Here is a 56,571-nt window from a genome sequence, read left to right as displayed (position 1 = left end):
AATATTATTCATAGTCATCATGATATTGCTGGTAATCGCCAACTACTTCCACTACAAGAAAAAGATAGTAGTCGGAGGAGGCTACCTATAGGGTGATTAAAATGTCATTTAAGCTTATTTCACCTAAAACCGCCCAGAAAATAATGAATGGAGTACTATGGGCTTCTGGGATATTCACAATAGTAATATTGATAGTGATCATAGGCTACATACTCTTCAAGGGTTTGCCAGCAGTTAACCTCGAATTCTTATTGTCAGAGCCAATAGATTCTGGTAGAGCTGGTGGTATAGCCCCGATGATAGTATCAAGCATTTATGTGACGCTATTAGCGGTTTTAATCGCAACACCCCTTGGTGTTGGAGCTGCAGTTTACATGGCGGAATATGCTGGTGAAACGCAGATAGTTAAGCTCATAAAATTTGGCGCTGAAACATTAGCATCAATACCTTCAATAGTCTTCGGATTATTTGGATTGTCATTCTTTGTTATATTCCTTGGACTTGGATGGTCCCTCCTTTCAGGGGGTCTTGTACTTGCGCTCATGGCTTTACCCACAATATTCCAGGTGGCCGTAGTATCTATTGAAAGCGTGCCAAGATCTTACAGGGAAGCAAGCTGGGCATTAGGCGCTACTAACTGGGAAACAATCTACAGGGTTGTGATACCAGCAGCAATGCCAGGAATAGTCACGGGGATAATATTGGGGATGGCTAGAGCCATATCAGAGGCTGCTGCGGTAATGTTTGTCGTTGGATCAGCCCTTTCAATGCCAATTTCTATCTTCGATCCTGGAAGACCTCTTCCATTACATTTATATGTGCTTGCCACAGAGGGTCTTTCACTTAAAAACGCTTATGGGACTGCAGCTGTCCTTGTGATAATAGTTCTTATTATTACAATCACTACCAATACTCTTGTTGAAAGGTACAGGAGGAAGATGATGGGGCGATGACCATGTACAGGATTGAAGTTGAAGATTTAAACGTTTACTTTGGTGAAGACCACATTTTAAAGGATGTAAATTTGAAGATACCTAAGAATACCGTGACAGCGCTTATAGGCCCATCTGGTTGTGGTAAATCAACTTTTATAAGGACACTTAATAGGATGAATGATGTTATACCTGGTTTCCGACATGAAGGTCATGTTTACTTAGATGGGAAGGACATCTATGATCCCGACGTAGATGTAGTTGAGTTGAGAAAAAAAGTTGGTATGGTTTTCCAAAAGCCGAATCCTTTCCCAAAATCCGTATTTGAAAATGTTGCATATGGTCTCCGTGTCCATGGGATAACTGACAAGGAAGTGATAGAGAATAGAGTTATAGAAAGTTTGAAGGCAGCTGCACTCTGGGATGAAGTTAAAGACAAATTAGATCAGACAGCTCTTAGCCTTTCAGGGGGACAGCAACAGCGTCTGTGTATTGCAAGGACGATAGCTATAGAACCAGAGGTAATATTAATGGATGAACCATGTTCTGCGTTAGATCCTATTTCAACCACTAAAATTGAAGATCTAATACACAAACTAAAGCGCAAGTTCACAATAATAATAGTGACACACAATATGCAACAGGCTACAAGAGTTTCAAAGTACACTGCATTCTTTTTAAACGGTGAAATCGTCGAAAGCGGTTTGACAGAGAAGATTTTCGTAGAACCACAGGACAAAAGGACAGAAGAATATATAACTGGTAGATTTGGATAATTTTTCGGTTTCTAGGAGGAATGTTATGGAGAAAAAATATCCAAGAATACTCTTCAGAAAAAGGTTAAAAGATTTGAGGAAAGATGTGGAAAAAATAGCCCAGAAAACCCTTGAAACACATAAAAAGTCTACAAAACTTTTATTCGATTTCGACAAAAAGAAAAAGGAAGAGGTAATATCAGCCAGTAAAGAGATAGATGATATGGTATTTAACCTTGAAAGGAAATGTATAAGTTTAATAGCCGCTGAACAGCCAGTTGCAAAGGATCTGAGATTTATAGAAGCTTGTATAAAGGTTGGAAGCCATCTTAAAAGGATAGGATACCTTGCAGCTGATATAGCAGAATATTCCGAGAACATAAAAGATGAGGAAATACCCAAAAAACCTATGGAGGATCTCATTCACATGGCAGATTTTGTCCAGATGATGCTCTCTAAGGGAATATATTCATTCCTTGATCAAAACATAGAAATGGCAAAGGAACTCAGACATGACGATGATAAAGTGGATGACTTATTTGACCAAACACTAGAACATGTAACGATTAGCATGTTCAAAGATAAAGAATCCATAAATTATCTTGTGAACCTATTGTTCATAGCAAGATTCCTTGAAAGAGTGGCTGACAGGGCTGTGAGCATAGCTGACAGGACAATATTCATGATAACATGTGAAAAACCATAAAAATTAGAAAAGGGAGGGAGACTGTTACCCCCCCTCTAAATTGTATTTTTTTTTTAGGGGTTTTATTTTAGGATGGCGGTGGCATGTCTTGAAGCCCAACATTGTATGCAGACTCCGATAGGTAACCCTGCAGTATGTGTGTGAGCAGTTTCTATCTTAACATCTAATGCGGTTGTTTTACCACCGAGCCCCATTGGACCTATACCACTCCTATTTATTTCATTGAGTATGCTCTCTTCTAGTTCTGCTATTTTCTTGTTTTCGTTTCGTTCTCCAATTTTTTTAAGTAAAGCTTTTTTGGCCAGTTTTAATGCGAGCTCAGAAGATCCACCAACACCCACCCCTACTATTATAGGTGGGCATGGTTTACCACCTGCTTTCATCACTGTTTCAATCACGAAATCCTTAACACCTTCAAGGCCTTCACTGGGAAGTCCCATTCTTAGCCTGTTATTATTCTCTGAACCAAAACCCTTTGGCATGACAGTTATTTCAAGAAAATCAGTATCTACTAGTTCTAAGTCTATCTGTGGGATCATTTTACCAGTGTTATCCCCAGTATTCTCCCTTGAAATAGGATCCACGACATTAGGCCTTAATGGAACCTGGGATGTTGCCATTCTAACTCCTTCTATGATCCCATCATAGAGTCTTTCAACTTTAACATTACCCATTTTCACGAATACTATTGGGAGTCCTGTATCTTGGCATATTGGTATCTTTTTTTCCTTGGCGATCTTTATATTGTCTAGGATGGCCTTCAAATTTAATAATGCTATTTCATCCTCTTCTTCTCTGAAAGCCTTTTTTAGGGCTGATTCAACATCTTTAGGCAGTGTTGTGGTGGCTTTTTTGAAAAGTTGGCATACTGTTTCCTTGACTTTTTCTTGGCCGATCATGGGATCCTCCTAGCGTCTATAATTGGATTAAGTCTTTGATCTTTTTAAGTTCAGTTGCTAGTTTATCCCTCTTGGTGGATAATAAATCCTCTGAACTTTCTATTAAAGCTCTTGTGGGACAGACTGAAATACAGAGTGGTTTATTGTATTCTATGCATAGGTCACATTTACGTGGAGTTCCATGTTCATCCATGTAAATTGCGCCGATTGGACAAGCTTCCTGGCATAAACCGCAACCTGCACATTTTTCTTCATCGATTATTATGGCTCCCTCTTTTTCTATTATGGCATTTTCTGGGCAGATGTTTAGACAGGGGGCTTTTTCTGGAGCGCAGTGCATGCAAAAAATTGGCACACCATTTAATAGGCGGATAGCGTTCCTGGGGCATATTCTTTCACATTTCATGCATTCATCACACAATTCTGGACTTAAAATTAACTCTCGCAATGTTAGCCCCCCCTATTTTAGTTTCTCCTCGGCCTTTTTGCTTTTTGAGACCAATTCTAGTATGTCGAATCTTGGTTTTGCGGTTCCTGCCATTTTTGCTATGTATTTTTCTTGTTTTTCGAGTTTTAGTTTTTCAGCGTCTACTATGGACAAGGCCCTTTTGGAGCAGGCTTTTATGCAAGCTGGTGTGTCTAGTTTTGGGCATTGGTTACATTTGTGGGCTTTTCTTTCTGATAATACTATGGCACCGAATGGGCATACTATCATGCAGAGTCCGCAGCCTATACATCTTTCAAGGTCTATGGTTTCATCGATTGCTTCAGTGGGACATATCGCCTTGCATGGGGCGTCTTCGCACTGTTGACATATTATAGGATAGTATGTCCCGTTTATTTCACGTATTATTATCCTAGGAGCCCCATAGAGCTCTTCACAGGCCTCTTCGCAATCTCCGCAACCGTCACATAATTCTGGTTGGCTCAAGATCTTTTTCAACTTTTATCCTCCACTCTATATTCTAAGCTCTGCACATATCTTGTCTATATACTCTTGTATTTTGGCCTTCTCTTTCTCTTTTAAATGTTTGAATCTTCTCTGGGCATCTAGGTATTCGGTGACTGGCTTACGCTGTATTGGCCTATAAGTGACCCTGAATTCTCCTTCTTCTATCTCGTATAATAGCCAGGCACCTGTTTCTACTGCGAGTCTTCCGATCTCTATCGTCTTTGATGGGTCGAATCCCCATCCTGTTGTGCATGGTTGATGTAAGTGTATGTATGCTGGTCCTTCTATCTCCTTGGCTTTTTTAACTTTTTTCATGAAATCTTCTGGGTATGATATTGATGCTGTTGCTACATATGGTACTCCATGGGCTGCCATGATGAATGGCATGTTCTTTTTTGGCCTGTCTTCGCCGAAGCTCTTTCTGCCTGGTGGTGATGTTGTGGTTGATGCACCATAGGGTGTTGCTCCACTTCTTTGTATTCCTGTGTTCATGTATGCTTCGTTATCGTAACAAATGTAGATGATGTTATGGCCTCGTTCCATGGCCCCTGAAAGGGCTTGCATGCCTATGTCTGCTGTTCCACCGTCACCTGCGAATGCGACCACATTTATATCCTTTTTGCCCTTGGCTTTCAAGGCTCTTTCTATGCCTGCGGCAACTGCAGCTGCATTTTCAAATGCTACGTGTATCCATGGTATTTCCCATGCTGTCTCTGGGTAGGGTGTTGTGATAACTTCTAAGCAGCCGGTTGATGAAACTGCTATTGTATTTTTGCCTAGTACTTTTAATGCTAATCTTACACCTAGGGTTGCGCCGCATCCTGCGCAAGCACGGTGACCTGGGGCGAGGAGTTCTTCTTTTGGGATTTCCATTTAGGATCCCTCCTTTAATCCGATCCATGTGATGTCCTTTTCTGGTTTTTCTGTTTTCTCCACAATTTCCTTAACATTTTGGGGTGTTACGTCGCGTCCTCCTAATCCTAGGATGAAATTGTAGATTTCTTTGTCGCGTATTTTCGCCATCATATCTGTGTAGAGTGCTCCTCCCATGCTAAATGTGATGTTTTTGTCGAGGACTGCTATTTTATCAGCGTCTTTGATTGCTTTATAAATTTCTTTTGCTGGGAATGGTCTGTAGACTCTTACCTTGAGTAGGCCGACTTTTTTACCTTCTTTTCTGAATTCATCGACTAATTCTTTTAGGGTACTGCAGAGTGATCCCATTGCCACGAGCACGATATCGGCGTCTTCGCATTGGTATTCTTCGATGAAGTTGTATTTGCGGTTGAATGTTTCGTTGAATTCTTTGTTGACTTTTTCTATGATTTTTTTGGATCTTTGTGTGGCTTCTTCGATTTGGTATCTTGCTTCCATGTAGTAGTTTGGGTCTGTGAATGTTCCGAGGGACATTGGATTTTCTGGGTCTAATATTGCATGTTCTGGTTTATACTCTGGCAAGAAGTTGTCTACTTCTTCTTCTGGGAGTATTTCAACTGGTTCTACTGTGTGTGTTAATATGAACCCGTCTAGGCAGACCATGCTGGGTAGGAGTACCTTTTTGTTTTCTGATACTTTATAGGATATGAGTATGGAGTCAAAGGCTTCTTGTGCGCTTTCGACGTATACTTGTATCCAGCCTGAATCTCTTTCTGCTATGGAGTCTTGGTGGTCGTTCCATATGCTTAGGGGGGCTGAGAGTGATCTGTTGGCGTTTGCCATTACGATTGGGTTTCTGAGTCCTGCTGCTACAAATAGCATTTCGTGCATTAGTGCTAGTCCTTGGGATGATGTTGCTGTGAATACTCTTGCACCGGCTGCTGATGCTCCTATGCATGCGCTCATGGCGCTGTGTTCTGATTCTACCCGTATGTATTCTGCTTCTAGTTCTCCGTTGGCTACGAATTGTGCTAGGTACTCTGATATTGATGTTTGTGGTGTTATTGGATAAACGGGTATGACTTCTGGTTTGGCGAGTTTCACGGCTTCTGCGACCGCCCGATTTGTTGATATTACTTTTAGTGTCATTTTTCCTCACTCCGGGTTATCTTTCTCTTTCCATTTTTATTGCTTTTACGGGGCATTCTTCTGCGCATATCCCGCATCCTTTGCAGTAATCATAATCTATTTCATATTCTGGGCTTATGCACGCGTCTGGGCAGAATAATATGCAGTTGTCGCATTCTATACATTTTTCTTTGTCAAGGATTGGTTTGAAGGTTCTCCAGCTGCCTGTTTTGTTTTTTCGGGTGCTTCCAGGTTCTTTTACGGTGGCTCCAATTTCCATTTATATTCACCTTTTTATGTTTTCATAGGCTTTCTTAGCAGCCTCTGCGTTCTTTTCTCCGATTTTGCCGGGGAATGTTTCTTTGATTATCTTTATGATGGCGTCTATTGTTACTTCTTCTGTTGCCCCTGCGAATGCTCCGAGCATTGTTGTGTTTACAATGGGTCGGCCTAGGATTTCTAATGCTATGCCTGTGGCATCGATGGTATATTTTTTGGCTTCTGGAGGTGTTTGGGGTTCTTCTCTTGTGTTTATTATGACTGCGCCGTTGGTTTTTAGTCCTGCGAATACGTCAACGACTTCTAGGAGGCCGTCATCTAGTACGACAACGTAATCGGGGTTGTAAATTTGATGTCTTCTTCTTATGGGTTTTTCATCTAGTCTTGTGAAGGCCATGACAGGGGCGCCTCTTCGTTCCACGCCAAAAAATGGGAAGGCCTGTGAGTACTTTCCATCCTCGAATGCGGCTTTTGCGAGGATTTCTGCTGCTGTTACGGCACCTTGTCCGCCGCGTCCATGAAATCGGATTTCGATCATGGTCTACCTCCAATTTTTCATTGTTAATCATTATAAAATTTTAGTATATATACATGATGGTCTTCTATAAAATCAAAGAGGGATAAAATGAAAGTTCTTATAATCACAGGAAAGCTCGCAGGAGACCTCGTAATAAAAGCTTCATCTACTACAAAGCATGATGTACACGTCCATATCGCAGACATACTCATAGCAGCTTTTCTAACCCCCCGTCAAATAATAAATGAAATAAAAAAATTAGATGATTCTATAATCTCAGAATTGGACCTTATACTTATACCAGGCTTAATACCCAGGGATGCCAGTATAATAACAAAGGAGACAGGAATACCCGCTTATAAGGGCCCCACGGATGCTGCTGACCTTCCAATAGTACTTGATCTTTTGGATAAATTGAAGTTGTCACCCAAGAAAGCTGCTGACAGGCTCATAGAGGAAGAACAGCGAAAAAGGGCCCTTAAGTTTATAAAAGATTTTGAAGAAGATGAAGAAAAACGTGAGAAACTACTTAAAAAAGAAGAAAACATCCTTGTAGGTGATCTCCCAGTTGGAAGGGACTTTCCAATGAGAGTCTTGGCAGAAGTCGCGAAGGCACCATTCCTAAAAAAAGAAGAATTAATAAAACAAGTTAAATATCTCGTGAAAAATGGGGCTGACATAATAGACATCAGGACAATACCTGGCGAAAACTTATCAAAAAGAATACCAGAAATTATAAAAACAGTGAAAAAAGTGGCTGGCAACCTCCCAGTGAGTATTGACACCCTAAACCCTGAGGAAATAGAAGCAGCTGTCAAAGCCGGTGCACAGTTAGTTCTAAGCCTTGATCACGGAAACTACGAAGAACTATTACCACTGTTAAAAGAAAAAAACATACCAGCAGTCATACTCCCCACAGATTATACTAGAGGTTGGATACCTGAAACGGCCAAGGAAAGAGTGGAATCTTTAGAATCCCTAAAGAAAAAATGTAAAGGTATAAATGTTATCCCAGACCCTATACTGGATCCTGTCAACAGTAAAAGTATCGTAGATTCAATAAAAGCTTGCAGAGAATATACTTCAAGAAACCCGGAGCCAATATTCTTTGGCGCGGGTAATGTCGCGGAACTCATAGATGTGGATTCAACAGGAGTGAACGCCTTACTCGCGGGCATGGGCATGGAATTAGGCGCTGGCATACTCTTCACACCGGAAGTAAGCAGTAAAAATAAAGGCAGCACATACGAACTCGCAGTAGCATCACGCATGATGTTTCTTGCAAAAAATAGAAAATCAATCCCCAAAAACCTAGGTATAGACCTCATACTCTTCAAGGACAAAAGAAAACATGAAAAAATAAAAGAAAAAATAAAAGTTCCCATATTAGAAGCACAAGGCGGGATCAAATTCACACAAGATAAAGCAGGAAGTTTCAAAATACTAGTAGAAGATGGTAAAATAAAAGTGATACACTACAAAAACATGGAACCACAAATTGCACTAGTATCAGATAATGCCAAAAAACTCTATGAAGAAATAATAAAAAAGAACCTTGTAACCCGCCTAGAACATGCAGCATACCTGGGAGCCGAACTACAAAAAGCTGAAATAGCGCTCATCACGGGAAAAGACTACAGACAAGATCTTGAACTTTTCAGAAAACCATTCAAACTATGAACTATCATGGGGAGCAAAGATAATGTTATGTACAAAATGTGGCTCAGAGAATGTTATCATCCATAGAAGATATTCAGGACAACACCTATGCAAAGAATGCTTCATTAAAACAATCCAAAAAAAAGTCCTCAAAGACATAAAAAAATACAAACTAATAAAAAAAGGTGATAAAGTACTGGTCGCCCTTTCAGGTGGAAAAGACAGTACAACAGTATTGGATATATTATCAATACTCGCAGAAAGAAACATAATAGAACTCGAGGCAATAACAATAGACGAGGGCATAATAGACTACCGCGAAAAAGGAATAGAATACGCGTCAGAAACTTGCAAAAAACTTGGAATACCACAACACATATTTTCATTCAAAGAACATTTCAAAATAACAATAGACGAAATAATGGCATCAAACCCTCCAAGAAAAGCATGCACATACTGCGGAGTGTTTAGGAGATGGATACTTAACAAGGAAGCCAAAAAACTTGGAGCAGATAAAATAGCAACCGGACATAATCTCGACGACGAAGTCCAGGCAATAGTAATGAACTACCTAGAAGGAAACATAGAAAACCTCACAAGAATAGGCCCCGCAACCTACTCACAAAAATTTGTAACTAAAATCAAACCACTCAGGGAAATCCCAGAAAAAGAAGTCACAGCATATGTAATGGCAAAGGGCTTAAAAGTTCACCTAGAAGAGTGCCCATATCGAAAAACTTCTTTCAGGAAAAAAATAGGCACAATTCTAACAGGACTATCAGAAGATCATCCTACCATCCTATACTCCACCCTAAGAGGTCATGCAAAAATCAGAAAGGCCCTTAAAAAAGAACTCGAAAAGGAATCCATACTAAGGGAGTGTATAAGGTGTGGTCAGCCAGCTGCCCGGGAACTATGCAAAACTTGCACCCTCCTCAAGGAGATAAGGAGGTTAAAAGATGAAATTCACTCTCATAATAGATGACGAGAAAAAAACAATGAAAATCAGGGAAAAATTAACCATCAAAGATGTTCTCAAAGATTTTAAAATCCCCCTAGAAGCTGTTGTAGTTAAAAAGAACGGTGAGATAGTAGTTGAAGAAGAACAAGTAAATGATGGTGACATTATAGAGGTTATTAAGGTCATATATGGTGGATAATATCATGAGAGTGTACTATGAATGCGCTCCCTGTTTTCTCAGGCAAGCAAAAGAAGCATTAGATCTCGCAACAGATGATGAAAAACTAAAACTCAAAGTAATGAAAAAAATAATAAGTTTACTCGATTCCAAATTCAGGGAAGGTGCAATATCCAATGAAATAGGCACCGCTGTCCATAGGCTCATCAAAAAGATGACAGGTAACAAAGACCCCTATGCACATGAAAAGAAAAGATGTAACAAAATCGCTCGCGATTTTCTGCCAATAGCCAGAAAATTCCTAGAAGATAATGAAAACCTCGAAGATTTCGTGAAAGTGGCGATAACAGGTAACATAATAGACTTCGGAGCCCTTGGACTCGACTTCAACCATGAAAAAGTTGTTATAGAATCCCTCAACTCCCCCTTGCAAATTAACCATACCAATATCCTCGAAGATGATTTAAAAAAATTTAAGGAAGTACTTTACCTTGCGGATAATACTGGTGAAATAATATTTGACAGACTACTCATAGAAAAACTCCTAGATTATGACGTGAATGTCACAGTGGCAGTTAAAGACAAACCCATACTCAATGATGCTTGCAAAGAAGATGCATTGAAAGCGGGACTCAATAAACTCGCAGATATTGTTACAACTGGAACAGATTCAGTAGGTGTAATCTACCATGAATTTTCAAATGAATTCAAAGAAATATTTGACAATTCCCAGATTATAATAGCCAAGGGCCTTGGCAACTATGAGGGCCTAACAGAAGCTCCACTTGATAATAAATCAGTATTTTGCCTATTAAATGCTAAATGCACAGCCATTGCAAAGGATATAGGGGTGAAGATAGGGTCTAATGTGATGATAAAGATCAATTAATAAACCCATCCTAGTAAGGGGTCTATTTTTTGGGGGGTTTGATAATATTAGAGTCGGTTTTATAGGATTTGGAGAAGTAGCATCTACCATGGCCTCAAAACTCCTAGATGAAGGTATTGAGGTTTTGACCGCTACGAAGGGCCGAAGTGAACGTACCAGAAAACGGGCACATGATCTTGGAGTTAACGAATGCAGTGACATCTTAGAGGTTTCTAGAAGATCTGATATTTTAATATCTGCTGTCACCCCTAGTGTGGCTGTGAAAGTCGCCAAGGAAGTTGGTGATCATGTTAGAGGAGTCTATGTGGATATAAATAACGTTGCACCTTCTACTGTGAAAAAGGCCCTCGGTTATATAAGGAATGGTAGGGTAGTTGATGCTGCCATCATGGGACGTATAACTAAGGATTTAAGGGTTAAAATTTTAGCATCGGGGGCTTCTGCTCATGATTTTGCCAAGTTAAATGATTATGGGTTCAATATAGAAGTTAGGGGTGATAGGGTTGGTGATGCGTCTGCACTTAAAATGTTGAGGAGTTCTTATACCAAAGGTGTTTCGGCACTTTTATGGGAGACTCTTTTGGCAGCATATCGTATGGGCCTTGATGAGGATTTATTGGAAATACTTGAAGAAACAGAAGGTGAAGGTTTTAAGGAGCGTGCAATTTCAAGGGTTATAAGTTCGGCTTTACATTCAAAGAGGAGATACGAAGAGATGAAGGACGTTGAATCATTTTTATCCGAGAATATAACCCCTACAATGTCAAAGTGCACATCTAAAACCTTCAAGGGGATAATTAGAGAACTATATGGTCTTGAAATGGTATTTGAAGATTATAGTATGATTTTTGATCATATAAAAAGTTTATAATTGCTAAATAGATAAATAGTATTGAAAGGGTGATTTAGTTGGGAGAAGATATTATAGAGGATTGTAGAAAGAATCTTAAAAAGCTTGTTGGTAAAAGGATCCTTGATGTTGAATTCAAATTTTATGATGATAAGTGCTGGAGGATCCATTTAGATACTGATAATGGTAAGTTTGTCATGACATTTTGTAAATCTTGGACATGTCCTATAGTGGAACACAGAGGAAAAAAATAGGCTATCATCCAATATTTATTTTGATTCTGAAACTCTCATTTTCTTTGATAAGCTTACCATTAAATGGTATGAAATGCGAATCTATGATTAACCGGAGATAGGTTGCCATTACACCTGGGAGAATTAGCGAACTTTTAATTTTCATCCCATCCCTTATCTGGCAAGAAATAGTATCATTTTCCTTTACATATATTTTGGCTTCTGTTCCTTCCTTTAATTTTCTAACTTCAAACTTTTTTAAACTTATACCAACTTTGAAGGATCTTTCAGGCTCATTCAAGGGACCTGGATGTTCTAGGAATCTTTCATGGGCTTTTTTTGAAGTGTAGCCTTTTTCTACGCTCTTTGATACGAACCAGGCTCTTTGAATTATCCTTTTTCTTTTCTGGTCTGGTGGTATCCACCCCTTCTTCTCATAATATCCTATGAGGTTATAAACTTCTCTCCTTGTTACATTCATCTCCATTGAGCTTAAGGCTAGTCTTGTGAGCACCGGGCCATATCCGGCCCTTCTAAATGTTGCCCATACTTGGTTTTCTGTATTATATGGTCTCCATTTGATGATGGAATTTATAAGCTTGGCGTTAAGGTAAGCTATCTCTAGGAGGTCTGCCCGTGAAAGCTTGTTCATTTTTTCCTTTATCAAATTAAAGTTCCTTTTACCTGGGGCTTTTCTTTTTTTCAGCTCTTTTTCAAGGATTTTTATGGTTGTTTCTGGTAAAAGTTTGGCCACGTCTTCAGTTATTTTTAGGTTATTTTTTATTATTTTTTTTCTTATTTCTCTTCCTGAAATTTTTGAACCATTTTCTGTAAGTTCTGGGATGATGTGAAATTTCATTTTCCGGTTGTATTTTTTCTGGAAGAATTCGTTGACGGCGAACCATCTGATAACATTCCTATTCGGAAGTTTTGCGGGTATTCCACTGAATATGCCTCTTTTGGCGAAATATTCTGCCTCTTTTCTTATGATTTTTGGGGGGACATTAGCGGCGTCCACGTAATCTGTAACACCATCCTCTATCATCATAGCTATTCTTATAGGTACAGTGTATGCTAGTGTTAGCCTGTGGTGTAGACCTTCAATGGGTATGACTTTATCAGCCCCTGCTTTAAGGGCCATTTTTTCACGAGCTTCATATGATGCGAAGAATGGGGCGTGATTGGCGCTATAATCCTTGTTAAGGTAGATGACGAGTTCGCTTCCAATTTTTTCTGCTATTTCACGTCCTTTTTCTATAAGTTTTGCGTGTCCTTTATGTAGTGGGTCGAAATCTGCGCTTATCCCGATCATAGAATCCTCCTTTTGTGGACTGTCACGCTCTGATGGGGTGCTTCCCAGTATTTTTTTCATTTCCATTGACTCTTGGGGGGGTTAAGCTTTTATTTTATGTCTATGATATAGATCATATGTGTTCAACTTTTTTTGGGTAGGATTATCGTGGAGGTGTTCGTTGGGGGCTAATTTTTTGATTTTTGTTATTTGACAAAATCAATTTCTTGTATTTTTCCTTTGGTGTTGAGTCTTGTATAGGGATAAAATTAGGTAGATTATCCATAGACTTGGTATTTGATGTTGTTTGTTGATCTTGTGAAGTCTCCGAGTTCTTTTTCAGCGATCCATCTGTTGTAGCAGTTGCATTTTACTGTTGGTATGGTTTTTTGGGTTAGGTTGGATTCTATGATCATTTTTTTGAGTTTTGTGTTACATTTTTTGCAGTTGTATGGGCCTCTTGGTGTTCCGAGTCCTGAGGTGTCCATTATTGTGGGTATTTTGAGGTTTTTTCGGGTGTTGTTTATGATTTCGATGAGGCTCCATATCCATGGGGGCTTATATGAGCCTTTTTTCCAGAGTTCTTCCATTACTGTGCCTTTGTGTATGGTTGATGGGCAGAATGATATTCTGTCAACACCTATTTTTTCTGCGTAGACTGCGGAGTTGATGGCGTCTTGGATGGCTTCTTTTTCGCTTGTTAGGATGGGTTTTATAAGTATATATGCCTTTGATTTTATATTGAAATCCTCTTTTAGACTTTTTATGGTCCTGATGGCTCTTTCGAAATCTTTTTTTGTGAAGCCCTTGTTTATTTTGTATTTACGGGTGTGATCGTCTGCTGTTTCGAGTCCTATGCTAACTTCCAATATTTTGTTTGGTGTGTGATTGCAACATTCAATGAGTATCTCTCTGTTTACATATTCTGGACGGGATTCTATTATTATCTCTTCTATGTTGTCTATCTTATTGAGGTATTTTAGTATGAATTTCCTTGATTCTTTTGGGAATTCTTCTGGGTTTAAGAAGCTGCCAGAGATGAATATTTTAACTGCAGTTTTTTCTTTTATCTTATACTGGGATATTAGATCTGTGAATATCTTGTTTAATTTTTCGGCTTTGATGTCTTTGAGGAGTGAATCTGAAAGGTAGCTGCACATTGTACAACCGCCACTTTTGGATAGTGCCCATGAACATCCTCTAGTGGGGAGTATCATGAAAATAGCTTTACCTTTTCCTGAATAGAGCAAGTCTTCTTGGCACCAAGTGGTTGCTAGTTCTTCTGGCGATTTTCTTCTAATCCTTTTAATAGCCTTTTTTCTGGTTTTCAGTGCTAACTCTCTCATCATTATTCCTAGAAAAAGAAGTTTTTGTAATTAGTAGTATGGTTTTTATTATTTAAATATATGGAAAAGGAAGTAAAAAAAGGGGGATATAAAAAAAGATTATTGTGTGGGGTGAATTGTTACTCTCTCCCCCTTTTTTTAGAAGCTTTCTATGATGTCCCCTACGAGTTTTATGGATTTTTTCATGTCTGGTCCTATTGGTGAACCAACGACATATTGTGTTACGCCCATTTCACCGAGGGCTTCTATTTTGGGCACTAAGTCATCGGGTGTGCCTACAATTGCGAATGCTTCCATTAATGCGTCGTCTACTGCTGCTATTGCACCGCCAAAGTCTCCTTTGGCTATTAAGTCGCCGAATTTTTGTTGTGTGTCAGCTGGTAGGCCGTGTCTTTCAAGTACGAATGGTGGTGATCCTGCGGCTATAAATGCGACCACTATCTTAGCGGCGTTAGCTGCTTTTTCAGGATCTTCATCTACTGAGGTACAAGTGTATGCGGCGACGTCGATTTCATCCATGCTTCTGCCTGCAGCTTCTGCCCCTTCTTTTATGTTTGGAACGGCTGCTTCGAAATCTTTTGGGTTTGAAGCATTGATTAGCACGCCATCCGCCACTTCACCGGCGGTTTTGAGCATCATTGGACCCTGGGCGCCCATATATACTGGGATTTTTTCCTGCACGGGTTTGTAATCTAACTTTGCCCCTGTGTCAAGTGCTTCCCCGGCTGTTAGGGTTCTTACTATGGATATTGCCTCTTTTATCCTTGATATTGGTTTTTCCCATGTGATGCCTAATTTGTCGAATGTGGCCTTGTCACCAGGCCCGATACCGAGGTTTGCTCTTCCATTTGAAATCTCATCCAGGGTTGCTATGGCTGAGGCTGTTATTGCTGGGTTCCTAACATATGGGTTTGTTATACCTGGACCTATTCTAATGGTCTCGGTTTCTTTAGCAATTAAGGCAAGGACCTGATATACGTACCTGTTGTTGTAGTGGTCTGTTATCCAAGCGTATTCAAATCCAACATCCTCTGCCAATTTAACGACGTCAACTACTTCGTCTATTGGCATGCTTGGGACGATTTCGATACCAAATTTCATAGATATCACCTTCGGGTTATTGGGGGGATTCTTCTCATCCCCTTTTGTAGGTTTTTTTGCTTCCCTTCTAGATATGTAGGGATGTTAATCAATCCCCAGGCAACTTTTTGGGGAGTTTAAACTCCCAGATTTTTCCTGCTTTTCCCGCCCACCTCTCCTGCTACATCCCCCACCCATAATGTGTGGGGGAGTTGTGCAGCAACTAATATATGGGTTTATCTGCAAAATAGAAATAATTTATGATTTAAAGGTAATCGAAAGTTTTAAATATTATTAGTTGAACTGTTCATCATATTAAATTATATGGGCGCCCTTTTATCAATGGAAGGATGAGAACTAGATTGGTTGTGAAATCTTCTATTATAATTTTGGTTCAAGCCTTTTTATCATGAAAGCCATGAATCCCACTATCATTGGGAATAGGAATAGGTATAACAATAATATTGCAACTGGAGGTAAAACTGAGCCTTCCATTATTGTGGAGGCTGCTAGTAACATTACTAGGAATATCACGGGTCCAAGGATGGCTATGAACATGTATATCATGGTGAATGAGTTAAGCTTTTGGGAATAATCCCTAAGCTTCATCCTCATCTCATATGCTACATCATCTGCTATAATTTCAAGGGTCTTGGCTAGGTCACCTCCGCTTTCAAGTGTCCTTGTAATTTGATAAATAGCTCTATCTAGGCCCTCTGAGTCCACTCGATTACACATTTCCCGTAGAGCATTCTCAGTACTTTCACCATATCTTATCTCTTCGAGTGTCCTTGCAAATTCTTCGGATAATGCTCCATACCCTGAAAGTGCCACTGAACGCATGCTATCATGGAGTCCTAATCCTGCTCTAAGTTCTGTTGCCATCTGTCTTAAGGCGAATGGTAATTGGCGTGATGCTTCCGTGGATTTCTTACCCTTTTGCAATTTTGGTGCAACTGTCAAAATCACTGATAAAGAAGTTACTGCGAACATTAATATTATGCCAATATCCAGGCCAAGTCCTAGTGTGATTGTTACCAGTAATAATATGAGGCCGGAGATGCTTCCAAGCATTAGTAGTATTTTTGGGTCGAACTTCTTTTCTTCTTCTTTTAACAATTCTTCAAGTGAAGCTTCCATATACTTCTTTTCACTTTCTTTTTTCTCCTCTTCACGGTGTTTGTCGGCTTCTATGAGTTCTTTAAATATTTCCACTTCAGCAGGGGTCATTCTCATTCTTTCCATTATCATTGAAGTGCTTCTACGCCTTATGGTCCCCCTGAAATCACGTCTACCTGTGAAAGGCTGCCCGATACTGGTCAGTTTCGCGGCGGGGGCTTTAAACCCTTCTTCCACCCTTTTACCCGCCTCTATTGTTATACCACCGAGTTTTTCCAAAATTTTTTTAAAAGCCATTTTAAACGCCCCCAGATGGGGTGGTGGGGGTTTCTCCTAGAGTACTTTCTCTAGAATCTCCTCGGGATTCTTATAATATCCGTGGATATATTTGGCCACCTCGTCTATGGATCTTATATTCTCTTCAGCCATGTATTCTAGGACTAATCTTCTTCTCTCGATTTCTTCTTCTATTTCAGTTATACTCATGCCTCTTAGTTCTGATATTTCTCTTAGGGTTTGGCTTGCTATACCTACGTATTCGACTTTGTCCGTGACATTATCCCATTCAAATATCCTGTTTAATTGGACTCTATCCTCTTCCATGCCCACAACTTCGGCTACTTCGGTTATCCGCCTTACTGAACGACCAGATGAACTGTACATCCTATTTTGCATTATTATGAAATCCAATGCTGGTATCATAATATTCGGGACGTTCATGGGCCTGTTCGTGAGCCTAGTGATAGTTTCCCGTGCTGTGTTGGAGTGTAATGTTCCAAACCCTGAATGGCCAGTGTTTAAGGCTGTGAATAATGTTATAGCCTCGGGGCCCCTTACTTCTCCTACTATTATCCTGTCTGGTCTTTGTCGGAGGGAGTTTTTGACGAGGGTGTCCATGTCGATTTCTCCTTTTCCTTCTATGTTTGGTGGTCTTGTTTCCAATCTTAGGACATGTGGGTGTGGTAGTTGGAGTTCCAAGGTGTCCTCTATAGTGATAACCCTTTCGCGGGGTGGTATGAATGCTGCTATCGTATTCAAGGTTGTTGTTTTACCTGAGCTTGTGCCACCTGCAATTATTGCATTGCATGGTTTGACTCCAAGGCCATCTGTACATACCCATAGGAAGGCTGCGAGATAAGATGATAATGTCTTGAAGTTTATGAGGTCTATGACGGTGTAGGGGTCTTTTTTGAATTTACGGACAGTTAATGTGGGCCCATCTGGAGATACTGGGGGTATGGTTGCATTGACTCTTGAACCGTCGGGTAATCTTGCATCTAGGATTGGTGTTTGTTGGTCTATGCGTCTGCCTACTTGTCTTGCGATCAGATCAATTAAGGCTTTAATATTGTTAGCATCATCGAATATGAGGTTTGTTATCATCATACCTTTGTCTCTATGGTAAACGAAAACAGGTTTTTTCACGCCGATTATCATTATCTCTTCGAGGTTGTCATCCCGTATGAGGGGGTCTATTTCACCATAGCCTAGCATTTCCTGGATGATTTGGTTGGCGAGTCTGTCAATGTCTCGAATCCCCTTCACTCTGAGGAAGTCCTTGATCTCCTTCATGAGGGTTTTTTTGTCGATTTGGAATTCACCGCCGGCAGTTACAGCGGCTTCTACCACTTTTGCCCTTATTTCATTTATAAGTTCTCTTTCTTTCTCGGAAAACTTTGGCAGGGAAACCTTGTAAAATGGTATTAGTTCCTCTTCGATGATTTCAACTTCTTTAACATCTGTCATTCTAGGTTTTGAAGGTTTTCGCTGGATTATCTTATCAATGTCAAAAGTGCTTTCCTTTTCTGATTTAACTTTTCCATTTTCCACATCTAGGCTGTCATCAGCGAATTCTCCAAGGATTTCTCTTAAGATCTCTTTCCTTTTATCCTTCATGAGAATCACTTTTTAATATGATGAGTATCATATTTAAACCTTATATGGAATTAAAGTGTGAATGTGGGGGGGAATGCATACTAGATAGGACATCCTTATTAAAAAAGATTCAAGGTTTTTATAATGGGTGTAAGCATTGTTATAATCCCCACCTAGATAAGAGAATCCCTCTCAAGGATCAAGTGAATTTAGAAGCTATTGATAAGGATTGGGGTAAATGTGAGTGTGGTAAAAGGCACCTTGACACTACAATGGGACATATACTAATTATAATGGTTGAAGAGGGACTATTAGATAAAAAATCGAGTCTGAGAAGTGTTGGCACACCACTTATGAGCATAGGTTATCTGCTCTCGAAAGCACCATTTTTATCACCAAAATCTTTAATCCTAGTATCAACTAAATTGGATAAAAAAACCGCTAAACGCATAATTGAGGAGGTACCGGAAGTTAAAGGGGTTATAAAAGGCGATCCTAGGAGGACGGTGGGCGTTCTTGACTCAAATTATAAACCTATTGTATATAAGAGATTAGCTGGATGTGATATGCGCTGTGATATAATAAAGAGTCAAATAGGCGCCTTGTGCATTTATAAAAGACAGAGTAAAATGCACATAGAATCTCCAAGGTCTTCATATCTGAAACTGATGAACCTCTATAATATCTTGAGAAAATTTAAAGGTTCATTTAAAGTTATAGATGCAACATGTGGCCCTGGGACTCTAGGATTGTTCTCACTCTTTGCAGGAGCCAGTAAAGTAATATTTAATGATATATGGAATGAAAGTTTGAAAATGACCCTTATAAATTTGGAAGTAAACCAGTTCAAGGATAAATATGGGGATTTCGAATTGTATAATGAGGATATAAGGGATCTTCCTTCACTCATTGATGAGAAGTATGATCTTTGTATTGTTGATCCTTTCCCAGGTGTTGATGTTTCTCCTTTTCTTAGAGCTTCTAGGGAGCTTGCTAAGGAGGTACTCCTTATTTGTTAGAGGTATATGGCTAGTGCTGGTATTATGAGAATTCCCATGAGATGGGATTTGCTAACACCTACATAATGTGGTATGAGGCCGAGGGCTATGGATGTTATATAAGCGAGTAAAATAAAATGTAATGGTGCATTTTCCAATATAGAAAAGATTATCACAAGAAAGCTTATAAAATATATTAATAACCTTGAAAGTCTATTATAGTCCATGTATTGGATGCGATCGATTAGAAAATCCCCTATTTTTATGCATAGGATAAATGATGCGGCTGCTGATATTATAGATGTGAAGCTGAAGAATATGAGATGATTTAAACTGAAATTTTCTATTATCTTCGAGATGTATACTGCTATTCCGCTGCGCGCATTGCCTATAATATAGATAGTGATAAGAGAAAAAAGGGCATCTGAAGTGTTCAAAGCGCTGAGAGATGTTAAAAGATTTTCAACTTTGTTATCATCTCCTCCACTGATTTCCTGGGCTAATATGCTACCTTGTGCCGGTCCAAAGCCTGGGAGAAATCCTAGTAGGGCCCCTGCAATCCCGCCTCCGAAAATCCCTCTTAAGAGCCTAGTATCAATTCTGATTTCATTCACTGTACGCTGTCTGGGTAGGATTGAATTTTCACCGAGACCGTAAAGTAGTGTGCTCACGCCAAAGAGGCCGCTGAAAGTGGATAAGAGTAAAATGTTGGGTGAAAGTGGAGTGTTTAAAATAACCCATCCCATGATCCCAGATAGTATGAATATTATCAATGACCAGCCAATAGTTTCTAGGTTTCTATTTAAACTTATTATAAGGTAAATTGACATTATAAGGAGTAATAATCCTATATATGGCTTTAAGAGTTCATGTGCTGGGGGAAGGAAAACTAAAAATAATGGCATGGATAATATTGTGAATATTATACCCCCAATTCCGCCGATGGCTATTAATCTTATAGCCCTTTTGCCCTGTCCTTCTAAGACCATGCTATGGCCTGGTAGTACAGATAATGCTGTTGCTTCATCTGGGACGCCCACTAACATGGATGGTATGAATTCTAGGAGCGCGTGGGTAATGGACATTGAAAGTAGAAAAACAGCTAAGGATTCCGGGGAGAAGAACTTGAAAAGTATGGGCGAGGCGGCGAATGTGAAGGCACCCACGGTGTTGACATGGATGCCTGGTATGATACCTGTTATGGTGCCGCATAGTATCCCTAGAAGACAGGTGAGGATGAGATCAAAAATCTCAACCACCCTGCTGTTTAAATTAAACGTCGTAAGTCGGTTACTTCTATGTTACTTATACCTTCAATTTTTGATAATTTTTTTTCAACGTTCTCTGTCCCCCCAGCCGCGTCATCTACGATAACCATTACATTAAGGGCTATGAGTCCGAATGCGACTGGTTCCTCTTCGATCTTATATAATTCAGCGTCTTTTGGTATTGATGATTGGATTTTAGCTTTTATTTTTTTCATGTCTACATCAGGACTTTCTGGCATTAATTTTATGGTAGCGACAACTTCTCCCATCAGTATTTCCCTCCCGAATTTTTAATAATATTGGATTCATTATTATTATTTATATATCTTTTTTTGTTGTTTGCAAAACCACCCGAGGCCGGGTGTATTTATTAGCATTTTTGAAGAAGGTAAATTGGTAGCCCAAAAGGATGGTGGAAAATTTCGAATTCATCCTTTAAGGGGCTGAAATATAATAAAATTTTCATGAAACTAGGCTTATGGGCCTTCAAATCCGCATTTACATTTGTATGGGTGGCCGAAGGTTCGGCATTTTTCGCATCTGTATATTATTTCTTCGCAGAATGGGCATTCAAATTTCACATAACTTTCGACTAGGGGTATTTCTTGTCTACAGGATGTGCATTTTATCTTTGCCAATTTTAGTCACCTCTTATCCTTGTATATATTGTTTCAGTGGATTTTATGATGGAAAGGATCCTCTGGGGGTGTTTTCCGTTGGCTATGTAACAATCAGATTTGTATTTTAGTAGGAGTTTTGGTAGTTCTTCATCCACTGAAGTTTCGCCAAAAGTTAGTAACTTTTTAGCGGTTATTTCATTTATAAGTTTAGCTTCGCTTTTGTTGGGATCTGTTGTATATATACCATCTACGTCTGTTGCTATTAATAGTTTTGCATTTATGAGTTTTGATATATAAAAGGCAATGGAATCTGAAGTTACTTTCCATGAATGTTTTAGGGGATCTAGGTAATGTAGGATCCTTGATGGTAGGAGTACTGGTATTTTACCATCCTTTTTTATTTTTTTTGCTTCTTTTATGGTGTGGGTTGCTTCAGCTCCTTTTACAAGGTCTGCTAGGAGTATGCCCATTATGTCCATGGATAGTATGGCGGCTTCATGGTTTGCGGTGTCTGAAAATCCGAGTTCATGATCGTATTTTCTTATTTTATTTGCGAATTCTCCGCCTCCGGCTATGATGATGGTATCTTCGCCTAGAAGGTTTTTTAATAACTTTTTTGCATGGTGGGGGAATAGGCTGCCCCCTATTTTCACAACCCATTTCAATGTTCGCCCCTCCATGGTACTTACTGGGGGGTTATAAAAGGAATTGTAAACCTTCTTCATCGGTTTATAGTAGTTTTAAGTGTTTTGTTATTTTATCTATTTTTTCATCGTCGTCTGGGCCTATGCCTAGGGCTGTTATTGTTCCTGGGGGTAGTTGTGTGTGTCCTGCGTCTCTTACGAGATAGTGTGGGATTTTTGTTTTTTTCAGTGCCTCGTATATTTTCATGAGTTCTTCTAGGTTTTCCACTTTTAGGATTATCTTTTTTGAGCCTTCTTTTTCCCATTTTTTCACTTTGTCTGGGGTTGTTCTCTTGTATGATTCTATGGATGCGTGGCATGCTTGGGCTGCGAGTTTGCCTTTCCCCATTTTAAGGTCTGAGCGGATTATAATGACTTGTTTCATCTAGAACTTTCACTCCCTTTGTATTCTTATTATATTGATATTATTGTGAGGTATATGATATTTTTTTGTGTGAAAACTTTATGGGATTATCTTGATAGTGTAAAAAGTTTTTCAAAATTCTATTGGTGTATTTAGTGTCATCCTTATATTTACAAATGGGATATTAGTCACAAAGATGGCAGAAAAAGCGTTAAATTTAAATAGTATGGATTTGAAGATAAAATTGAGGTGATATTATGGGTGAATTACCAATAGCACCAGTTGGAAGAATCATAAAAAATGCCGGTGCTCAAAGAATAAGTGATGATGCAAGAGAAGCACTAGCAAAAGCCCTAGAAGAAATAGGGGAAGAGGTTGCAGCAGCAGCTGTTAAACTTGCAAAACACGCCGGTAGAAAAACTGTTAAAGCAGAGGACATAGATTTAGCATTTAAAAAGTTGTACTAATTTTTCCAATTTTATTTTCCCCCTTTTTATTTTAACTTTTTTATAGGATGAAATTTAGAAGAAATCCAAGGGGGGAAACTCCACATATGGGAGTTTATAGGAATAAACCTTTATTATAAGGTGATATTGTTTTTTTAGGGTGATATGAGTGACTAGAATTGCCATTTTGGATCATGACCGTTGCCAGCCAAAAAAGTGTAATTACCTCTGTATCGAGTATTGCCCAGGTGTTAGAATGGGCGAAGACACAATAATAATCAATGAAAAAACTAAAAAGCCTATCATATCAGAGGAATTATGCTCAGGTTGTGGTATATGTACCAATAGGTGCCCTTTTAATGCTATAAGTATAATAAACTTGCCAGAGGCCCTTGAAGATCCTGTTCATCGTTATGGGGAGAACATGTTCGAACTTTTCGGTTTACCAGTAATCAGTCAAGGAAATGTAGTTGGGCTTATAGGGCCAAATGGGATTGGTAAATCAACTATAAGCCGTATACTTTCAGGTGAATTAAAACCCAACCTTGGAGATTATGAAAATCCTCCGGAATGGGATGAGATAATAAGCTTCTTCAGAGGATCCCAATTACAAGAATACTTTAAAAAACTTTCCACAGGGAAGTTAAAGACAGTTCATAAACCCCAGCTAATAGACCTTATCCCAGAATATGTGGAAGGTAGAGTAGATGAACTCTTAACAAAGGTTGATGAACGTGGTAAACTAGATTTTATAATTGAAACCCTTGAACTTGAACCTATATTAAAAAGGGATATTAAAAAATTGAGCGGAGGAGAACTCCAAAGCATAGCTATAGCCGCAGCCGCCCTTAGAGATGCTGACTTTTATTATTTTGACGAGCCAACATCCTGGTTAGACGTTAAACAGAGGCTAAACGCGGTTAAGGTGATAAGATCCCTCCAAGAGGATGGTAAAGCGGTCATGGTAATAGAACATGATCTTGCAGCCCTTGACGCGCTATCAGATTATGTTCATGTACTTTATGGTAAGCCTGGAGCTTATGGTGTTGTATCAAAAAGGAGAGGTGTGAGGGTTGGTATAAACGCTTACATAAAAGGTTTCTTAAGGGAAGAAAATGTTAGATTCAGGAAAAGTGAAATTCAATTCGAGATAAAACCACCCACACCAGAAGAAGAAGGTGAAACACTCACTGAATACTCAAATTTAACTAAAAATTATAATGGTTTCCAATTAAATGTTGAGGAAGGTAAAATATATTTGAAAGAGATTGTAACGGCCTTTGGACCCAATGGTATAGGTAAAACAACCTTTGCAAAAATCCTCGCGGGAGTTGAGAAACCGGATAAAGGTAAAGTTAAAAAGAAACTTAAAGTGGCCTATAAACCACAATACTTAAAATCAGATTTTAAGGGGACTGTTAGAGAATTTCTACACTTAAAAGCGCAAGGATATGGTACTAAAATATTTAAAAGCGAGATTGCAAGGCCGTTTTCCCTTGAGGAATTAGAGGATAAAAGGGTTGAAGAGCTTAGTGGAGGAGAATTGCAAAGGTTAGCTATCGCAACAACATTATCTATGGAGGCGGATCTTTACGTTTTTGATGAACCCACGGCCTTTTTAGATGTTGAACAGAGGCTAATGGCGGCTAAGGCTATGAGGAAGATAATAGAGGGTAGGGATTCTTCAGCGATTATAATAGATCATGATATAATCTTCCTTGATTATATATCAGACAGGGCTATGGTGTTCCATGGTAAACCTAGTATAGAGGGATATGCGACAAGTCCAACAGAACTTCGAAAGGCGATGAACAGTTTCCTTTCCCAGGTGGGGATAACATTCAGAAGAGATAAAGAAACAAAAAGACCTAGGGTAAACAAGCTCAATAGTTTCCTTGACCGTAAGCAGAAAGAAATTGGAGAATATTACTACCTCAAAAGCTAATGAAACACTTCTGATAGAGGTTTATTCGTAAAATAAGGTGTAACATTTCCAAAAAGAGAATTAATGGTGAAATGTATATGTGGGGGCAACTTCCCAAAGGGTAGCTTATACTCGTCGGATGGGTGGAAGATTTTTCGGCAAATAAGCCCTAAATGCATATTTTCAAAGGGTTGGCATGCCAAAAAGAGCTTCCAAAAAAAAAAATTTAATTTTAGACATTTTTTTGGGGGGAGTGCTTTCAAATCCTTGATATTAACGTAGGTGTTGTCATTTTTTCTGCTATTGCGGTTTATTTCGGGATCTGGTTTTTATTTTTCTGATAAATGATAACATAGACGCAACTCCAAGTATAGCTATAAAAAGGATTGTTAACTTTATCCGGATTACTTTTTTAGTGGCTTTTTATGTTCATTTTATATATAAAGAGGGAAGATATAGATATTTTTTTAGCTTCTTAGGAAATCCATTAGATCTATGAAGTTTTCTGCGAATATTTTGACTTGTTCTTTTGGGATTGAGAAGCTTAGACGGATGTATCTGTCACCGTAGAATTTGCTGGTGTATGATCCTTGTCTTACGAAGATTTTTCTTTTCAGGAGGTACTCTGTTAGATCATCTGGGGATACTCCTGTGTTGTATATGTCTATGGCCATCATGTTGGCGTTTGATGGGTATACTGGTATGAATGTGCCTTCGACTTCGTCAACAGCCCTTTTTATGATCTTCTGGTTTTTGTATGTGCGTTCACGCACTCTTTTGATCCATTTTTTCTTTGTTTTCAGGGCTTTTATAGCGCCGATTTGTGATAGGACGTTTGTTCCGAGGTCGTTTATTATGACGGCTTTGAGGGGTTCCATCATTTCTGGTGTTGTTATAATACCTCCGATCCTGAGACCGGCCATTCCACAGATTTTTGAGAAACTATAGATTGTCAGTGTCCTCTCTGGGGCGTATTTGGCTGCTAAATAGTGTTTTTTCGCGAAGTCTCTATATGTTACATCATGTAAAAGGTATAAGTCTCTTTCCTCGGCTATTTCTGCGAATTCTTTTATTTCGTCTTTTGTATAGGATGATCCTAGGGGGTTGAGGGGATCTATGAGTGATATCATCTTTGTTTTCTCATCTATGTTATCTATTGCGAGTTTTGGGGTGAGTTTATAGGAACATTCTTTGTTGTATATGTGTACGCTTGTTACCTTTGCCCCGAATCTCCTGGCGAAGTTTTCAATTATTAGGTATCCTGGGTCTGATGTTATGATACCGTCGCCTAATTCTATGTAGCTGTGCATGGATAGGTAGAGGGATTCTGTCCCCCCTGCGGTTATGAGGGATTCGAAGCCATTTTTTAATCCTAGGTCTTTTAGTATTAATTCTTGGAGTTCTGGGAAGCCTTCTGGTGGAGGATATTTACAATATTCGTTACTTTTTATGAATTCTATCATTGCTTCCTTTATTTCATCATGATCATTAAGATGGTTTGTATTTTGACCCATCCATATCATTTCTTTGTCCTTAAAAACATGATTAAAAAATTCATTAATATTTTTAAAACCATTGGGTGGTATTTTAACGGTTTTATGATATTTAGGGGAAATCATGCATATCACTACAAATTTTTATTAATATGAAATCATGGGGGGATGTGTTACATTTTTACCGGCAGCAAATTTGTCATGATTTTTTTAGATTATTATTAGTTAAAGGTTAATAAAAGTTTTTACTAATATGGGGTCTAATAAGAGTTTTTGTATGATTTATCCTTCAAGGCCGTTTTCAACTATCCTAAATGTTGTTTCAAGTCCTTCTTGTTTGTTTTTATGTCTTTTTAAAATTGCCCGGCGTTCACCGATCACGTCTCCCTTTTGTAGTTCGATGATTATTTTACTCCAATATTTAAGTATGGTACCCCCCACAGGTTCGATGGCGTTTCTACCCTCTGCGTCAAAGAGGGAATATATTTGGTTTGTGATTACAACGGCGAGATCATACTTTTTCGCCATCCTTAAAAGTAGGGCCATTTGGTTGCCCAGTTCGCTGTGTATCCGTGGGGAGCTCCCATCTTTTAATCTGTATAATGCTACGGCTGAATCTAGGATTATGAGATCGAATTCTTTTGGGTGTCTTTGTAGGAGTGACCATATTTTTCTTATTGTTTCTCCTTGTTCATGAAATGTTCCAGGTTCAAATAATATTATTTTCTTAGCTATTTTGTCGAAGTCTTTACCAGCCACTTGTTTTATCCTTTCTATTGATATTCCACCTTCTGTGTCTATGAATATTACTTTACCATGGTTTTTCGCTGTTTCAACTGCTAGTTTGATGGCTATGTTTGTCTTCCCAGATCCTGGGGGTCCATAGAATTGTGTTAGGTTTCTTTTTTCCACGCCTCCACCAAGTATTTTGTCCAGGGAACAACCTGTAGGTATCTTGGCCGGTTTTTTAAAGTTTGAGAGGAGTTTCATGCTCTTAAACCTACTATAATTTTTTTGACTTTTTCAATACTTTCTCCTTTTCTTAAAATTTTTGGAGGATCCAGTGTAAGATCTATTACAGTTGATGGTACACCTTTAAGTGGGCCTGCATCAATGGCCATGTCAACTTCACCTATTTGTTGAATTATGTCTTTGATGTTATTATGGGTTTTCATCCCGGATATATTTGCACTTGTACTTGTTATCGGGAATTCTTTTGACAGTTCCCTGGAGATAATATTATCTGGGATTCTTATACCAATTTTTTCAGAACTTCCTGTTAAAATTTGAGAGATTGTGTTCTTCTTTTTGAGTATGATTGTGAATGGCCCTGGTAAAAGTTTTTTGATTAATCTTTCAATTTTAGGGTTAAGGTAAGCGATTCTTCCGATCCATTTTGTGTCATGTAGGCATATGGATATTGGTTTATTGAGGGGTCTTCTCTTTAATCTGTAGAGTCTTTTTACAGCTTCTTCGTCAAATGCGTTGACACCAAGACCATATAATGTGTCTGTGGGATACAATACGATGCCACCATCCTTTAGGATAGCTCTCGCCACCTTTAGATGGTCCTTTAAATTTTTATTTATTTTTATGATCTTCATTTTAAATCCTTTTTAAGTTCGATTATACTCCTATGGTTATATATAAATTGAATTTTATAAGAATATTTTATGCTAAATAATCTTAGACCCTATATTGAGAGGATAACGGGCCCCATTGCATCAAGGATTAGGATAAACCCAAATTATGTTACTTTAGCAGGTTTTATCATAGCTTTAGCGGCTGCTTACACTTTTGTCATGAAAGACTTGTTCTTTGGGGGAGTTTTAATGGCCTTGAGCGGTTTTATGGATATTATTGATGGGGCTATTGCAAGGGAAAATTCTAAGGCGACAAAATTCGGAGGTTTCCTAGATTCTACTCTAGATAGGTTTTCCGACGCGTTTATCCTGATAGGTATAACATATGGCGGTTTTGTAGATTGGTTAATTGGGATGTTGGCAATTCACGCCTCTTTAAGTGTTAGTTATGTTAGGGCCCGTGCAGAGGGTGAGGGCATACCCTGTAGTATAGGAGTCGCTGAAAGGGCTGAAAGATTACTAATATTAATGTTGGGGGCTTTTTTAGGTTCTTTTTTTGGAGATTTCATCATGGAAATTGCCGTTATCTTAGTTATGGTCCTTGGATATTTTACTGTGATTCAAAGGATTCATTATTCTTGGAAGATGATGTCTTGAAGGTGATTAGCCTTGGCAAGTGAAAGGATCAGAAAGGATATTGAACTTCTAGAGAAAAATATAAAGGAAATGTTACATTTAGATTTTAGTAGGGAGGAGAAGGATATTATTCAGAGGGCTGAAAATTATAAAGAAGACTCTATATATTATCTAGAGAAGGGTGATTATATAACATCCTTTGGTTGCATAAATTATGCACATGGTCTAATAGACTCTTTACGTATTCTACACGGGATAGGGGTTAAATAATGAAGAAGTTTTTTCTGAAAGAAAGTAAAGTTGAATTATATGCGAAAGAGCATGTAAAAAAAGTTTATGAGTGTTACAAGGAATTTGAGAAGATGATGCCCCATTTTTATAAAGGAGACTATGAGAAAGTGGATATATTAACAAGGAAAATATCTGCCTTAGAACATGAGGCGGATGAAATACGCCGAAAGATGGAAATGGGATTCTATGAGGGGGCATTTTTGCCATTTGATAGGGAAGATAGGATAATGTTAACAGAAAATGTTGATAAGGTGGCTGACACAATCGAATCAACAGCATTCACAATATCCTTGAGTAAAGTTGAATTCCCACCGACTTTTAAAAAAGATTTTGAGACCTTCGTGGATATTATAGGGCAAATTGTGGAGGCATTAAGGGATTGTATCGACTGCTTGGAGGAGGATCTTACAGAGGCTATCCGGAAAGCCCATGAGATAGAAAAACTTGAAGAAAAGGCCGATGATATCGAAAGAAGGATATTAGCTGAACTTTACAAGTCCTATAGGCATGAAGAGATTGGGGTGGTTAAACTCCTAGAGATGAAAGAAGTTGTAATACACCTTGGGAATATAGCGGACAGGGCTGAGGATGCATCAGATCGTGTGCTTATTATAGCTGCTAAGAGGAGGGGGTGATGAGCCTCAGAGAAGCCCAGGAAGATCTTCAGTATCTTTTAGACAGAGGATATAGGAAGAGGGTTGCACTTGATTTTGTCGCGAACCATTACAAGCTGAAAAGAAAGGATAGAAATTACCTTGCAAGGTTTGTATTTTCAAAGTCCACCATAAAAAGTAGGAAGGAGAAACTAGCAAGCCCGGAATCCTTGAGAGGATCCAGGATTATTTTAGATGGTTATAATGTTCTCATAACTGTGGAGAGTATACTTCAAGGGGATTTTTTCATAGCCCAGGATGGGTTCTTGAGAGATTCAAGGGGGGTTTTCGGAAAATACAAGTTGAATGATGAAACCTTCAAGGCTCTCAGACTCGTCTTTGAAGCATTAAAGGCTCTGAAGGTGGGATTTGTGAAGTTTTATTTTGATAAGGCTGTCAGTTTTAGTGGGGAATTAGCATCCATTGTAAGAAGATTATTAAAAGAGTATGGAATCCCTGGTGAAGTGGAATTATCACCACATGTCGATTATAGTATTAAAAATGAAGTTGAAGATTCTGTAGTTGCTACAAGTGACAGTGCTATTATAGATAAGGCTAATAAAGTGTTTGACATTCCACTTTTTATATGGAAATATTTAATCGGCGGCTCAGTAGAATCTAAAAAACAATAAAAGGGGAATATTTTATTCTATGTCTTCAAACCTTCCTTTTAATTTTTCAAGGATCTCTGGTAATGTTGTGTATTCCATTTCATCGCTTGGGAGTCTGTGTGGTTCGAATGGACCGTGTCTTCGCATGTACTCTGCTATTTCAGATGCTAGTGCCCTTGAACGGTCGAATGCTGGGTCATCAAATAAGTCTATTGGTCCGATTAATTTGCAGTTTGCAATTTGGAAGCCTAAGCCAATAACCCTAGGCGGACCATCGAATCGGACTGGCGTGGCGTTCTTTTGGGATACTGGCATTAGTGGACCGTTGTGCGAGCCTCTCATCCACCCACCTACAAGATGTGGGACTGAGAACGGTTCTAACACTTCTCCAGCTGCTGGGAAGCCTGATTGGGATCTTACTATAGCTACTGGGTCGTCTTTTCCAATGTATTTTCCTGCCATGATATTTAGTCTTTCTGTGCTTACAGAAGCGGCTATTTCCCCATCATCTTTTCTGTATATCTTTTTGATCACATAGCGGCTGATAGCACCTAGGAGAGCTAATAAATCATACATTTCTTCTGGACATGACATTATTACCTTTTTGTGTTCTATGACGTCGAAGATTTCGAATTTGTAGCCGTTATGTAGGCTGGGGTCTATTACAAGTCCTGCCGTGTTGAAGGGGTCTGCAAATATCCTAAAGAGTGGAAGGTTGAAGGCTCCTGGTTCTGTCTTATCGCAACAGAATATGATAACCGGGTCGCTTGGCCTTTCCTTGAACTCCATTTCAGCACAACCAGGGCCGAGCCCTTTAATGTTACCAGAGAATGTGTCTGAGAGCAGGTCTTGGCCTGCACCGTATAGTTTCATTTTCCTTGCAATTTTTGTTGCTTCTTTAAAGGCTTTCCATGCTGTTTCGTGCACTTCTTCGTCTTCTTCGCCTCTTTGATGCGTCATTATAAGGTCGATGTCATCTCCACAATTGGTTATATAATAGTCTTCTAGGATCCCCGTATCCTTGGCCTCTGAAAGTATTTCATCGCATTTTTCTTTCAAGGCCTCGTGAGCGCGCACGTGACCTGCTAGGCTCCCGACATCAGCTTTAATCACACTAATTGTTGTTTTCATTATGGATGCACCTCCAAGCAAATATACAATTATGAACACTAGTAAAATATGAGGGGTTTATATATTAAAGTTAGTATTTTATTTTTGTTTCAATGATTTTTTCTAATTTTGAATCTAAGTCCAAGCTCTGTTTTATCTTCAATAGTTTTTTTGGTTCTATTTTTGTTGCTGGGCGTGCTGGGGCCGCGGAACATTCACCATTTGGTAATATGGAGATTTCATAAGTTCCTATTTTTTTTGCAAGGTTTTCTATTTCTATCTTGTCAAAACCTATTAAGGGACTTAAAATAGGGATTTTCACATCATATCTAGTTGCGAAGATGTTTGATAGGGTTTGGGATGCAACTTGTCCGATGCTGTTACCATCTACAATAGCTAGGGCGCCTATCTTTTCGGCTATTTTCTCTGCAATTTGGTACATTCCGAATTTACACAATATACAAGTAAGGTTTCTTGGGGCTTTTGAAATGCAATAATTTAGGTATTCACCATATTCTACTGTTAATAGTTCAAATTTCACACCTGAGGAGTATTCTTTTAATTTATCTACCAACTTTTTGACTTTTATGTTAGTTTTTTCGCTTGTATAAGGGTATGTATCAAAGTGCAAGGCCACTATTTTACATCCTCTTTTCATTATTAGATAAGTTGCAACAGCAGAATCTATACCACCTGAGAGTAGGGATATTACTTTTCCACTTGTGCCGATTGGAAGACCCCCAGGGCCTGGTAGGACTTCATGGAATAGGTATGTTCTCCCACCTCGGACGTCTAGGAATATTTCTATGTCAGGTTCTGTGAGGTTTACTCTGGCCCCTATTTTATTAGCGACTATTGAGCCTGCGTATGCTGCAAGTTCTTGGCTTGTGAAATCATGGTTTCCTGTTCTTTTACATCTTATTGCAAAGGATTTTTTATCGTTAAATAGACCTTCTGAGTTTAATTTTTCCACGTATTCTTTGAGTTTGGTTGAAATAATTTTTTTGTCTGTTTTCATTGCGATTGCTGGTGAAAATGATATTATCCCGAAAATCTTGGCTAGCTTGTTTAAAGCTTCTTCGAAATCTGCTGGATAAATGAATATTCTACCCCCTCTTATGTGGGCTTTTGTTTTAAATGCGCTTTTTATGTTATGGATGAGTTGTGATTCAAATTTTCTCCTAACCCGCGGACTTTTAAGGGCTATTTCACTGTAGCGCCCAAGTATGAGATCATAGTCCATCTGTTACACCCAAGTTTATTTGATGGGGAATTCACCAGATTCTATTTTGCATTTTAATTCTTCTGCCAATTTTTTTGCCCGTCTTATATCTGATTGTCTGCATACTACAGGAACTTCTATGCTTTTACTGTTAAGTTGGAATGTGACTTTCCCTGTTCTCATCTCGAATACATTATTTGGACAGGAATTTGCGCACATTCCGCATCCAAAACACTTTTTAAGGTCTAGTGTATCCTTGAAGGCTAGGGTAGGGCATCTTTCAGCTACGAGACATTTTTCACAATCAGCACATCTTTCTGGGTGATATGATGGTCTTTCATCTCCCATCCAAGCGGTCTCATAATTGGTTTTGTCTATTATGCTCCTGTCTCTTATATCGGCTATTGGTAATGGTATAATGTCATTCGTTACAAAGGTATTTGTGAGTATTTCCTGGTTTAGGATTGGTATTGGGATCGCGATTGTATTGAATACCTCTGGACCTGCTGCTGTCCTGAAACCTCCAATATAGTATGGTTTCATCTCATGGAGGTCGCCGACTATCATGAGATTTGGTTTTTCTGGCGTGCTCCTTGTACCTTCCCCTATTATCATCCCAATGGCGCCGTTTAATAATACTGGAGATCCCTTTTTCATTGTTTTCATGTGGGGATCGTTTTGGAGTGGGTTGAGTTCACCGCATCCTGAAAATGAGAGGCCTTTAAAGGGGCCTTCCATTGGTATTGGATTGAATATGGATGCTATTGGTTCATTTCCGGGGTTTATGAAAGCCATATAATTTTTGTATGCCATTCTTGTGCCGATTATCCTAGCAGTTTTGATCTTGTCTAGGGTTAGGCTTGTTTTTATGGTTTTGGAGTCTGTTGATTCTATGATTACTTCTATTTCTTTTCTGTTTAAGATGTCGTTTAGTAGGAATCCTCCTCCGTAATCTGGGTTTTTTGTGCTTGTTGATGTTCCATATAATATGATGTCGACGAGTCCTAGGCTTTCGTTTGGGCATGGTCCTGGGAATGCTGGTACTCCGTTTAGGTAAACTTTTTTTGCTTTTTTGAATTTTCCAGGTTCTGAAACTTTAAAATGCATGATGGCGGCGGTGCCTGACATTATCCCACAAGTGGCTGTGGTTATGATGTCCACGTCATCGATTGTTATTTTTTCTTCGTCTTGGAGCATCTCCTTTATTTGTTGGGCTGTGAATATTTGGGCTTCTCCTCTTTCTACCTTTTCTTTTATACTATGGATTGTCTTTTCCAAGTTCAACCCTCTAGGGTTGCTTCTATTAGTCTTTGAGCTTCTTCTAGGACTTCATTTATTTTGTGGGTTTTGGGCCCGGCTCCTTGGGCGAGGTTTGGTCTTCCCCCTCCTCCTCCGCCGAGGATTTTTGCTAGTTTTTTTATGAGTTCGTTTATTTTGATGCCTTTTTTGATAGCTTTTGAAGATGATGCTCCTACGATTTTCCCATCATTGTTTAGGAGTATGGTTATGTCTATTTTTTTGTCTTCTGTGAGTTTTAGTGCCATTTCTTGCATTTCATCCATTTTTGCGTCGACAATTTCGCCTATGAATAATAGGTTGTCGATTTTCTGGGTTTTTTCTGTGAGTTTTTCTATTTTTAGGAGTGCTATTTCCTCTTTTAGACGTTTTATTTCGTTTTTGAATGCTTTCCATTCTTTGAAGAATCTTTCAGAGACTCTGGGGAGTTGTTCTACTGGTACTTTGAATATTTTTGAGGTTTCAATTAGTAGGCGGTTGATATTTTGTATTTGTTTTATTGCGGCTTCTCCTACTGAAAATTCGATTCTTTCAACTCCGTCTTGTATTCTTTCTGTGCGGTTGATTTTTATGGGTCCTATGTCTCCTGTCTGGGGTACGTGTGTGCCTCCACATGCTTGCACGTCAATTTCGCCTATTTTAACTATTCTTATCTTGTTGCCGGGTACTACTCCACCTTGGTATAATATGAAACCGTATTTTTTTTCGGCTAGGTTTCTTTCAATCCATTTGGTTTTGACTGGGATGTTCTCCATCACGTACTTGTTGGCTAGTTCTTCTATTTTTTCGATTTCATCTATTTTGATCCGCTTATAGTGTGATAGGTCTATTCTTGATTGTTTGATGCCTTTCTGGGCTCCTGTCTGCCAAATGTGGTCTCCGAGGACTTGGCGTGCCGCGGCTACTATAAGGTGTGTTCCTGTATGGTTTCTGGTTAGTGCCATTCTTCTTTCCCAGTCGATAGTTCCCTCGACTGTTTTGCCTATGAGTTTTCTTGGAATTTTATCTGCGTTTGTTCTGTGGAGTACTATGTCCCCGATTTTCTCTGCATATTCAACTTTTAATTTGCTTTTTCCTATTTTTAGCATTCCTTTGTCTGATGGTTGGCCGCCACCTTCTGGATAGAATAGTGTTTGGTCTAGTATTATCCCGTTTTCATGTATTCCTATTATTTTGGCCTTGAATTTTGTTTCGTTTGGGTTTTCGTAGAATAATAGTTTTGTCTGGGGATAATCTAATTTTATAGGGGTTGTTTCTGTTTCTTCTTCTTTTTCATGTTTTTGGGCTACGAGTGTGTAGAAATTGTCTGGGATTCTTAATTTGAAATTTTGGGCGTTTGATATTTCTTTCACTATCTCTGGGGGTATGCCATGGGAGTCGTAGAGTTTTATGAGGGTTTTGACTGGTATTTCCTTTTTTCCTTCTTTTTTGAAGTGTTTTATTGTCTTTTTAACTATCCTTTCACCCTTTTGGATGGTCTTTTTGTATCTTTTTTCCTCTAATTCTATTATGTCTATTATGTGTTGATGGTGTTCTCTTATTTCGGGGTATTGTGGTTCTAGGAAGTCTATTTGGATTTCCATTATGTCTTTTAATGATTCTTTCAAGTGTAGTTCGTCCAGTAGTCTGATGGCGCGTCTTATTATTAGACGTGCTAGGTATCCTTCCTTAACGTTTGATGGGATCACGCCATCTGCTAGCATGAATGCTAAACACCTTGTATGGTCTGCTATTGCATAAATGGATTCCATTGGCTTTGCTGATGCTTCTAATTCTTTCACCGGGATGCCTAGTTTATCTGCCACCCTCCTTCTGAGGGTTTTAAGGTCTGCGTATGTTTGTATGTCCATCATACCCGCGACTTGGGCGTTTTCTTTTAGTATTTCCTCGTTGACTTCTATTGATGCTAGTTCTTTTAGTCTCTGGATTACTGGGCCGAATGATGCGTCGTATGCTGTTGGGGTTCCTTGAGATATCCATGCGAATCTTTCGAGTCCGTAGCCTGTGTCAACGATCTTTAATGGGATCTCCTTTTTCTTGGAATCTGGTAGGATCTCGTATTGTATGAATACGAGAGTTGCGAGTTCAACACCCCTTACGCAGACTTCATAGCAAGGTCCTGCGTTTCCTCCACCTTCCCACCATGATTCTATGAATGTCGCCTCTTTGGGGTTTATGCCAATGTGCTTTAGGAAATCGTGACAGTATTTTATTGTTTCATTTTCCCAGTAGATCTGGTTTTCTGGGGAGTTGAATGCGTGATGGCCTCCCATGGTGAAGCAGGTTAAGTGTCTTCCTGTTCTTCCTACGTTGTCTATGTCGTTTAATCTTATTGAGGGTTGGGCGACTACTAGTGGGTTTGCTGGTGGTTTAACCATCCCTGATGTTACCCATGGTTGGAAGTTGTAGATGGATGCTCCTACTAGGAATACGTCGTCTCTCCAACGTTTTGCAAGTACTGGGTATCTTTTGATGGGTTCGTGGCCTCTTTCTTTGAAGAATTGGATGAAGGTGTTCTGAATCTTGTATAGGTCGTATTTTTTCTTCGTTGGCGGGTCCCCGATGAAAGTATATGGGTCGCAGGGGGCGTCTCCGCATGTTTCACGCTCATCTATAGACCAAAAGTATTTCCCACACGATTTACATTTCTTTTTTTCATATCCGAGTTTTTTTAATTGGTGGGACATGGTAATCTTTAATGTTTTTCATTTTAGAAAAAGTAGTGTGTGAATTTAAAAAAAGGTTTTGAGGGGGGGAAGAAGAACCTTTTAGCCGAAGAGGGCGCCTAGACCAGCGGCTGCTTCCTCTTCTTCCTCCTCTTCTTCCTCCTCTTCTTCCTCTTCCTCTTTCTCTTCCTCTTTTTCTTCTGCAGCTTCGGTTGCTGGTGCTCCTGCTGATGGGGTTACAGCTGCTGTTTCCATTGCTTCTTCGATGTCGACTTCTTCTAATGCTGCTATCAGAGCTTTTACCCTGGCATCATCGACTTCTGCTCCAGCTGCCTCTAGCACTTTTTTCACGTTCTCTTCGTTTATTTCTTTGCCTGTAGTGTGTAATAGCATTGCTGCATATATATATTCCATATGATCACCTCAGAATTATTTTATATTATATTGGTAAATTTTAGCCGAAGAGGGCGCCTAGACCAGCGGCTGCTTCCTCTTCTTCCTCCTCTTCTTCCTCTTCTTCTTCCTCTTCCTCTTCTTCTTTTTCTTTTTCGGTTTTGGGTCTGGTTTTGGTTGTTATCTTTTCTAGTAACTCTTCATCAAGGGCTTCTTTATTATTTTGGGCGATTTTCGCTGCTAATGAAAGCATCTGTGCATATGCTCTGGCCATTAATGGTTCGGCTGTTTCTGGTGTGAGTATTGCAGCATTATAGGCTAGGTTGAAAGCTTTTGAAGCTGCATTTTGTATGATGTATGGTATTGTTTCTCTGGTGTAGATTAGTGCGTTAATTGACAAATTGAAGGCTTGTGAAAATGCCTTTTTAATATCAGCTATTGTCTTGTTTTCATCAATTGTTAAAATATCGGATGTATAAATTGTTTCGTTTTCATATGCGGCTTTAAGGTCTATACCAACCTCCAATGGTTGTATATCCAAACGGTTTAAAATTTCAGCAACTTTTGGGGATATTTCATCCCCTGCTTTTAATATGGTGTGATCTTCTGTTATAACTATTTTACCCTTCTCTATCCTTGCGGGTATTCCTAGTTGTTGTAATTCCCCAAGGATTGGCCCCGGGGCGAAACCGGTATCTCCCTTGGGTATTATAACATCTTGGGGTGCTATTGCCCCTGGTTTTGCAGGGGATGGAGTTTTACTCTTTTCAAGTATTTTGAATAATTTGAAAGGATTCATGTTGCTGACTATGAGGGCTGGTTGGCCTTCTAGGGTATTGTTCAATTCTTTTATGTTTTTCTTTTCTTTGTTTGCTCTGTCCAGTGCTAGTGAGATTAGGGTTTTTCTGGACATTCTAATTTTTGCTTTTTCACGGAGGTTCTGTCTCATTTTTTGTAACTGTTTTGCGGGTATATCTGAAAGGTCAACTATACCTATAACCTCATGACCTTTTATTAGTTCTGTAAGGTCTTTAACTTCTTGTTTTTTCCATTCAGCTACATGAGCCATTTTAGATCACCTTTACTGCCGGCCCCATGGTTGTCTTTATGTACATGGATTTTACTTGTTTTCTGCCTTTTTCGAGGTTACGGTCAAGTACATCAAGTATGGATTCAATGTTTTCTGTTATTTTTTCATCGTCCATTTTTTCTGTCCCCACGGTTGTGTGTATTAATGGCTGGTCCTTTACCCTTACTCTGACGGTGTCTCTGAGTTTTTTTATGAGTGGTGCTGGATTTGCTGTTGCTGGTATTGGTTTAGGCATTTTTTTTCTGGGTCCTAGTACTGGTCCTAGGAATCGGCCTACGAGTGGCATGAGGTCTGCCTGTGCTATGAAGAATTCATATTCGTTAGCTAATCTTTTCGCCTTTTTACGGTTTTTTCCAAGTTCTTCCAGGTCATCTCTTGTTATTATGAGGTCTGCGCCGGCTTTTTTTGCTTGTAGGGCTAATTCTCCATCTGCGATGACTGCTATTTTAACTTCTTTGCCGCGGCCGTGTGGTAGTGAAACTTCTTCCTCAAATCTGTTCTCTGGTTTGTTCACATCTAGGTCTTTGATGTTTATGACTATGTCGATTGACTGTGTGAAGTTCCGCGGCTTGGATTGTTCCTTAGCCTTCTTCACCGCTTCTAGTATCTCTTGTTTCATTTTATTATCCTCCCGAGAAAATAAAAGTTATTGTAAATCTAAAGTTTTGCTTTTTATAGTATATTATATTTATGGTGTGGATTCTTCTAGTAGTTTATCATAGGTTCCTTTGTCGATTTCTTTCTGGACTTCTCTGGGGTCTTTGCCCTCTACTGTTATACCCATGCTCACACAAGTCCCTAATATTTCTTTAACAGCGCCCTTGTAGTCTTTTGCAAGTAGTGAATCGAATTTCATTTTAGCTACTTTCAAGACTTGTTCAATAGTTAGGTCCGCGACTTTGTCCATCCCAGGATCCTCTGATCCTTTTTCAATGCCTAGTTCTGCCATTATTAGAGCTGTTGTGGGTGGTGTTCCTACTTGGATTTCAAATTCTTTGGTTTCAGTGTCTATGGTGATTTTCACGGGGACTTTCATCCCTTTGAAGTCTGCTGTTTTTTTGTTGATTTCATCGACAATTTGCATCATGTTGACGCCATATGGTCCGAGGGCAGGGCCTAATGGCGGTCCTGGTGTGGCTTTACCACCATCTATGAGGATCTCAATTGTCTCTTTAGCCAATTAATCAGCCTCCTTTTGTATTATACGTATCTGGTCAGCTTTAACTGTTACAGGTATTGGCACGGCTGCTTCTATTAATTCTAGGACTACTTCTTCCCTTGATTCATCTATGCGTATAACCTTTGCCCTTTCTCCTTTGAAGGGTCCTGATATAAGTTCGACTATACTACCCTTTTTGATGGATGATATTATAGGTTCTGGTTTGAGGAACTTTCTTATCTCATCAAAGTCTATGGGTTTTTCACCATCTACTATACCCCTTAGGTGGGGCACCCTTAATGCAGGGTTCCTGATATCCAGTTTACCCGATACTTCCACTAGTATGTATCCTTTCAGGGATTCTGGTGCTAGGATGGCGTTTATTTCCATCCCACTTGTTTTAACTTTTCTTGCTAGCATCCTTGCCACGTTTTTTTCTTGGCCCACTGAAGTTTTCAGGGCATAGATGGCATTTTTATTTTCCATTGGGATACACAACCTAATATGTTTTATCTACCTAAAATTTGTGTCAGGAGCGTGATTATAAGGCCTATTACTCCGATTATTATTATGCCTATTCCTGTGACCTTAGCTACGGTGAAGTATTCTTCTCTCTCTGGTTTCTTTGAAACCTTTAGGACTCTCCTTGATTTTTCTATAAACTCTAGAATAGATTCTTTATAACCCATGATTATCCCTACTCCGTAAATTGTTAAAAAAGAGGATTAAAATTCTATGATATTACTTAGTATATTTTGGGGGACTTATAAATTCTTCGCTACCAATTTAAAATAGTGGTTTAGAATACACCATCTATAAATTCTTCTAGTGCCGAATCGTCGATAGACTTCTTCTCTTTTTTCTTTTCGCTTATGGTCTCCTTTTCGGTTGGAGAACCGTAAATGTATGGGGATTTTACTCCTGCGACTATTATGGTTGTTCTTATCATGTTTTGGAGTTCATCCTGTATTTGAGCTCCCCAGATTATGTTCGCATCTGGGTCTAATTCCTCGGCGACTACTTGGACTATGTTCTCGGCTTCCTGTAATGTGAGGTCTGAGCTTCCTGCTATGTTTATAAGGGCGCCTTTACCATTGGATATGTCGATATCGAGTAGTGGACTGTTAAGGGCTTCATGGACTGATTCTAGTGCCCTGTCTCCTGATTCTGATTCGCCCATTCCTATTATCGCCATTCCTGAACCTTTCATTATACTTTTAACATCTGAGAGGTCTAGGCTGACAAGGGCTGGTTTCGTAATTAATTCTGTTATACCTTTAACTGCTCGGCCTAGGATTTCGTCAGCTACCATAAATGCTTTGTTGATAGGTAGGTTGGGTGCAACTTCTAGGAGTTTATCATTGGGGATAACAATAACGGTGTCAGCAGCGTTTTGGAGCTTTTCCAAGCCCATCTCCGCGTTTTCCCTTCTTTTAAGCCCTTCTGCACTGAATGGTAATGTTACTACTGCAATTGTCAGGGCTCCTATCTTCTTTGATAACTTACATATTACTGGTGCGGAACCAGTGCCTGTACCCCCACCCAGTCCGCAGGTCACAAATACCATGTCTGCTCCTTCAAGTTCTCTTCTTATCTCGTCTTCGCTTTCCTCTGCACATTCTTCCCCAATTTCTGGAATGCCACCAGCTCCAAGACCATTGCATATACTTCTCCCTATTAGAAGTTTACGGGAAGAAATAGTGTAATAGAGGTCCTGTGCATCAGTGTTGATGGCTATGGTCTCCGCTCCCTCTATTCCTATCTCGTTTAAACGGGTTATGGTGTTATTCCCTGCTCCACCAGTTCCTACGACATATATTTTCGCCCGACTTTCTTTTATTAGCTCCTTGAGATCTTCGTCTATTGGTGTAGGAGCTGGCTTTCTATTTTTTATAATATCCTCTTTTATGGCCTCGTTAATAAATTTCAATTGTTACCCCCACATAAGGTTTTTTTGGAAATCCTGTCTTGATCATGGGGATGCCCATTCGCCCAAGACGGGATGAGGAGGATTATAGGGTTTCAACCCAAATTTTGGAATTTTTGAATGTAAGTGAATGTTATGGTATTTGCCCTACTTTTTAGTGGAGCTTTTATCATTGATTTTGATTATAGTTGTCTATTATTCGATGTAGGTATATATAAGTTTAACGTTATTCTATTTTTTCCATCTAATTTGATGATTCCCAATTATGCTCTATATTATGAGTTTTCATGAGTAAAGGTTTTTATTATCCACTTTGGAAGTTAAAGGGATGGTTCAGGGGCGGGGCATTGCGATTATTTCATGTATTCTGAGGTCGAAGACATTGTTCATATGTGCTGGTGAAATGACTAGGGCTGTGTCAACCCCCTGTGCGGTGCCACCGATTGCTATGATCTCTCTGTCCATGGGTATGAGGCCTGCATCAGCAGCCATTATAGTAATTTCGACGCAAACTTTGAATCCTTGGGAGACCATGCGGAGGGTTTCTGCCATTATTTCAACTGGTGTGACACCACCGAATCTGTTGGAAATCCCCCTGCCAACACCACTTAATGCATGGGATCCTGCGTACACTTTTATACCCTTTTTTGTCAATTTATCCTTTATTTTAGGATCCATTTCTAGTTTTCCCTTTTCTTTGAAACCTGCATGGTGGGTGATGCACACAATATCCGCATTAGTTAATATATCCGATAATTTGAGGGCTGTTCTACCAGAAACGGATGCAACAATTATATTATTTATGCCAAGTTCCTCTGATCTCTCTTTAACAAGTTTTAATAGTTTATCAGTATTTTCCGGGCCTGGAGTCTCAAAATAACATATACTCTTTATCATAGAAATCACCATAACTTTATATTAGACAAGCTATATTATTTAATCCACTAGGCCAATATCACCCCCCTGACCCATGAAGATAAGGTGAAGTATAATGCACGCTTTTAATTTTTTAGCACCAGCCAGGATAAGAGAACAATATAATAGAGGTATTACCATGATGTTAGATAAGGGTTTAGGCCCCCGCATGGTAGAAGATTTTTTGAAGATAGCTGGTGAACATTTAGATTTTGTAAAATTTGGATGGGGTATTATAAGCTTATGTGATAAAGATATTATAAAAGAAAAAATCAGGATTTATAGAGATCATGAGGTTGAAGCACACCCTGGAGGTACACTCTTTGAAATAGCATATATCCAGGGTAAATTCGAGGAATATCTCCATGAAGCTGAAGAACTCGGCTTCAAATACCTTGAAATATCAGATGGTTCAATAGACTTGCCAAGGGAAGAGAAAACCAAGATAATAGAGGATACAATAGATCACGGATTCAAAGTGATTTCAGAGGTTGGTAAAAAAGATCCAAAGAAGGATAAAATAATAAGTCTCAAGGAAAGGGTAAAATCTGTGAAAGATGATCTTAAAGCAGGTGCTGAAAAGGTTTTGATAGAAGCCAGAGAAAGTGGCCAGAACATTGGAGTATATGATGAAAGAGGTGAGGTTAAAGAAGATGAAGTTGACTATCTTATAGCACATTTACCAGTGGAAAAGTTGATATGGGAAGCTCCACAAAAAAATCAACAAGTCTACTTCATTCTAAAGATAGGGCCCAATGCTAACCTTGGTAACATACCACCAGAGGATGTTATTTCCCTTGAAAGCATGCGAAGAGGGCTTAGAGGGGATACTCTAGGAAAGGTGAAGCTCTAATGATAAAAAAGGTGACAATATTAGGCGGCTATGATAAATTTGGGAAAAAAGAACCCGTCAGAAGAGTCGATATAAATAGGGGCGAAATATTCGGTGTAGTAGGCCCCACAGGCAGCGGTAAAAGTTCACTAATAGCTGATATTGAACAATTAGCCCAAAGGGATACATTCTCCAGGAGGAAAATACTAGTAAATGATAAGGAACCAACGTACGAAGATCGTACCAACCCACGTAAGAAGATGGTAGCTCAATTATCACAGAATATGAACTTTTTGGCCGACATGACAGTAGGCGAATTTTTGACACTTCATGCTAAATGTAGAGGTGCCCACAAATCCTGCGTAAACAAGGTTATAGAATTGGCTAACACATTAACAGGCGAACCCATAAAAAAGAGCCATGACTTGACAATATTAAGTGGAGGCCAATCAAGGGCCCTTATGGTGGCTGACGTGGCTATAATAAGTGATTCTCCGATAGTACTCATCGACGAGATAGAAAATGCTGGTATAAGGAAACATGAGGCGTTGGAGGTTCTCTCGGGGCATGGTAAGATTGTTATGGTAGTCACTCATGATCCTATCCTTGCCCTTATGACAGATAAAAGGATCGTCATGAAAAATGGTGGCATGCAAAAAATAGTTACAACTACACCTCATGAAAAGGAACTCTCAAAGGAACTTAGCAAGATAGACGATCTACTCCTCAACTTAAGGGACAAGGTAAGACACGGTGAGATCATAGAAGATATACAACTTAGGGGTTTAACCAGCTAGTGGAGGGTTAAATGAGGATGAGAATGGTTATAGTGGCGGGGACTCCTGGTTCCGGGAAGACAGCAGTCCTAGTTCATGTTTTAAAAAGTCTTATGAGGGATAATTTCACAGCATCAGTTGTTAAAATTGACTGCCTTTACACTGACGATGATAAAAAATTTAAAAAAATAGGCGTACCAACCCTTGTAGGCCTATCAATGGACATGTGCCCAGACCATTATGCGATATACAACATAGAGGATATGATAGACTGGGCGCAAGGGAACAATTCAGATTTTCTTATAATAGAAACTGCTGGTTTATGTCATAGATGCGCACCATATACAAAGAACTGTTTAGGTGTATGCGTCATAGATGCTACGAGTGGGCCTAACACGCCATTAAAGGTTGGTCCATTCCTTTCAACAGCGGATATTGTAGTGGTAACTAAAGGGGATATGATATCACAGGCTGAACGTGAAATATTCAGGGAAAGGATACTCGAAGTAAACCCTAATGCTAAGATAATAGAGGCTAATGGGCTAAGCGGCCAGGGATGCTTAGAATTGGCAGAGGAGATGGTTAAAAGTCCAGAAGTTTCCCTTGAAAGCGAAAAACTCAGGCACTCCGCCCCACTTGCGGTATGCACGTTATGTGTGGGTGAAACAAGGGTTAACAAGAAACATCATAGGGGAATACTCCGAAGGATAGATGGATTCCAAACATACCAAGGAGAATAGAGTCGAAAATTCTCAAAATTTCATTCCAAGGTTTTCGAAAAGATAGTTATATCTTTTGTGAGAGGTTTCTATGATGATGGAGAAAAATTCGATTAAAGAAGAAATTATTTCACTCCTTCCCGGTTTTAATTGTGGTATATGTGGCTATGCCAGATGTGATGAATTTGGAGGAGCCCTAATAAGAGGATATGCTAAACTCGAAGACTGCAGATTCTTATACCAGGAGATTTTCGCAAAAAACCTTGAAGAGCTTCAAAGATTACTCAAAGAGGAGAAAATAACACCTGAAGAGAAGGTGATAATCGGTCTACTAGATGGTTATGAGGCCGATTTTATATTGAAACCGCTCCCAGGTGAAAGTTCTTGCCGTGAAATACTTTACCCCTTTACAAATGAAAGACTTAAAAGTGGGGAAGTGATCCGTTACAGGCCCCTTGGTTGTCCTATAACCCATTTTGCGAAGATAATAGATGAAAGTCATGGACTTATCACTGTTCATATAGTGGGTCCATGTCATAGGCTTGATAAAGATTTTGAATTCAAAGAGATTGGAATATGTCTTGTTAGCGGATTTGAGGGTATAATAGAGGGTAGATTACCTTCTGTGGGTGATACTGTCCGTTTCATACCCCATCATTGTATGATGCAGAAGGTACATTCTGGGGTCATAGTGCAGTTGGAGGGTGAAAGGGCCCTTATAGAGGGGATTGATTTGAAAGTATGGGCTCCCCCTATAAAATTGGGAAGATGATCCTCCATGGGTAAATATAAGGTAATTCCAGTGAAAACTGGGTATATAAGGCCTAATGAGGGTTTGGATGAGCTTATAGATAAGGCTGGTCCGATGGTTGAGGATGGGGATTATCTTGTAATTTCTGAGACGCCAGTTGCCATATCACAGGGGCGTATAGTTGACGAATCAAAGTATGAACCATCTTTTTTAGCTTTTTTACTTGCAGAGGTATGGTCTAAATATATTTGGGGTTATCTTCTGGGGCCATTGTTTGGGGTGAAAAAGAGGACGATAAGAAATTTGAGAAGACTTCCAAAGGAAGCTAGGGCTCATAAGGAGGTTGTGCTCAGATATTATGGTATTAAGCATGCTTTGAAGCCTGGTTCTGAGGCTGGTATTGATTTGAGTAATCTTCCAGGGACTTTGGTAGCTCTTTTACCAGAGAATCCTAGGGGCGTCTCGGAGGATATTGCCAGAAACATACAGGATGGTTATGGGAAGGATGTTACCGTTATTATAATCGATACTGATGCTACTTATAAGTTGATGGGATGTTATTTCACTCCTTTGCCTTGTGCTGTCGATGGTATAAAGTCTGATACTGGATTTTGGGGTTATCTTCTTGGAAGATTCTCAAATACAATATTACCAACACCAATTGCAGCTTCAAAAAGGATTAGCATAGATATGATACTTGAGATAGCTAAAGTTGCAGAAAATTATCATAAAAACCGTGAAGAACATATTGAAACAGTTTATGATATGGAGAGAATATTTAAAGAGGAAAAAGATAAAATAACTATTAGAAGTCTTGAATCAATTGAACATGTGCCTGCACTTATAATCAGAGAAATTTAATCCCCTAGGGGGGCTATTTTCGGTGATGTTTGAATACCGTTGTAAAACCCTATTAAACATGGAAACTCATTTTTAATTTTAGCAATGTGGGGGGGGTAAGGGTTCAATCCTCTGATGCTATTGGTAGACTTATTCCGGTAGAGGATACCAATATTTAAAAACTTCCATTTTTCTTTTATATATAAGTTTATATAATATTAGTTTCATAAGATTACATACAAATCCTAAGAGTAGTACTGCCAGATTACAAGAAAAATAGCAGCGTAAATTTTTTTACTAGGTTATTTTCAAAGTGCCAGGGGGAGTTTGCTTGATTAATAATACATTAATACAAGAGTTGATCCATGAAATAGTCAATGAAGAGGAGGGTGTGCCAGTAGTTGAGTGTCTGATGAGGGGTAGTATAACTGATGAGGAGATAGCCGAGAAAACCCACCTAAAATTGAACACAGTCCGCAGAATATTATATAAACTCTATGATGCTGGGATAGCAAGTTACAAAAGGAGTAAGGACCCCGAAACTCAATGGTACACTTACACTTGGAAATTCGAATCAGAGAAGCTCGAGAAGATAATGAAGAAAAGAAACCGTGAGATCGTAGAAAACTTGAGAGAACTCCTAGCATTCGAAGAAAATAATATGTTTTTCGCATGCAAAAACGGCCATTACAGGTACACCTTTGATGAAGCTGTTGAAAACAATTTCAGATGCCCAGAATGCCATGAGAAACTTGAATATATGGACAATTCAGAGATAATACAAGAAATCAAAAAAGAACTGAGACTATATGAAAATAACGGTTCTGAAGTGCCCTTCAATTTCAGATCTTATTCTTAAAACGGATTTTTAGGTGACTTTTTGAGTATCCGCCTACTTAAAGAAGTCGGCTGCCCCCACTGGGTTATAAACCATTCTAAAAAAGTGGCTGAAAAAGCGCTTGAAATATCCAAGAATTTTAAAGTTGACAGAACTCTAATCAGAGAAGCCGCCCTTTTACACGACATAGGAAGATGCAAAACCAACAGCATTCAACATGGGATAATAGGGGCTAAAATCCTCAAAGAGAGAGGATACCCCGAGAATATAATAAAGATAGTTGAAAGGCATATAGGGGCAGGCATACCAAAGGATGAAGCAATATTATTAGGCCTACCCCCAAAGGATTATATTCCCATTACCCTAGAAGAAAAGATAGTTGCACATGCTGATAATCTTATAAATGGGGAGGAAGAAGTAGACATATCATTTGTATTAAAAAAATGGAAAAGTAAGCTAGGAGAAAATCATCCCGCAATAGAAAGGCTTAAAAAATTGCACAGGGAACTTAAACTTTAAATTCTCCCTAGTGGGGGGGTGAAATTGTCAAATAAGGATTGTCTTTGCCCACACTGTCCAAGTTATCCTTTACATGGAGAATCATTATATTGCCTTGAGGGTAACAGCCAATTCGAGGTACATGAAAGGGGATGCCTTTGCGCATCATGCCCAGTATACTATGAGAAAAACTTAGAAGGTCTTTATTTCTGTAATAAGGATCTTATAGGTGATGAGCGCATTTTCATGCGTCGGAAGAAAAAAGGGGAAGATCCAAGTGACTATGAAAAGATCATCCAGATTAAAATAATGTCAAAGGGAAAAAACGTCATAGGTTCAATGGGCTCGCCAAAAAAACCACCTTATACATTCGATGATATAAATTTCATACCAGCACAAATTCATAGAATGCCATTAAATGGGGATGAAAAAGTTAACACAAAGGTTACAGTTGGTCCAAGGGCTAAAAAACCGCTTAAAGTCAATTCACCCATCATAATAAGTGGTATGAGCTATGGTGCAATATCAGAAAAGGCCAAAAAGGCCATTGCACTTGCAGCTAAAAGAACAGGGATAGCCTATAATACAGGTGAAGGGGGAGTACTCCAATATGAGTTGAAAGTTGCATCATCCCAGCTCATTCTACAATATTCAACTGGAAGATTCGGATTAAACAAGGATATTATAAAGAATGCTGCTGCCATAGAAATAAGATTTGGGCAGGGGGCATATCCTGGTAAAGGGAGTTATCTGCCCCCTGAAAAGATAAGTTCGGATGTGGCGCGGATAAGGGGGATAAAAAGGGGTGAGGGAGCGTATTCACCGGCTCGGCATCCTGATATAAAAAATGTTAAAGAACTAGAGGAGAAGATTGAATGGCTCCGTGAAGTTAATCCTAGCGCCCCGATTGGGGCTAAAATAGGATGTGGGGATATAGAAGAGGATATTAGGTTACTCCTTGATTGTGGCGTTGATTTCATAAGTATTGACGGTTTTGGTGGGGGTACTAGCACAGTTTTCACGCATATAAGGGATAACGTAGGTTTTCCGCTCATTAGCGCGCTTCCAAGGGCGGCTCAAATAATCAAAGAAGAAAGGGGAAAAGTTTCTCTTATAGCTGGTGGCGGTATTAGAACTTCAGCTGACATGGCAAAATGTTTAGCATTGGGCGCTGACGCCATCTATATTGGTACTGCGGCCCTCATAGCCCTTAATTGTGAACAACACCGTTTATGTCATACTGGAATGTGCCCTACTGGCATAACAACACATGATCCCCATTTAATGAAACAGTTTGACCTTGAAAAGGCAGTCACGAGGCTGGAAAACTTTATAAAGGTTGCTACTGGTGAAATTGCAGATTTCGCACGGATAACTGGTAAAGATGATATTAAATTGTTAGATGGTTCTGATCTATTCTCCTTTAAGAAGGGACTTGCAGAGCTTGCAGGTATAAAATGGTTGGATGGTTCAATACCTGGGGGTTCATAGGATGATGAGAGTGCAATGTTCCATTGAAGAGTCCCTTTATCGTCCTGAAGCCGTCCGTTGGCGGGAAAGAATGAAACTCCTCAAACCTATTGGGGAAGCAGTGGTAATATTACCTTGTAGTATGAAGAAACCTTATTCAACTTCTAAGTCTCATCAGATATTCAGGAGGGTTACTCGCAGAATCCAAGAAGTGATATTAACATCACCCTTTGCTATCTGTCCAAGGGAGATGGAAAATACATATCCTATTTCATCCTATGATGTTTCAACAACAGGTAAATGGTCCTGGGAAGAAAAAAAGATTACAGGGGAGGTTTTGAGGGACTATGTTGAGGATAAGGATGTTATAGCTCATGTAACAGACGGTTACAGGGAAGTCTGTGAAGAGTATCTTGATGAATGTAAGTTCACTTGCATCGACGGTAAACCAACATCTAAAAAGTCCATGGAAAACCTTAAAAAAAGTATAAGAGATTATAAAAAAATACCTCAACGTATAAAATTTTTAAACGGGTTAAAATCCATAGCAAAGTATCAATTTGGCAAAAAGGGAGCTAACATAATACCCGAAGATTTCAAGATAAAGGGAAGATATAACAAAATGATCCTAGACAAAGATAATAACCATCTCCACACTTTAATGATGGACAGAGGATTATATGTGCCTACGCTCCATGGAGGGCGCCTACTAGCAGATTTAAAGATTAAATGGGTTGAAATAGATTTCAGATTAGATTCAAACACACTATTCGCACCAGGAGTGGTGGATGCGGATCCTAGTATAATACCAGGGGATGAAGTTATAATAACACGAAAAGAAGAACTCGTCGGAGTCGGTAAAGCCATCCTAAACGGAGAAGAAATGACAAAAGCAGAATATGGGGTAGCCGTTAAAATACGTCACAGAACCAAATAATAAACTATTTAAATGCCAAACTATGATAAAGATTAGAAAAAAATCAACCCTATCATCAAATCATAATTAGAGGTAATATAATGGCAGATGATCTTATGGAGAAAATAAAGAAAGCTTTAGCAAAAGTTACAGATCCACACATGGGTATAAGTATAATGGACATGGGACTTGTCGAGAACATTGAAATAGAACAGAGAGACCAGACAATAGCAAAGATAACCATAAGACCAACCAATCCAGGTTGCATGAGCGCAGCTAGAATGGCCATGGATGCGAAGAACATGGTAGAAGAAGTTGAAGGGATCGACAGGGCCGAGATTATCATAGCAGGACATCTAATGGCAGATGCGATCACAGAAATGGTAAACAAGTTATAAATGCCAAGGAGAAAAGACCTCATAAGCGTGGTTGGAGTACCAGGCGTGGGTAAAACCAGTCTATGTAAAAAACTATCAGAGAAAGTAGACTATCCCCATATAAATTATGGAGATCTCATGTTAAAAATTGCAAGGGAAAAAAACCTCGCAGAGACAGAAGATGAACTATTCTCACTCCCGATAAAGATACAACATCAAATATGGAGAGAAACCGCACTACAAATAAAAAAGCAAAAAAGAGCCATAGTAGACTTACATGGCCTTGACCAATCACCTATAGGGTACATATTATCTTTACCCGTTAAAATCATAAAACCTTCCCTCATAATACTTATAGAATCGCCCCCAGAACTTATATTATTGAGAAGAAAACTTGACGCGAAAAAGAGGATAAAAGATACAATAAAAACTTTAAATGAACACATAGAAATGTTAAGGATATCAATGATGATATCCGCTGCCATAATAGGATGCACACTATACATAATCCAAAACATAGAGTTTAAAGAAACACTAAATGAGATGAAAAAGCTATTAATACTCCATCAACGCACTTCATAGTAAAAGATTTATAAGAGAAAATACTAGAATGCAAAAAAGTCATTAGGTAGGGCCCGTGGCTCAGGTGGTTAGAGCGCACGGCTGATAACCGTGAGGTCCTGGGTTCAAATCCCAGCGGGCCCATCCCTTGTAAATTTCACAAACTCTTTCAATTTTTCCAAGGCCGCTCCTGATTTAACATATTCCTTGCTTATTTCCACAGCATCTTCGAAACTTTTAGCTTTCCCTGCGAGATAAATGAGGGCACCGGCATTCGCGAGAGTAATATCAAATCGCGTTTTATCCGCCTTTGAATCTTTTCTACCTTTTAAAACTGAAAGGAATATTTTGAGGTTTTCGTGGGTTGTGGGCGCTGCTTTTATCGATTCTGATTCTCCATTTTCTAATCCGAAGTCCTCTGGATATAATTTTTTTATCTGAATTTTACCATTATCTAGGAAGGCTGTGTATGTTTTGCCCATTATGGATATCTCATCAATGGCTGGTTCGCCTTTTTCATCAAAACCATGCACTACCATCGCCCTTTTAACACCTAATCTAGAAAGAACCTCTGCTAGTGGTTTCACATAGGACGGGTCAAAAACACCTAATAGTTGTATTCTAGCTTTTGCAGGGGATGTTAATGGGCCCAGTATGTTGAATATTGTCCTTATACCGAGTGTTCTTCTTATGTGCATTACATTGCGGGTGGCTGTGTGGAATTTTGGCGCGAACATGAATGTGATCCCTATTTTTTCCAATGAAAGTTCTACTTTCTGGATGGGGAGGTCTATTTTCACCCCTGCAGCTTCTAGGATGTCAGCGCCTCCACATGAGCCTGTAACTGCCCTGTTGCCATGTTTTGCTATTGGGACTCCTGCTGATGCTGCTATTATCGCGGCTGCGGTGCTTATATTGAATGTTTTGAGCCTGTCACCTCCAGTACCGCAACTGTCAACAACATCTATTCCTGGAGGTGTTTTGATAGTTTTGCAAGAATCTCTCATGGCCCTTGCGAATCCTGTTATCTCTGGGACTGTTTCCCCTTTTGTGGCTAAAGAAGTTAGTATTGCGGCTATTTGTATCTCGTTGAGTCTGCCATGGATCATGTCCATCATGCAATTGTATGCTTCTTTTTCTTTTAGATTGGTGCCTGTTGTTATTTTCTGGATAATATCATTAAATTCGACCTCTTCTTTCGATTTTATCATCTATGGCCTCCTTGTAGCTTTTTTCATCTTTTTGGTGAATTTTGCGATTTCATTGAGGATTTTTTCCCGGTTATCCAAATTTTTTGCTATTATATCTATTATTGCGCTTCCTACGATGGCTCCATCAGCTCCTGCTTTGATTATTTCCTTTATATGTGATGGTTTGGAGATTCCGAAACCAACCATTATTGGAAGTTTCCCATTTTTTTTGACTCTTTCTATGAAGGTGAGGGTGCTTTTTTTAACTTTTTTTCTCGCGCCTGTGACTCCCATGACCGATACTAGGTAGTGGAATCCTGATGCATGTTTTGAAATCATCTTCAGTCTCTCATTTGAGGTGGTGGGGGCTATGATGAATATTTGATTAATACCATATTCTTTTGAGGCTTTAAGGGCTTCTTTTGCTTCTTCTGGGGGTAAATCTGCGATTAGTATGCTGTTAACACCGGCTTTCATGGCATCTTCGTAGAATTTTTCCACGCCATGTTGGTAGATGAGATTATAATAAACAAGTAATCCTATAGGTATTGGTGTGGATTTTCTCAACTTTTTTAGAAATTTGAAGCACTTGTCTACTGTTATTCCATTTTTAAGGGCTCTTGTGTCTGCTTCTTGTATTGTTGCACCGTCTGCTATTGGATCAGAGAAGGGGAATCCTATTTCGAGCGCATCTGCACCATTGTTGATTAGGGTTTTTGCTATTTTTAATGAAGTTTTGTAATCGGGATCTCCTATTACGATGAATGGCATGAGAGCAGCTTCTTTTTTTTCTTTAAGATCTTTGAACATTTCATGGTACGTTTTCATGTTTCCACTCCTAGTAGTTTGGCTGCTAAGAACATGTCCTTGTCTCCTCGACCTGAAAGGTTTACTATGATTGTTTTGCCTTTGTTTTCAGGCTTTTTAGCATATTTTTCCATGTAGGCTATTGCGTGGGCGCTTTCAAGGGCTGGCATGATACCTTCATATTTTGAAAGTAATTGGAAACCTCTTAGAGCCTCGGAGTCTGTTATAGCGACGTATTCTACTCTTCCAATTTCTTTGAGGTATGAATGTTCTGGTCCAACCCCTGGATAGTCTAGTCCGGCAGATACTGAATGTGCTTCTTTTATTTGGCCATCTTTATTTTGTAGTACTTTGGATAGTGAACCGTGTAATATTCCTGTGGTTCCTTTGCAAAGTGTGGCTCCGTGTTCGCCCGATTCTAGGCCTTTCCCACCTCCTTCGACTCCTATAAGTTCTACATTGTCTTCTATGAATGCTGAGAATATCCCTATGGAGTTGCTACCACCACCTACGCAGGCCATGATGGCGTCTGGTAGTTCTCCTTCTTTTTCTAGTATTTGTTGTTTTGTTTCTTTTCCGATTATGCTCTGGAAGTGTTTTACTATTGTGGGATAGGGATGTGGGCCTACTGTGGAGCCTATTAGGTAGTGTGTGTCTTCTATGTTGCTTATCCAGTCTCTCATTGCCTGGTTGATGGCATCCTTTAATGTTTTTGATCCTGTATTTACTGGTATTACCTTTGCTCCTGAGATTTCCATTCGAAATACGTTGAGTTTTTGGCGTTCTATGTCTTCAGCTCCCATGTAAACATCTACTGGCATTTTTAGCATTGCACCAACTGCTGCAGTTGCTATACCATGTTGTCCAGCGCCTGTTTCAGCTATTAGTCTTTTTTTACCCATGTATTTTGCTAATAGTCCTTGTCCTAGTGTGTTGTTTATTTTGTGGGCTCCTGTGTGGAGTAGATCCTCCCTTTTTAAGTATATTTTGCATCCTAGTTTTTTGGAGAGGTTTGATGCGAAATATAATGGGGTTGGCCTTCCTGCGAATTCTCGCAGGTAATAATCGAGTTCTTTGTTGAATTTGCTATGATCTTTGTATTTGAAGAATGCTGATTCTAACTCTTCTAATGCGGGTATTAAAAGTTCTGGTACGAATATTCCGCCATATTTGCCGAATTTACCATTTTTTATCATTTGATCACCTTGTTAACGTAGTCTAGCAGTTCTTTGATTTTAGTGGGATCTTTTATTCCGGGTGATTTTTCGAGGGATGAGTTGAAATCTACAACATCGAAATGGGAATTTATAAGCTTGTAATTCTTTTTTAAAGCTTGGAGGTTCATTCCACCTGCAAGAAAAAGTTTTATGCTCTTTTTTGCTTGTGTGGCGATATCTGCTGCTTGGCATGCTATATCTATTGGTATTTGGATTCCTGTTCCTCCTGTTTTTCCTTGGAGTTCGTAATCGAATAGTATGGCGTCTGAGACTTTGGCGAAGGATTTTATCTCTCTTCTTTTTTTGGGGGATAACTTTTCCGGGATTCCCACGGCTTTTATGAGTAGTATGTTCTCTGGGAGTTGAATTTTTAGTTTTTTTATTTGTGATGGTTTGAGGGAGTGGAGTTGAACATTGGATATGCTTGTTTTTTCGACTTTTTCTATGACTTCTTCTGGAGTTTCTGGTTCTAATACGAGTACGGCTTTTTCTTTGTCAGTTGTCAATTCTATGATTTTGGATAATGGGAGGTGGCGGGGTGATCTTTTAATGTTTATAAATCCTATGTAATCTACTCTATCATTGACTAGTTTGAGGTCTTTTCTGTTTGTTATACCGCAAATCTTGATATTCACTTGTGGATCCCTCCCTTAGGGGTGTTAGTTCCTGCTATTAAAAGGTCTTTTATGAAATCTCTTGGATTTTTTGATTTCATTAGCTCTGTTCCTATTAAAATTGCATCTGCACCGTATTCGCGGAGTATTTTAACATCTTCTGGTTCTTTCACGCCACTTTCTGATACTAGGATTTTTTCGTTGGGTATGAGGGGTGCAAATGCTTTTGTTCTGTTGAAATTGATAGTGAAGTCGTTTAGGTTTCGGTTGTTTATTCCTATTATTTCGGCTTCGTTTTCGAGGGCTTTGTAGATTTCTATGGAATTTTCGCATTCTATGATGGGTTCCATGTTGAGACTCTTGGATAAGTGTATAAATTTTTCTAGGTTGGGACATATGTTAGCTATTAAAAGTATTGAGCTTGCTCCATAGGCTCTTGCTTGGAATATTTGGTATTCGTCTATTATGAAATCTTTCATTAAGATTGGAAGGTTTGTTATTGATTTAGCCGTTTTAATGTATTTAATGTCTCCATTGAAGAATTTTTTTTCAGTTATAATTGATATGGCGGCTGCGCCCCCATTTTCAAATGATTTTATACTTTCTTCTAGTCTTTTTGATGATATGGGTCCTGTGGATGGTGATGCCCTTTTATATTCGCATATTATGGAAAATTTTCCATTGAGTGCTTTTTTGAAATCTTTTGGGGGTTCATTTACACTTATTTTGTCTTTTAAGTCTTTGATTGTTTCTTTAGTCTTGATTTGAGAGACTTGTTTCTTTTTTTCTGTGATTATTTTTTTGAGTATCATTGGATTCACCCATTTAGTAGGAAGTTTTTAAGTATTGCTTTTCCATAGTCTGTTCCTATCGATTCTGGATGGAATTGTAAACCATAGATTGGGTATTTTCTGTGTTTTATTGCCATGATTATGCCGTCTGTGGACCATGCTATTATTTCGATTTCTTGTGGTTTTTGGAGTGGGTCACATGCAATGGAGTGGTAGCGTGTGGCTTTGATGGGATTTGGAATATTCTTAAAAATGTGGGTGTTGTTGTGGAATATTGTTGTTATTTTTCCGTGGGTGGGTTTTGTGTAGCGTAGTTTGCCGCCGAAGGTTGCATATATTCCCTGGTGTCCGAGGCAGACGCCTAATATTGGTTTGTTTTTGAATTTTTTGATTATTTCATGGCAGAATCCGAAGTCTTTCTTGTTTAGGGGATTGCCTGGGCCTGGTGATATTATTATGCTTTTGATTTTTGATTTATTGAGCTTTAGGAGCTTTTTGTCGTCGTTTCTCAACACTTTAAGGGGTTCTTCGAGGTTTTTTTCTTTTATGATTTCTCCGATGAGTTGGTGCAGGTTATATGTGAAGGAGTCATAGTTGTCGATTAGGAGTATCATCTTTTTTCACCTGCTATTTTGAGTGAATGTAGGAGTGCTTTTGCCTTGTTTTCGCATTCTAGGAATTCTTTTTCTGGTATTGAGTCGTATACTATGCCTGCGCCGGCTTGTATTTTCCCTTCGGTTCCTTGGGTTATGAGGGATCGTATTGTGATTGCAAAATCGGCATTTCCGTTTAATGAGAAGTAGCCTAGGGCTCCTGCATATGCACCTCTTGGTGTGCTTTCTATTTCATCTATTATTTCCATTGCACGTATTTTGGGGGCTCCTGTGACCGTTCCTGCAGGGAATACTGATGCTAATGCGTCGATTGCTGTTTTATCTTTTCTGAGTTTTCCTTTTACATGGGAAAAGATGTGTTGTACGTGTGAGAATTTTTTTATACTCATGTACTCTTTGACCTTGACTGATCCGTATTCACTGATTTTTCCTATGTCGTTTCTTGCAAGGTCTACTAGCATTAGGTGTTCTGCTAATTCTTTTTCATCTGATAGAAGTTCGGCTGCGATCTTTTTGTCTTCTTTTTCGTTAGATCCCCTTGGGCGCGTCCCTGCAATGGGGAATGTTTCAACTGTCCTGTTTTCGACTCTTACGAGCATTTCTGGGCTGGAGCCTATGATCTCTCTTTCGCCTAGTTTGAGGTGGTACATGTATGGTGAAGGGTTAACTTTTCTCAGGACTTCGTAGAAGTGGAGTTTGTTGCCTTTTATTTTGTATTTATGGGCGTTTGATATTACTGCTTGGAATATTTCTCCTTTGTTTATCCTTTCTTTTGTTTCTAGGACCATTTCTTCGTATTGGTCTTTGGAGAAGATTCTTCCTTTGTATTTGAATGAGAGTTTATTTTGGTCTTGGGTGTTATCCTTTGAGACTTCTTTTATGTGATC

At 39.1% G+C, this 56,571-nt stretch carries 67 protein-coding genes and 1 tRNA gene (2 of these 68 running past the window's edge); 29 read left to right on the top strand and 39 right to left on the bottom strand.

Annotated features, from left to right (window positions below):
* The 4 genes in view from pstC to phoU are tightly spaced (at most 25 nt apart) and all read left to right on the top strand, a layout consistent with a single transcriptional unit that may run on beyond the window.
* Nucleotides 1–91, top strand: partial view of a phosphate ABC transporter permease subunit PstC gene (pstC, locus tag QFX38_05160; protein ID MDI9624256.1) — the 3' end only. Its footprint begins 785 nt before the window's first position; the window shows 91 of its 876 coding nt (coding positions 786–876); the start codon falls outside the window, past its left edge; the stop codon is at nt 89–91.
* Between the two features lie 10 nt (nt 92–101).
* Complete coding sequence (gene pstA / locus QFX38_05155) at nt 102–953, top strand: phosphate ABC transporter permease PstA (GenBank protein ID MDI9624255.1); 852 nt, start codon at nt 102–104, stop codon at nt 951–953.
* A 2-nt stretch (nt 954–955) separates the two neighbouring features.
* Nucleotides 956–1,708: a phosphate ABC transporter ATP-binding protein PstB gene (pstB, locus tag QFX38_05150; protein ID MDI9624254.1), complete on the top strand. Its 753-nt coding sequence runs from the start codon at nt 956–958 to the stop codon at nt 1,706–1,708.
* A gap of 25 nt (nt 1,709–1,733) precedes the next feature.
* Entirely contained in the window at nt 1,734–2,393 is a 660-nt protein-coding gene (phoU, locus tag QFX38_05145) for a phosphate signaling complex protein PhoU (GenBank protein MDI9624253.1), read from the top strand.
* Nucleotides 2,394–2,455: 62 nt separating this feature from the next.
* Here the strand turns inward: phoU and QFX38_05140 are convergent, their stop codons facing one another.
* From QFX38_05140 to porC, 7 genes are read right to left on the bottom strand one after another with little or no spacing between them, the layout of a single operon-like run.
* A complete protein-coding gene (locus QFX38_05140; GenBank protein MDI9624252.1) occupies nt 2,456–3,292 on the bottom strand; it encodes a fumarate hydratase in 837 nt (278 codons plus the stop codon).
* Nucleotides 3,293–3,308: 16 nt separating this feature from the next.
* A complete protein-coding gene (locus QFX38_05135; GenBank protein ID MDI9624251.1) occupies nt 3,309–3,740 on the bottom strand; it encodes a 4Fe-4S binding protein in 432 nt (143 codons plus the stop codon).
* Between the two features lie 12 nt (nt 3,741–3,752).
* Complete coding sequence (locus QFX38_05130; GenBank protein MDI9624250.1) at nt 3,753–4,235, bottom strand: 4Fe-4S dicluster domain-containing protein; 483 nt, start codon at nt 4,233–4,235, stop codon at nt 3,753–3,755.
* Between the two features lie 15 nt (nt 4,236–4,250).
* Nucleotides 4,251–5,117, bottom strand: a complete 867-nt coding sequence (porB, locus tag QFX38_05125) for a pyruvate synthase subunit PorB (GenBank protein MDI9624249.1) — start codon at nt 5,115–5,117, stop codon at nt 4,251–4,253.
* Nucleotides 5,118–6,269, bottom strand: coding sequence for a pyruvate synthase subunit PorA (gene porA / locus QFX38_05120; GenBank protein MDI9624248.1), 1,152 nt, complete (start codon nt 6,267–6,269; stop codon nt 5,118–5,120).
* Between the two features lie 16 nt (nt 6,270–6,285).
* Complete coding sequence (gene porD, locus QFX38_05115; protein ID MDI9624247.1) at nt 6,286–6,528, bottom strand: pyruvate synthase subunit PorD; 243 nt, start codon at nt 6,526–6,528, stop codon at nt 6,286–6,288.
* A gap of 6 nt (nt 6,529–6,534) precedes the next feature.
* Nucleotides 6,535–7,065: a pyruvate synthase subunit PorC gene (porC, locus tag QFX38_05110; GenBank protein ID MDI9624246.1), complete on the bottom strand. Its 531-nt coding sequence runs from the start codon at nt 7,063–7,065 to the stop codon at nt 6,535–6,537.
* A gap of 87 nt (nt 7,066–7,152) precedes the next feature.
* Here porC and QFX38_05105 point away from each other — a divergent pair, with 87 nt between their 5' ends.
* From QFX38_05105 to QFX38_05080, 6 genes are all read left to right on the top strand, one after another.
* Nucleotides 7,153–8,724 (top strand): dihydropteroate synthase-like protein, encoded by a 1,572-nt coding sequence (locus QFX38_05105; protein MDI9624245.1) that lies wholly within the window; start codon nt 7,153–7,155, stop codon nt 8,722–8,724.
* 22 nt (nt 8,725–8,746) lie between these two features.
* Nucleotides 8,747–9,688: a TIGR00269 family protein gene (locus QFX38_05100; GenBank protein ID MDI9624244.1), complete on the top strand. Its 942-nt coding sequence runs from the start codon at nt 8,747–8,749 to the stop codon at nt 9,686–9,688.
* Nucleotides 9,663–9,863: a MoaD/ThiS family protein gene (locus QFX38_05095; protein ID MDI9624243.1), complete on the top strand. Its 201-nt coding sequence runs from the start codon at nt 9,663–9,665 to the stop codon at nt 9,861–9,863. Before QFX38_05100 ends, QFX38_05095 begins: the two co-directional genes overlap by 26 nt.
* A gap of 4 nt (nt 9,864–9,867) precedes the next feature.
* Entirely contained in the window at nt 9,868–10,731 is an 864-nt protein-coding gene (locus QFX38_05090; protein ID MDI9624242.1) for a DUF89 domain-containing protein, read from the top strand.
* Nucleotides 10,732–10,792: 61 nt separating this feature from the next.
* Nucleotides 10,793–11,602, top strand: a complete 810-nt coding sequence (locus tag QFX38_05085; protein ID MDI9624241.1) for a DUF1932 domain-containing protein — start codon at nt 10,793–10,795, stop codon at nt 11,600–11,602.
* 38 nt (nt 11,603–11,640) lie between these two features.
* Nucleotides 11,641–11,835 (top strand): hypothetical protein, encoded by a 195-nt coding sequence (locus QFX38_05080; GenBank protein MDI9624240.1) that lies wholly within the window; start codon nt 11,641–11,643, stop codon nt 11,833–11,835.
* A gap of 4 nt (nt 11,836–11,839) precedes the next feature.
* Here the strand turns inward: QFX38_05080 and QFX38_05075 are convergent, their stop codons facing one another.
* The 5 genes from QFX38_05075 to QFX38_05055 all read right to left on the bottom strand — a co-directional run bounded on the left by QFX38_05075 (nt 11,840) and on the right by QFX38_05055 (nt 18,546).
* Nucleotides 11,840–13,186: a nucleotidyltransferase family protein gene (locus tag QFX38_05075; protein ID MDI9624239.1), complete on the bottom strand. Its 1,347-nt coding sequence runs from the start codon at nt 13,184–13,186 to the stop codon at nt 11,840–11,842.
* Nucleotides 13,187–13,383: 197 nt separating this feature from the next.
* The gene (locus QFX38_05070; protein MDI9624238.1) at nt 13,384–14,454 is read right to left on the bottom strand and encodes an archaeosine biosynthesis radical SAM protein RaSEA; all 1,071 of its coding nucleotides are present in this window, start codon (nt 14,452–14,454) and stop codon (nt 13,384–13,386) included.
* A gap of 135 nt (nt 14,455–14,589) precedes the next feature.
* On the bottom strand, nt 14,590–15,552 hold the full coding sequence (mer, locus tag QFX38_05065) for a 5,10-methylenetetrahydromethanopterin reductase (protein ID MDI9624237.1): 963 nt from the start codon (nt 15,550–15,552) through the stop codon (nt 14,590–14,592).
* A gap of 360 nt (nt 15,553–15,912) precedes the next feature.
* Nucleotides 15,913–16,947, bottom strand: a complete 1,035-nt coding sequence (locus tag QFX38_05060) for a type II secretion system F family protein (GenBank protein MDI9624236.1) — start codon at nt 16,945–16,947, stop codon at nt 15,913–15,915.
* Between the two features lie 36 nt (nt 16,948–16,983).
* Entirely contained in the window at nt 16,984–18,546 is a 1,563-nt protein-coding gene (locus QFX38_05055) for a CpaF family protein (protein ID MDI9624235.1), read from the bottom strand.
* Nucleotides 18,547–18,818: 272 nt separating this feature from the next.
* On the opposite strand from QFX38_05055, the gene QFX38_05050 reads away from it, so the two are divergent.
* The gene (locus QFX38_05050) at nt 18,819–19,544 is read left to right on the top strand and encodes a class I SAM-dependent methyltransferase (protein MDI9624234.1); all 726 of its coding nucleotides are present in this window, start codon (nt 18,819–18,821) and stop codon (nt 19,542–19,544) included.
* Here the strand turns inward: QFX38_05050 and QFX38_05045 are convergent.
* The 5 genes from QFX38_05045 to pth2 form a co-directional block, all read right to left on the bottom strand.
* On the bottom strand, nt 19,541–20,773 hold the full coding sequence (locus QFX38_05045; protein MDI9624233.1) for a tripartite tricarboxylate transporter permease: 1,233 nt from the start codon (nt 20,771–20,773) through the stop codon (nt 19,541–19,543). The two genes, QFX38_05050 and QFX38_05045, sit on opposite strands and share 4 nt — an antisense overlap.
* A gap of 17 nt (nt 20,774–20,790) precedes the next feature.
* Nucleotides 20,791–21,060, bottom strand: coding sequence for an elongation factor 1-beta (locus tag QFX38_05040; protein ID MDI9624232.1), 270 nt, complete (start codon nt 21,058–21,060; stop codon nt 20,791–20,793).
* Between the two features lie 207 nt (nt 21,061–21,267).
* Nucleotides 21,268–21,429, bottom strand: coding sequence for a zinc finger domain-containing protein (locus QFX38_05035; GenBank protein MDI9624231.1), 162 nt, complete (start codon nt 21,427–21,429; stop codon nt 21,268–21,270).
* A 2-nt stretch (nt 21,430–21,431) separates the two neighbouring features.
* Nucleotides 21,432–22,076: a delta 1-pyrroline-5-carboxylate synthetase gene (locus QFX38_05030; GenBank protein ID MDI9624230.1), complete on the bottom strand. Its 645-nt coding sequence runs from the start codon at nt 22,074–22,076 to the stop codon at nt 21,432–21,434.
* 64 nt (nt 22,077–22,140) lie between these two features.
* Nucleotides 22,141–22,479: an aminoacyl-tRNA hydrolase gene (gene pth2, locus QFX38_05025; protein MDI9624229.1), complete on the bottom strand. Its 339-nt coding sequence runs from the start codon at nt 22,477–22,479 to the stop codon at nt 22,141–22,143.
* A gap of 236 nt (nt 22,480–22,715) precedes the next feature.
* Between pth2 and QFX38_05020 the strand changes: the two genes are divergently transcribed.
* Nucleotides 22,716–22,925, top strand: a complete 210-nt coding sequence (locus QFX38_05020; protein MDI9624228.1) for a histone family protein — start codon at nt 22,716–22,718, stop codon at nt 22,923–22,925.
* Nucleotides 22,926–23,073: 148 nt separating this feature from the next.
* Nucleotides 23,074–24,849 carry a ribosome biogenesis/translation initiation ATPase RLI gene (locus QFX38_05015; GenBank protein ID MDI9624227.1) on the top strand — a complete coding sequence of 592 codons (1,776 nt, stop codon included), beginning with the start codon at nt 23,074–23,076 and terminating at the stop codon, nt 24,847–24,849.
* 446 nt (nt 24,850–25,295) lie between these two features.
* Here QFX38_05015 and QFX38_05010 read toward each other — a convergent pair whose 3' ends face one another.
* The 3 genes from QFX38_05010 to QFX38_05000 form a co-directional block, all read right to left on the bottom strand.
* On the bottom strand, nt 25,296–26,447 hold the full coding sequence (locus tag QFX38_05010) for a pyridoxal phosphate-dependent aminotransferase (protein ID MDI9624226.1): 1,152 nt from the start codon (nt 26,445–26,447) through the stop codon (nt 25,296–25,298).
* Nucleotides 26,448–26,603: 156 nt separating this feature from the next.
* Complete coding sequence (radB, locus tag QFX38_05005) at nt 26,604–27,311, bottom strand: DNA repair and recombination protein RadB (GenBank protein ID MDI9624225.1); 708 nt, start codon at nt 27,309–27,311, stop codon at nt 26,604–26,606.
* A complete protein-coding gene (locus QFX38_05000; GenBank protein MDI9624224.1) occupies nt 27,308–27,925 on the bottom strand; it encodes an L-threonylcarbamoyladenylate synthase in 618 nt (205 codons plus the stop codon). Before QFX38_05000 ends, radB begins: the two co-directional genes overlap by 4 nt.
* A 69-nt stretch (nt 27,926–27,994) precedes the next feature.
* Here QFX38_05000 and pgsA point away from each other — a divergent pair, with 69 nt between their 5' ends.
* Genes pgsA through QFX38_04980 form a run of 4 tightly spaced genes read left to right on the top strand, consistent with a single transcriptional unit; the run spans nt 27,995 to nt 30,116 of the window.
* Nucleotides 27,995–28,561, top strand: a complete 567-nt coding sequence (pgsA, locus tag QFX38_04995; protein MDI9624223.1) for an archaetidylinositol phosphate synthase — start codon at nt 27,995–27,997, stop codon at nt 28,559–28,561.
* Nucleotides 28,562–28,573: 12 nt separating this feature from the next.
* Complete coding sequence (locus QFX38_04990) at nt 28,574–28,810, top strand: DUF357 domain-containing protein (protein ID MDI9624222.1); 237 nt, start codon at nt 28,574–28,576, stop codon at nt 28,808–28,810.
* The gene (locus QFX38_04985) at nt 28,810–29,466 is read left to right on the top strand and encodes a TIGR00153 family protein (GenBank protein ID MDI9624221.1); all 657 of its coding nucleotides are present in this window, start codon (nt 28,810–28,812) and stop codon (nt 29,464–29,466) included. Before QFX38_04990 ends, QFX38_04985 begins: the two co-directional genes overlap by 1 nt.
* Nucleotides 29,466–30,116, top strand: coding sequence for a DUF434 domain-containing protein (locus QFX38_04980; GenBank protein MDI9624220.1), 651 nt, complete (start codon nt 29,466–29,468; stop codon nt 30,114–30,116). Before QFX38_04985 ends, QFX38_04980 begins: the two co-directional genes overlap by 1 nt.
* Nucleotides 30,117–30,128: 12 nt before the next feature.
* Here the strand turns inward: QFX38_04980 and fbp are convergent, their stop codons facing one another.
* The 12 genes from fbp to QFX38_04920 all read right to left on the bottom strand — a co-directional run bounded on the left by fbp (nt 30,129) and on the right by QFX38_04920 (nt 41,855).
* A complete protein-coding gene (fbp, locus tag QFX38_04975; GenBank protein ID MDI9624219.1) occupies nt 30,129–31,226 on the bottom strand; it encodes a fructose-1,6-bisphosphate aldolase/phosphatase in 1,098 nt (365 codons plus the stop codon).
* 70 nt (nt 31,227–31,296) lie between these two features.
* Entirely contained in the window at nt 31,297–32,448 is a 1,152-nt protein-coding gene (thiI, locus tag QFX38_04970; GenBank protein MDI9624218.1) for a tRNA uracil 4-sulfurtransferase ThiI, read from the bottom strand.
* Nucleotides 32,449–32,463: 15 nt separating this feature from the next.
* The gene (locus tag QFX38_04965; GenBank protein ID MDI9624217.1) at nt 32,464–33,705 is read right to left on the bottom strand and encodes a methanogenesis marker 16 metalloprotein; all 1,242 of its coding nucleotides are present in this window, start codon (nt 33,703–33,705) and stop codon (nt 32,464–32,466) included.
* A 2-nt stretch (nt 33,706–33,707) separates the two neighbouring features.
* On the bottom strand, nt 33,708–36,410 hold the full coding sequence (gene alaS, locus QFX38_04960) for an alanine--tRNA ligase (GenBank protein MDI9624216.1): 2,703 nt from the start codon (nt 36,408–36,410) through the stop codon (nt 33,708–33,710).
* A gap of 81 nt (nt 36,411–36,491) precedes the next feature.
* The gene (gene rpl12p, locus QFX38_04955) at nt 36,492–36,803 is read right to left on the bottom strand and encodes a 50S ribosomal protein P1 (protein ID MDI9624215.1); all 312 of its coding nucleotides are present in this window, start codon (nt 36,801–36,803) and stop codon (nt 36,492–36,494) included.
* Between the two features lie 40 nt (nt 36,804–36,843).
* Complete coding sequence (locus tag QFX38_04950) at nt 36,844–37,851, bottom strand: 50S ribosomal protein L10 (GenBank protein ID MDI9624214.1); 1,008 nt, start codon at nt 37,849–37,851, stop codon at nt 36,844–36,846.
* Nucleotide 37,852: 1 nt separating this feature from the next.
* Entirely contained in the window at nt 37,853–38,491 is a 639-nt protein-coding gene (locus QFX38_04945) for a 50S ribosomal protein L1 (protein MDI9624213.1), read from the bottom strand.
* Nucleotides 38,492–38,560: 69 nt separating this feature from the next.
* Nucleotides 38,561–39,052, bottom strand: a complete 492-nt coding sequence (locus QFX38_04940; GenBank protein MDI9624212.1) for a 50S ribosomal protein L11 — start codon at nt 39,050–39,052, stop codon at nt 38,561–38,563.
* Nucleotides 39,053–39,517, bottom strand: coding sequence for a transcription elongation factor Spt5 (locus QFX38_04935; protein ID MDI9624211.1), 465 nt, complete (start codon nt 39,515–39,517; stop codon nt 39,053–39,055). It lies immediately after the preceding gene.
* A gap of 23 nt (nt 39,518–39,540) precedes the next feature.
* Complete coding sequence (locus QFX38_04930) at nt 39,541–39,720, bottom strand: protein translocase SEC61 complex subunit gamma (protein MDI9624210.1); 180 nt, start codon at nt 39,718–39,720, stop codon at nt 39,541–39,543.
* A gap of 110 nt (nt 39,721–39,830) precedes the next feature.
* On the bottom strand, nt 39,831–40,961 hold the full coding sequence (ftsZ, locus tag QFX38_04925) for a cell division protein FtsZ (GenBank protein MDI9624209.1): 1,131 nt from the start codon (nt 40,959–40,961) through the stop codon (nt 39,831–39,833).
* A gap of 330 nt (nt 40,962–41,291) precedes the next feature.
* Nucleotides 41,292–41,855, bottom strand: coding sequence for a pyruvate kinase alpha/beta domain-containing protein (locus QFX38_04920; GenBank protein MDI9624208.1), 564 nt, complete (start codon nt 41,853–41,855; stop codon nt 41,292–41,294).
* 94 nt (nt 41,856–41,949) lie between these two features.
* On the opposite strand from QFX38_04920, the gene comA reads away from it, so the two are divergent.
* The 12 genes from comA to QFX38_04860 all read left to right on the top strand — a co-directional run bounded on the left by comA (nt 41,950) and on the right by QFX38_04860 (nt 50,595).
* A complete protein-coding gene (gene comA, locus QFX38_04915; GenBank protein ID MDI9624207.1) occupies nt 41,950–42,726 on the top strand; it encodes a phosphosulfolactate synthase in 777 nt (258 codons plus the stop codon).
* Complete coding sequence (locus QFX38_04910) at nt 42,726–43,502, top strand: ATP-binding cassette domain-containing protein (protein MDI9624206.1); 777 nt, start codon at nt 42,726–42,728, stop codon at nt 43,500–43,502. Before comA ends, QFX38_04910 begins: the two co-directional genes overlap by 1 nt.
* Before the next feature lie 17 nt (nt 43,503–43,519).
* Nucleotides 43,520–44,221 (top strand): GTP-binding protein, encoded by a 702-nt coding sequence (locus QFX38_04905; protein ID MDI9624205.1) that lies wholly within the window; start codon nt 43,520–43,522, stop codon nt 44,219–44,221.
* Nucleotides 44,222–44,294: 73 nt separating this feature from the next.
* Complete coding sequence (locus tag QFX38_04900) at nt 44,295–44,972, top strand: (Fe-S)-binding protein (protein ID MDI9624204.1); 678 nt, start codon at nt 44,295–44,297, stop codon at nt 44,970–44,972.
* A 6-nt stretch (nt 44,973–44,978) separates the two neighbouring features.
* The gene (locus QFX38_04895) at nt 44,979–45,812 is read left to right on the top strand and encodes a coenzyme F420-0:L-glutamate ligase (protein ID MDI9624203.1); all 834 of its coding nucleotides are present in this window, start codon (nt 44,979–44,981) and stop codon (nt 45,810–45,812) included.
* A gap of 310 nt (nt 45,813–46,122) precedes the next feature.
* Nucleotides 46,123–46,650 (top strand): transcription factor E, encoded by a 528-nt coding sequence (gene tfe / locus QFX38_04890; GenBank protein MDI9624202.1) that lies wholly within the window; start codon nt 46,123–46,125, stop codon nt 46,648–46,650.
* Nucleotides 46,651–46,671: 21 nt separating this feature from the next.
* Nucleotides 46,672–47,148 carry a TIGR00295 family protein gene (locus tag QFX38_04885; protein MDI9624201.1) on the top strand — a complete coding sequence of 159 codons (477 nt, stop codon included), beginning with the start codon at nt 46,672–46,674 and terminating at the stop codon, nt 47,146–47,148.
* 18 nt (nt 47,149–47,166) lie between these two features.
* On the top strand, nt 47,167–48,618 hold the full coding sequence (locus tag QFX38_04880) for a glutamate synthase-related protein (protein MDI9624200.1): 1,452 nt from the start codon (nt 47,167–47,169) through the stop codon (nt 48,616–48,618).
* Nucleotides 48,619–48,622: 4 nt separating this feature from the next.
* A complete protein-coding gene (locus tag QFX38_04875) occupies nt 48,623–49,534 on the top strand; it encodes a DUF5591 domain-containing protein (protein ID MDI9624199.1) in 912 nt (303 codons plus the stop codon).
* 80 nt (nt 49,535–49,614) lie between these two features.
* Nucleotides 49,615–49,911: an iron-sulfur cluster assembly protein gene (locus QFX38_04870; protein MDI9624198.1), complete on the top strand. Its 297-nt coding sequence runs from the start codon at nt 49,615–49,617 to the stop codon at nt 49,909–49,911.
* The gene (locus tag QFX38_04865) at nt 49,912–50,472 is read left to right on the top strand and encodes an adenylate kinase (GenBank protein MDI9624197.1); all 561 of its coding nucleotides are present in this window, start codon (nt 49,912–49,914) and stop codon (nt 50,470–50,472) included.
* Nucleotides 50,473–50,521: 49 nt separating this feature from the next.
* Nucleotides 50,522–50,595 (top strand) — tRNA-Ile (locus QFX38_04860).
* Here the strand turns inward: QFX38_04860 and trpD are convergent.
* The 7 genes in view from trpD to trpE are tightly spaced (at most 5 nt apart) and all read right to left on the bottom strand, a layout consistent with a single transcriptional unit that may run on beyond the window.
* Nucleotides 50,577–51,662 (bottom strand): anthranilate phosphoribosyltransferase, encoded by a 1,086-nt coding sequence (gene trpD / locus QFX38_04855; protein MDI9624196.1) that lies wholly within the window; start codon nt 51,660–51,662, stop codon nt 50,577–50,579. The two genes, QFX38_04860 and trpD, sit on opposite strands and share 19 nt — an antisense overlap.
* Nucleotides 51,663–52,469, bottom strand: coding sequence for a tryptophan synthase subunit alpha (trpA, locus tag QFX38_04850; GenBank protein ID MDI9624195.1), 807 nt, complete (start codon nt 52,467–52,469; stop codon nt 51,663–51,665).
* The gene (trpB, locus tag QFX38_04845) at nt 52,466–53,644 is read right to left on the bottom strand and encodes a tryptophan synthase subunit beta (protein ID MDI9624194.1); all 1,179 of its coding nucleotides are present in this window, start codon (nt 53,642–53,644) and stop codon (nt 52,466–52,468) included. The genes trpA and trpB overlap by 4 nt, the downstream gene beginning before the upstream one ends.
* Nucleotides 53,641–54,300, bottom strand: coding sequence for a phosphoribosylanthranilate isomerase (locus tag QFX38_04840; protein ID MDI9624193.1), 660 nt, complete (start codon nt 54,298–54,300; stop codon nt 53,641–53,643). Before QFX38_04840 ends, trpB begins: the two co-directional genes overlap by 4 nt.
* Nucleotides 54,297–55,091 (bottom strand): indole-3-glycerol phosphate synthase TrpC, encoded by a 795-nt coding sequence (gene trpC, locus QFX38_04835; GenBank protein ID MDI9624192.1) that lies wholly within the window; start codon nt 55,089–55,091, stop codon nt 54,297–54,299. Before trpC ends, QFX38_04840 begins: the two co-directional genes overlap by 4 nt.
* A gap of 5 nt (nt 55,092–55,096) precedes the next feature.
* Nucleotides 55,097–55,684, bottom strand: a complete 588-nt coding sequence (locus tag QFX38_04830; protein ID MDI9624191.1) for an aminodeoxychorismate/anthranilate synthase component II — start codon at nt 55,682–55,684, stop codon at nt 55,097–55,099.
* On the bottom strand, nt 55,681–56,571 hold the 3' portion of the coding sequence (gene trpE / locus QFX38_04825; protein MDI9624190.1) for an anthranilate synthase component I. The gene runs 465 nt beyond the window's last position; only the last 891 of its 1,356 coding nucleotides appear in the window; the start codon falls outside the window, past its right edge; the stop codon is at nt 55,681–55,683. Before trpE ends, QFX38_04830 begins: the two co-directional genes overlap by 4 nt.

This window comes from Methanothermobacter sp., from assembly GCA_030055615.1.
Classification (GTDB): domain Archaea; phylum Methanobacteriota; class Methanobacteria; order Methanobacteriales; family DSM-23052; genus Methanothermobacter_A.
The sequence above is the reverse complement of the archived record's forward strand: the minus strand, read 5'-3'. Positions and strand labels throughout refer to the sequence as shown.

Excerpts from the sequence above, each read along its gene's own strand:
- pth2 (MDI9624229.1), bottom strand. The coding sequence starts at position 22,479 with ATGAAACAAGTCATTATAATCCGCTCAGACCTTAAAATGGGGAAAGGC.
- QFX38_05100 (MDI9624244.1), top strand. The coding sequence starts at position 8,747 with ATGTTATGTACAAAATGTGGCTCAGAGAATGTTATCATCCATAGAAGA.
- QFX38_04900 (MDI9624204.1), top strand. The coding sequence starts at position 44,295 with ATGATGGAGAAAAATTCGATTAAAGAAGAAATTATTTCACTCCTTCCC.
- alaS (MDI9624216.1), bottom strand. The coding sequence starts at position 36,410 with ATGTCCCACCAATTAAAAAAACTCGGATATGAAAAAAAGAAATGTAAA.
- QFX38_05010 (MDI9624226.1), bottom strand. The coding sequence starts at position 26,447 with ATGATTTCCCCTAAATATCATAAAACCGTTAAAATACCACCCAATGGT.
- rpl12p (MDI9624215.1), bottom strand. The coding sequence starts at position 36,803 with ATGGAATATATATATGCAGCAATGCTATTACACACTACAGGCAAAGAA.
- trpD (MDI9624196.1), bottom strand. The coding sequence starts at position 51,662 with ATGATAAAATCGAAAGAAGAGGTCGAATTTAATGATATTATCCAGAAA.
- QFX38_05020 (MDI9624228.1), top strand. The coding sequence starts at position 22,716 with ATGGGTGAATTACCAATAGCACCAGTTGGAAGAATCATAAAAAATGCC.
- QFX38_04935 (MDI9624211.1), bottom strand. The coding sequence starts at position 39,517 with ATGGAAAATAAAAATGCCATCTATGCCCTGAAAACTTCAGTGGGCCAA.
- QFX38_05095 (MDI9624243.1), top strand. The coding sequence starts at position 9,663 with ATGAAATTCACTCTCATAATAGATGACGAGAAAAAAACAATGAAAATC.
- QFX38_05000 (MDI9624224.1), bottom strand. The coding sequence starts at position 27,925 with ATGAAGATCATAAAAATAAATAAAAATTTAAAGGACCATCTAAAGGTG.
- QFX38_04980 (MDI9624220.1), top strand. The coding sequence starts at position 29,466 with ATGAGCCTCAGAGAAGCCCAGGAAGATCTTCAGTATCTTTTAGACAGA.
- QFX38_04895 (MDI9624203.1), top strand. The coding sequence starts at position 44,979 with ATGGGTAAATATAAGGTAATTCCAGTGAAAACTGGGTATATAAGGCCT.
- QFX38_04950 (MDI9624214.1), bottom strand. The coding sequence starts at position 37,851 with ATGGCTCATGTAGCTGAATGGAAAAAACAAGAAGTTAAAGACCTTACA.
- QFX38_05140 (MDI9624252.1), bottom strand. The coding sequence starts at position 3,292 with ATGATCGGCCAAGAAAAAGTCAAGGAAACAGTATGCCAACTTTTCAAA.
- QFX38_04945 (MDI9624213.1), bottom strand. The coding sequence starts at position 38,491 with ATGAAACAAGAGATACTAGAAGCGGTGAAGAAGGCTAAGGAACAATCC.
- QFX38_04905 (MDI9624205.1), top strand. The coding sequence starts at position 43,520 with ATGAGAATGGTTATAGTGGCGGGGACTCCTGGTTCCGGGAAGACAGCA.
- radB (MDI9624225.1), bottom strand. The coding sequence starts at position 27,311 with ATGAAACTCCTCTCAAACTTTAAAAAACCGGCCAAGATACCTACAGGT.
- porB (MDI9624249.1), bottom strand. The coding sequence starts at position 5,117 with ATGGAAATCCCAAAAGAAGAACTCCTCGCCCCAGGTCACCGTGCTTGC.
- QFX38_04870 (MDI9624198.1), top strand. The coding sequence starts at position 49,615 with ATGGCAGATGATCTTATGGAGAAAATAAAGAAAGCTTTAGCAAAAGTT.
- phoU (MDI9624253.1), top strand. The coding sequence starts at position 1,734 with ATGGAGAAAAAATATCCAAGAATACTCTTCAGAAAAAGGTTAAAAGAT.
- QFX38_05060 (MDI9624236.1), bottom strand. The coding sequence starts at position 16,947 with ATGGCTTTTAAAAAAATTTTGGAAAAACTCGGTGGTATAACAATAGAG.
- QFX38_04910 (MDI9624206.1), top strand. The coding sequence starts at position 42,726 with ATGATAAAAAAGGTGACAATATTAGGCGGCTATGATAAATTTGGGAAA.
- porA (MDI9624248.1), bottom strand. The coding sequence starts at position 6,269 with ATGACACTAAAAGTAATATCAACAAATCGGGCGGTCGCAGAAGCCGTG.
- QFX38_04930 (MDI9624210.1), bottom strand. The coding sequence starts at position 39,720 with ATGGGTTATAAAGAATCTATTCTAGAGTTTATAGAAAAATCAAGGAGA.
- QFX38_04830 (MDI9624191.1), bottom strand. The coding sequence starts at position 55,684 with ATGATACTCCTAATCGACAACTATGACTCCTTCACATATAACCTGCAC.
- QFX38_04985 (MDI9624221.1), top strand. The coding sequence starts at position 28,810 with ATGAAGAAGTTTTTTCTGAAAGAAAGTAAAGTTGAATTATATGCGAAA.
- QFX38_04875 (MDI9624199.1), top strand. The coding sequence starts at position 48,623 with ATGAGAGTGCAATGTTCCATTGAAGAGTCCCTTTATCGTCCTGAAGCC.
- fbp (MDI9624219.1), bottom strand. The coding sequence starts at position 31,226 with ATGAAAACAACAATTAGTGTGATTAAAGCTGATGTCGGGAGCCTAGCA.
- trpC (MDI9624192.1), bottom strand. The coding sequence starts at position 55,091 with ATGATACTCAAAAAAATAATCACAGAAAAAAAGAAACAAGTCTCTCAA.
- QFX38_05055 (MDI9624235.1), bottom strand. The coding sequence starts at position 18,546 with ATGAAGGATAAAAGGAAAGAGATCTTAAGAGAAATCCTTGGAGAATTC.
- trpA (MDI9624195.1), bottom strand. The coding sequence starts at position 52,469 with ATGAAAACGTACCATGAAATGTTCAAAGATCTTAAAGAAAAAAAAGAA.
- QFX38_05040 (MDI9624232.1), bottom strand. The coding sequence starts at position 21,060 with ATGGGAGAAGTTGTCGCTACCATAAAATTAATGCCAGAAAGTCCTGAT.
- comA (MDI9624207.1), top strand. The coding sequence starts at position 41,950 with ATGCACGCTTTTAATTTTTTAGCACCAGCCAGGATAAGAGAACAATAT.
- QFX38_05090 (MDI9624242.1), top strand. The coding sequence starts at position 9,868 with ATGAGAGTGTACTATGAATGCGCTCCCTGTTTTCTCAGGCAAGCAAAA.
- porD (MDI9624247.1), bottom strand. The coding sequence starts at position 6,528 with ATGGAAATTGGAGCCACCGTAAAAGAACCTGGAAGCACCCGAAAAAAC.
- QFX38_04920 (MDI9624208.1), bottom strand. The coding sequence starts at position 41,855 with ATGATAAAGAGTATATGTTATTTTGAGACTCCAGGCCCGGAAAATACT.
- thiI (MDI9624218.1), bottom strand. The coding sequence starts at position 32,448 with ATGGACTATGATCTCATACTTGGGCGCTACAGTGAAATAGCCCTTAAA.
- pgsA (MDI9624223.1), top strand. The coding sequence starts at position 27,995 with ATGCTAAATAATCTTAGACCCTATATTGAGAGGATAACGGGCCCCATT.
- QFX38_04865 (MDI9624197.1), top strand. The coding sequence starts at position 49,912 with ATGCCAAGGAGAAAAGACCTCATAAGCGTGGTTGGAGTACCAGGCGTG.
- QFX38_05075 (MDI9624239.1), bottom strand. The coding sequence starts at position 13,186 with ATGAAAAAAATACTGGGAAGCACCCCATCAGAGCGTGACAGTCCACAA.
- pstA (MDI9624255.1), top strand. The coding sequence starts at position 102 with ATGTCATTTAAGCTTATTTCACCTAAAACCGCCCAGAAAATAATGAAT.
- QFX38_05050 (MDI9624234.1), top strand. The coding sequence starts at position 18,819 with ATGGTTGAAGAGGGACTATTAGATAAAAAATCGAGTCTGAGAAGTGTT.
- mer (MDI9624237.1), bottom strand. The coding sequence starts at position 15,552 with ATGAAATTTGGTATCGAAATCGTCCCAAGCATGCCAATAGACGAAGTA.
- QFX38_05105 (MDI9624245.1), top strand. The coding sequence starts at position 7,153 with ATGAAAGTTCTTATAATCACAGGAAAGCTCGCAGGAGACCTCGTAATA.
- pstB (MDI9624254.1), top strand. The coding sequence starts at position 956 with ATGTACAGGATTGAAGTTGAAGATTTAAACGTTTACTTTGGTGAAGAC.
- QFX38_05070 (MDI9624238.1), bottom strand. The coding sequence starts at position 14,454 with ATGATGAGAGAGTTAGCACTGAAAACCAGAAAAAAGGCTATTAAAAGG.
- porC (MDI9624246.1), bottom strand. The coding sequence starts at position 7,065 with ATGATCGAAATCCGATTTCATGGACGCGGCGGACAAGGTGCCGTAACA.
- trpB (MDI9624194.1), bottom strand. The coding sequence starts at position 53,644 with ATGATAAAAAATGGTAAATTCGGCAAATATGGCGGAATATTCGTACCA.